Here is a 57,538-nt window from a genome sequence, read left to right on the forward strand (position 1 = left end):
CCACGGCGACCACGGCATCGACAGTCACGTGGCTTTTGATGGCCGGCCACTGGAAGGCCTGCACCAGGGGCTTCGGTAAGGCAAGGCCGGAGGTCTCGATGAGGATATGCTCCACCTTCGGCTGGCGGCTGAGGATTTGTTCGATGGCGGGCTGGAAATCATCCGCCACCGTGCAGCAGATGCAGCCATTGGCCAGCTCGACGATGTTTTCCTCGGGGCAGCTTTCAATGCCGCAGCCTTTCAGAATTTCGCCATCGATGCCGATATCGCCGAATTCATTGACGATGATGGCGAGCCGCTTACCGTCAAGCTTTTCGAGAAGGCCGCGCAGAAGCGTGGTTTTTCCGGCCCCCAGAAAGCCGGTGACGATAGTGCAGGGAACGCGGTCCAGAAGGGTGCTCATGATCTCTCCTCGGTAAAATCGAATGGGGGAATGCGCGCCACCATGCCGCGCTTTAGGGGTTCGGGGCGGCCACGCCAGGGCATCAGGCCATCGGGGGCGGCGGAAAGCAGCCGAGCGCCGGTCAGCAGGTCTTCCGCATCACCGGGCGTCAGACCGCCAAACACATAAGACCAGCCATCGGCGCTGCGCAGAACGGCGCTGAGACCACGCTTGCAATTGGCAAGGCAATTAACAGAGCGAACGGCAATGCCACTCTCCTGCGCCTTTTCAATGACGGCATCGGCAAGACGCGAACCGGGACGCGGTTCGGCATTGGGATCGACATCGTCGCGACAACTGCGGCATACAAAGACGGTAACGCCCGGCGCGGTTTCGTCCTGCGGGTTCCCATTTGAACCTGAAGATGTCGCTGAAATATCCAAACCGTCCCGTTCCCGCGCCACGTTAAAATTCATCGGGGTGCGGCTATCGAAAACGGTATGCGACAGGCGCAAACCCGCTGTTCGATCTGACCGACTGACCGGAGCACCCCGCCCGGCAGACGTTTTTTCCTGAAACGGCAGGTCTCCTGGCTTGCGGCTATCAACACCCTGTCACCGCCTTCCCGAACCGATCATAAAGGTTCAGTGGCTTTACGGTGCGGGCTTACCGCTTACAGTTGCGGGGGCAGCCACGGAATGACCCTTTCTCGGGGCGGAACCGTGTTCCCTCTTAGCTTTTCCCGTTGCCGGGAAAAGACCGTCAGTCCCTTACCCTTAGGCTGAACGGGTGTGAGGGTCAATGCCGTGTGCCCGTGACCAGCGCATTGCCGGGTGCGGCAAATTGAGTATAGTCGCCGCTCCGAATGGCGGGGGCAAAAGGTCTCGCGCCGCAGGACAAGAAGGAACGAGCGATGACCCGCGACATCAGCGACAGCGAAGCCGAACGCCACCGGCAGAAAATGGTCACCCGCAAGACGGTGCAGGACGCCGAAGTTGCGGAAAAGACCGTCGAAAAAGGCCTGCTGATGATCAATACCGGCCCCGGTAAGGGCAAGTCCACGGCCGCTTTCGGCCTCGCCTTGCGCATGCTCGGCACCGGGCGGCGGGTGGGCGTCGTGCAATTCATCAAGGGTGCATGGTCAACGGGAGAGCAGCAGGCCCTGACGCTCTTCGGCGACAAGGTCGTCTGGCGCACCATGGGTGAAGGTTTCACATGGGACACGCAGGATCTGAAGCGTGATGTCGCGGCAGCAACGAAGGCCTGGGAAGAAGCAAAGACCCTGATGGCGGACGAAACCATTGGCCTCCTGGTCCTCGACGAGCTGAACATCGCCTTGCGCTACGATTACCTGCCGCTGGAAGAAGTCGTCGGAACACTCTCCAGCCGCAGGCCCGATCTGCATGTCATCGTGACCGGCCGCAACGCCAAACAGCCGCTGATCGACGCCGCCGACATGGTGACGGAAATGACGCTGGTGAAACACCACTTCAAGGCGGGCGTTAAGGCTCAGGCCGGGATAGAGTTCTGATATGACCGCGCGGGTGCTGATGTTTCAGGGAACCGGCTCCGATGTCGGCAAATCGCTGATGGTGGCCGGCCTTGCCCGCGCATTCACCCGGCGTGGCCTCTCCGTCATGCCGTTCAAGCCGCAGAACATGTCGAACAATGCCGCAGTTACCGCCGATGGCGGCGAGATCGGCCGTGCGCAGGCGCTGCAGGCGCGGGCAGCGGGCGTGCCGCTTTCCGTGCACATGAACCCGGTGCTCCTGAAGCCGCAGAGCGAAACCGGCGCACAGGTGGTAGTGCAGGGCAAGATCATCGGCAACGCCAAGGCGGCCGATTATCAGCATATGAAGGCCGGGCTGATGCCGCGCGTGCTTGATAGTTTCGAGCACTTGAAACAACAGGCCGATCTGGTGCTGGTGGAAGGGGCAGGCAGCGCCTCGGAAATAAACCTCCGCGCCAATGACATCGCCAATATGGGTTTTGCCCGGGCAGCCGATGCGCCAGTGATCCTGATCGGCGATATAGACCGCGGCGGTGTCATCGCCAGCCTCGTCGGGACCAAAGCAGTGCTTGATGCCGATGACGCGGCGATGATCGAAGGTTTTATCGTCAACCGATTTCGCGGCGATCCGGCGCTGTTTTCCGATGGCATGCGGATGATTGCGGAAAAGGCCGATTGGTCCTCCATCGGGCTTTTGCCGCATTTTTCCGATGCCGCGAAACTGCCGGCGGAGGATGCTCTGGGGCTTTCCGGCCCGGCCCAACGGAAGCCCGGCGCAAAAATCCGCATCGCCGTGCCGATCCTGCCGCATATTTCCAATTTCGACGATCTCGATCCTCTCGACATGGAGCCAGATGTGGAACTGATCCGCGTTCGGCCGGGTGAGACGATCCCCGCCGATTGCCGTCTGGTTTTGCTCTGTGGCTCGAAATCCACCATCGCCGATCTCGCCGTGCTGAAAGATGCGGGCCTGGACATCGATATAAAGGCACATGTGAGGCGCGGCGGCTATGTTCTCGGCCTTTGCGGCGGTTACCAGATGCTTGGAAAAACCGTTGCCGATCCTGACGGCATTGAGGGACCGCCGGCGACTGTCGAGGGGCTCGGCCTGCTGGACGTTGACACGGTTTTGACGGGCGACAAACGGCTCGTTTCCGTGCGGGGCACGAGTTTCGACGGCGTTGGTTTATCCGGCTACGAAATGCATGTCGGTGAAACCACGGGAATAGCGGGTAGTCTGGTGTTTTCGACGATCGACGGACATGACGATGGGACCATTTCGCCCGACGGCCGCGTCTTCGGCACCTATATTCACGGTCTTTTTGCGGATGACCGCCAGCGCAGCGCATGGCTCGTGCGTCTCGGCGGGCAAGGCACGGACCTGAACTATGACGCGCAGGTGGATGCGGTTCTCGACCGTCTGGCTGCGCATATGGAGCAACACCTCGATCTCGAGAGGCTGCTTGCTATAGCGCGATAAGGATCGCCAGAAGTCCGAACAGGCCGATCAGCAACAGGTCCGCGATCCGCGCCAGCCGCAATGCCTTGCGAATATCACCGGTAACCAGCGCCGACCTCCCGCCTTCGCCCATGAAACGCGCCTCTATCATCTGCCCGCCATAGGAACGCGGCCCGGCGAGCGCAAAACCGAGGGCACCGGCCAACGCCGCCTCCGGCCAGCCGGCATTGGGGGAGCGGTGGTGGCGCGCATCGCGACGGATCGCGGCAATGGCCGCTTTTGGCGACGCGCCCTCGACAAAAAAAGCGGCGACCACAAACAGGCTGCCGCTCAGTCTAGAGGCCGGCAGATTGACGAGATCATCCAGCCGGGCCGAGGCCCAGCCGAAGGCTTCATGGCGCGGAGAACGATGGCCAATCATGCTGTCTGCCGTATTGATCGCCTTGTAAGCCGCACCACCAGGCAGGCCCAGAAATCCGAGCCAGAAGGCAGGAGCGACGATGCCATCGGAAAAATTCTCGGCGAGACTTTCGATCGCCGCCCGGCAGATCGCTGCCTCATCTAGCTTTTGCGGATCGCGCCCGACGATCATCGACACTGCCTTGCGGCCGCCTTCCACCCCCTCGCGCTCCAGCGCCGTGGCGACTGCCTCCACATGCTGTTCCAGACTTTTTTGCGCCGGAAGCGACGCACCCAATATCGCCACAGCCAAGAGACCGAAGGGCAGGACGAGCAAAACCGACTGCGCAAACCATGCAAGGATCACCGTCAGCCCGACAAAAACAACCAGCGCCGCAACACCTGCGGCTTTGCGCTGAGAAAATGATGCGCTCTCCCAGTTCCATTTTTTGTCCATGAGCGCGATAAGCGAACCGATCCAGGTGACGGGGTGGCCGATGCGTTTGAACAGCCAGTCCGGATAGCCGGTCAGGCGTTCGATCACGAGCGACAGGAAAGCGAGAGCAAAGAACATGGGCGAGACAGTACCAGAAAAGGCTCAGGGAGCGATCCGTCACGGCGGCAATCTCGGCAAGGCGCGCCTGATGTTTCCGGAATCGCCTGAACCGTGGATCGACCTTTCGACCGGTATCAATCCGCACTCCTACCCGCATTCGCCCATTCCCGCCAGCGCATTCGCCCGCCTGCCGGAACCGGACGCCGCCGAAGAACTAAAATATCTGGCCGCAACCCATTTCGGTGCGCCCTCCGCCCGGAATGTGGCGCTTTCCCCCGGCACCCAGATGCTGATGCCATTGCTGGCCCAGATCGCTATCGCCCGTGGGGCCAAGAGCGGCGCCGTGCTTTCACCCGCCTATGCGGAACATGCCCGAACCGCACGCATGGCCGGACTGGCTGTGACCGAGGTGGAAAACATCGATGCGATGTCGGCTCATGATTATGCCGTGGTGGTCAATCCCAATAATCCCGATGGCCGCATCACGGATCGCGCCGCCTTGTTGTCGCTGGCCGCCGCCATGCGCCGCAAGGGTGGGCTGCTCGTCGTGGACGAAGCCTTCATCGAGACAGGAGGTGCCGAAAGCCTCGCAAATGCCGCCGGTCAGGATGCACTGGTGATCCTGCGCTCTTTCGGTAAATTTTACGGCATGGCAGGCGTTCGGCTGGGTTTCGCGATTGCGCAGCCCGATATCGCTGCTGAACTGGAGGCAAGGCTCGGCCCCTGGGCGGTTTCCGGCCCCGCGCTGCATATCGCGACGCAGGCCCTGGCGGACGGGGAATGGCAATCGTCCATGCGTCTGCACCTCGCCGAAGACGCCCGGCGCATGAACGCCATGCTGCAGAAAGCGGGGTTGGCAATTGCCGGCGGCACCTCGCTGTTTACTCTGGTGCGGGATTCCCGCACCGCAGACTTGTCCAGCCATCTTGGCCGACACGGCATTCTGGTCCGCATTTTTGATGAAAGGCCGAACGACATGCGTTTCGGCCTTCCCGGTAGCGAAACGGAGTGGCAGCGGCTCAAGGAGGCGCTGTCATCCTTTCACTATTCCTCGAAGGTGTAGGTCTCAATCGACTCCGGCTTCATTTCGATGGAGAAGCCCGGCAATTTCGGCGGCATGTAAGCGGCGTTTCTGATATCGCAGGGTTCGATGAAATGCTCGTGCAGGTGGTCGACATATTCGATCACGCGGCCTTCCTTCGTTCCCGATACGACCAGATAGTCGATCATCGACAGATGCTGCACATATTCGCAGAGGCCGACGCCACCGGCATGCGGCCAGACCGGCAAATTGTATTTGGCAGCGATCAGCAGCACCGCCAGCACCTCATTCAGACCGCCCATGCGGCAGCTGTCGATCTGCACCACATCGATGGCGCCCTCGGCGATGAACTGCTTGAACATGATACGGTTCTGGCACATTTCACCGGTTGCCACCTTGACCGGCCCGATGGCCGCGCGAATCTTGCGATGGCCGGCGACGTCGTCCGGGCTCGTCGGCTCTTCAATGAAGAAGGGGTTGCAGAAGGCAAGCTTGTTGACCCACTCGATGGCCTGATCGACTTCCCAGACCTGATTGGCGTCAATCATCAGGTAACGGTCGGGACCGATCACGTCACGGGCAATGGTAAGACGGCGAACATCGTCTTCCATATCGCGGCCGACCTTCATCTTCACATGATTGAATCCGGCGTCGATGGCTTCCTGGCAAAGGCGGCGCAGCTTGGCGTCGTCATAACCAAGCCAGCCGGCAGATGTCGTATAGCAGGCGTAACCTTCGTTCTTCAGCGCCTCGATACGTTCCTTCTTGCCGCTTTCGGCTTTTTTGAGGATCGCAAGCGCTTCGTCCCGGGTCAGCACGTCGGTCAGATAGCGATAATCGACGATATCGGCGATTTCTTCCGGGCTCATATCGGCGACAAGCTGCCAGACCGGCTTACCGGCCTTCTTGGCCAGCAAATCCCACACCGCGTTGACCACGGCGCCGGTAGCGAGATGCATCGCGCCCTTATCCGGACCGATCCAGCGCAGCTGGCTGTCACTCGTCAGATGCCGCCAATATTTGCCGGGGTTTTCGGTGACGGTGGCAAGATCGGTGCCGACGACCAGGTGACGCATCGCTTCGATGGCCATGCAGCAAATGTCATTACCACGGCCGATGGTGAAGGTCAGGCCATGGCCCTTCAGGCCCGGCTCGTCCGTATCGAGAATGACGTAAGCCGCCGAATAATCGGGGTCGGGGTTCATCGCATCCGAACCATCGAGACTTTGAGAGGTCGGGAAACGCAGGTCGAAAACACGCAGATCTGTAATTTTGGTCATGGCCGGTTACTCGCGGTCAGAGTCAAAGAAAATCGTTCAATCGAGGTGGAAGGTTTCTTCCATCATTGCCCACCACTCGTCTTCCTTGCAGCTTTCGAGTGGTTGCTGACAGGGTATGGTGAAAGACCACCACTCCTGGTTCTTCGGGCTTGCAGCTATCTTCGCCATATCGGCGCTGAAATCGCTGCCGTGATATTCCCAATAGCCAAACAGCAGATTTTCCGGCTCGCGCAGGAAAATCGTGTAGTTGCGAATGTTGCTTTCGCTGATCAATGCCAGAACCTCCGGCCAGACCGCAGCGTGCAGCCTTTTATATTCCGCGATCATCTCAGGCTTGACGCCGATGACCATGCCCATGCGCTGCATGAAAAACTCCGTTATTGCTTGATGGTGGCAAGCGCCGCCCGCAGCTTCGACTGCGGCAGTTTCAATCCCAGCCTTTCGGCGGCGGCAATGACCGGCGAAAAGCGGCGACGCTTCTTTTCGTCATGGTTGCCTGCGATATCGGCAAGGCGATGGGCGAGAAAAGGATTGCGCAAACGCTCCCGCAACACGCCAATATAGGTTTGCGCCTCGTCTCCCATGCCTTCAGTCGCAAAGACCGGCAGAACCTCGTCGTGCCAGAGCGCTTCCAGATCCGCCACCAGAGCGTCGTCGGCCATGGCCTGTCGCACCGTCTCGTCCTTCGAGCGCCCATCCTGCACCCAGCGCTCCGCCAGATAGGAGTGACCGAGATTGAGCAGGAACAACTTCAGTTTTTCATAGTGGTCGAGATTATCTGTCAGCACCACAGCAGGGTGCGTACAGGGAAGGACAAGACCTTCCTGTTTCTCGATTGCCCACAGTGCATAGGGTTCCGCCACAGCACCAACAGGATCGATCGGCTCGGAGACAATGCGGTCCACCAGACTATTGGCGAAACGGCACTTCTCATTCAGATAGAACGCAAAACCTGCCGGCAATTGGCATTCATCTGCAAGCCGGCGAATGACTTGGCTCAGCTTTTCGCCGTTACGCGGCACGAGCTCGCAGGGGAAAATCGAGACGGGCGCTTCGGGATTAAGCTCAAAACGCTCGAGCAGCAGCATGCAAAGCTTCGCCGGAAAGCTTTTCGGCACGATGGTGAAATCGGCGGCAAGCTCGGGTCCGTCGCCCGAATCCAGCTCATAACCGCGATCGCCCGTGTTGGACAGAATGACCTCGGCCACACAGGCGAGACGGCGCACCTCGGCCCAATCGGTCGCGGCGGTCAAAGCCCGCGCGACTGCCTTGCCTTGAATTTCCTCGTCAACTTCCTGCCCATCGCTGATACCGCGAATACGCACGGGGTAGGGCGCGCCGCTGTTCAGTGCCGCAACACGCTTCAGGCTCTCCGCATTGCCGGTGGTCTGAACAATTGCAATGCGGCCCAGCGCCTCTCCCTTGTCCAGTGCCTGCGAAACGAACAGATCCGCATGGGCGAGAAGAAAGCGGCTGGTGCCGAATTGCAGGATGGGCGTATCGGGCGTCATGCGACCTCCACCATTCCCTTGATGACTCCGGCTTTCGGATCGGTCAGACCGGCGAATTTCGAGGGAACATCGGCAAGTGTCATGCGATGGGTGATCAGCGCCTCCGGCACTTTCCCTTCGCGCAAGGCGTGAAGCACCCGCTCGAAATCATCCGGCGTCGCGTTGCGGCTGCCGAGCAACGTCGTCTCACGCTTGTGAAATTCCGGGTCGTTGAAGCTGATATCACTGGCGACGATGGACACCAGAACATAGGAGCCGCCGTGACCAACGAAGGAGAAACCACGCTCCATGGCTTTCGGATTGCCGGTCGCATCGAAGACCGCATCGAAGAAATCGCCAGCGGTGATGTCGGACAGACGATCCTTGTCACCGTCGCCGAGGGCGACCGTATGAGCGACACCGAGGTGGTCCTTGCAGAAATCCAGCCGGTCGGTGCGACCGTCGATCATCGTCACTTCCGCGCCATCGAGAACCGCGAAAACAGCAACCGCCATGCCGATCGGGCCGGCACCGACAATCAGGACCTTCTGCCCTTTTTCGACGGCACCGCGACGCACCGCATGGGCACCGATCGCCAGAAATTCCGTCATGGCTGCCTGGTCGAGGCTCAGCCCCTCCGCCTTCAGCACGAATTGCTGCGGCACGCTCAGATATTCCACCATGCCGCCATCGCGATGAACGCCAAGCACACCGATATTGCGGCAGCAATTGCTCTTACCCTTCAGGCAGGCGTTACATTTCCCGCAGGACATATAGGGAATGATGGTCACCACATCGCCAGCGGAAAGGTGGCTGCCAGCGGGTGCCTCCTCAACCGTGCCGGAAAGTTCGTGACCCATGATACGCGGATAGGAGAGATAGGGCTGGTTCCCGGTGAAGATGTGCAGATCCGTGCCGCAAACGCCAATCCGGCGAATACGCACCAGAACTTCACCTTCGCCGCGCACGGGTTTCGGCAGATCCTTGGCGGTTAATTGACCGGGAGTGTCACAGAAAATCGCCAGCATGCATCACCTGTCAGTAAGGGAGTAAAAACGAATGGCGTTGCCGCCGAAAACTGCCGCATGGTCCTTCGCCGGCACGATATCGCGGCAGAAATCCAGCCAGCCCTTATAGTCGCCCGCAAGGCGCAGCACCGGCCAGTCACTTCCGAAAATCACGCGATCACCGCCGAATAATTCCAGAATTGTTTCGACATAGGGCCGCACCGCTTCCGGACGCTGCTCGCCGCGCTCGGTCAGCAGGCCGGATAGCTTGCAATGCACATTGGGAAGGGCTGCAAGAGCCGCCATATCGCGCCGCCAGTCACGATAGTGACCGGTGGCAATCAGAGGCTTCGCACCATGATCGATAACAACAGGCAACTCTGGATGCTTACTGGCAAAAGAGAGAAGAGGCGGCAGATTGGGTGGCAGGACCAGCGCATCGAACACCAGGCCGTGTTTCATCAGTGCCTCCACGGCAGCATCCAGCGCGGGATCGTCTATCCAGGCGACATCTTCCATGCCCTGCAGCATGGGGCGCACACCCTTGAAGGCCGGATGTTGCGCCCGGTTGGCAATTTGCGCCACCGCGTCGGTGGACTTCATGTCGATCCAGCCGACAACACCCCTGATGAAATCGGTCTTTTCCGCCAGCTCCAGCATGAAATCCGTATCGGCCGCCGTCTCCATCGTCTGCACCAGCACCGTGCCGGAAACCCCGGCGGCGGCTAACAATGGCGAGAGATCGGCCGGAAGAAAATCCCGGTAGATGGCGGCAAGCGATGGCGGCGGCCATTGCCCGGCGCGATCCTTCAGCAGCCAGAAATGCTGGTGGGCGTCGATGAGCATTGCCTCAGGCCTTTCCGCCCGGCACGGGCGCACCTTCGGCAATCAGGCCGCGCTTGTGCAACTCCGACCAGAATTCATCCGGGATGGATTGCTCGAACCATTCGATATTGGCGGCGAGCTGTTGCGCATTGCGCGCACCTGAAACGACCGTGACCGATGCCGGATGGGCAAGCGGAAACTGTAGCGCCGCGGCCTGCAGCGAGACACCCAGCTCCTCACATACGTTATGCAGGGCATCCACGCGCTGGAGGATATCGGCAGGCGCATCGGCATAGTTGAATTTGCGGTTACCTGCCAGAATGCCCGAATTGAAAGCGCCGGCAACAACGATGGCGACGCCGGTTTCAGCGCAACGGTTCATGAAAGCAAGGCTTTGCTGTTCGAGCAACGTATAGCGGCCGGCCAGCATGGCGACGTCGATATCGAAGACATCCATGGCGTCGTTGATGATTTCCCACTCGTTGACGCCAAGGCCGACAGCCCCGGTCGATCCTTCGTCACGCAACTTGCCAAGCGCACGGAACCCGCCGCCGGTGGTCAGCTGCTCCCAATAGTGTTGGTGCTTTTCGCCATGGGTATGGGAACCGATATCATGCACATAAAGAATATCCGGCTTCAGGATACCCAGCCGCTGCTGGCTTGCCTCGAAGGACCGCAGAATACCGTCATAGGAATAATCATAGACCGGGCGGAACGGCAGGGGCGCAATATAGGCATCCTCCTCCGGGCCCACGGTCTCATCCGGCACCATCACACGGCCGACCTTGGTGCTGAGCGTATAGTCGTCGCGGTCATGCTCGGTCACCATGGTGCCTAGGCGACGCTCCGAGCGCGTATAGCCATAAAACGGCGCGGTATCGAAATAGCGCATGCCGCTTTCCCACGCCTTGTCGAACGCACCCTTGGATTCCTCATAGGGCGTAACACGGTAGAGATTGCCCATCTGGGCGCAACCAAGGCCCATGATTGTGACCTCTACCGGACGGTTCGGCAATTGACGTGTATCGGAGACTTTCATCGCAGGCACTTCCCGAAATCTTGAAATGGAGCGGTGGGTGAAACCGCACGCGGGTGATGAGGCGCGCCACCCTTCGGCGGCGCGCCGTCAGCATCAGTAAAGCACGTTCTTGGCTTCAGGCTTCTCGATATTGTCCTTGGTGACAACAACGACGCCGGTATCGACGAACTTCTCAACCTTTTCCTTGTTGATCAGCTTGGTCACGGTTTCCACGCCTTTTTCACCCATCTGGTAGGAACCCTGAACCACGATGCCGGCCAGCGTGCCGTCCTTGACGAAGCTCTGCAGGTCCTGGTTACCGTCGAAGCCGATGGCGACGACCTTACCGGCCTTGCCGGACTGGGCAAGCGCGCGGCCAACACCGATGGCGGTCGGCTCATTGGCGCCGAAAATGCCCTTCAGGTCGGAATTCGCGGTCAGAACGTCGGTGGTCTGGTTCAGCGCCGTCGCCATCTGCGACTGCGAATAGAACGGGCCAACGATCTGAAGCTTCGAATGCATCTGAATGTAATCGGTGAAACCGCCGACTCGGCCGATTTCGGAACCGGCACCGGCGACATAGGACATGACGGCAATCTTGCCTTCCGTGCCGACCTTGTCGATCAGCGCCTGCGCTGCCAGTTCGCCGGCTTTCTTGTTATCGGTCGCCAGGAACGACTGATAATATTGCTCCGAGCCCTTGGCGAGCTGAGAGTCGATCAGAACCACCGGAATACGGGCTTCCCAGGCCTTCTTGACGGCAGGCACCAGCGCGTCCGGATCGGAAGGCGCCAGAACGATACCCGCAACCTTGCGGTTGATGGCGTTTTCGACCATGTTGACCTGGTCGGCAATCGCAGATTCCGCAGCCGGGCCCTGGAAGGTCATGGTGTTGCCGGAAGAGTTCTTCATCGCCGCGTCAGCGCCCTTCTGGACGTTCTGCCAGAAAGTGGAGTTGACGGTCTTGACGATGACGGCGATTTCACCTGCCTGCACGGTGGAAACACTCCACAGCGCGATTGCGGATGTCAGAAGGGCAGTCGTAATTTTCTTCATTTCTTCCTCCGTGATGTCGGCATACCGGGCCTCCCCTGCCGATCTTGTTTGCGGAAAGGGTCCGCAGCCCGTTTGATCAGCGGCGGTTGCGCAGCTGGTCGATCCAGACGGTGACCAGAATGACGAGGCCGATGATGATCTGTTGCGTGAAGGCGGAAACGCCATTCATATTGAGGCCGTTACGCAAAATGCCGATGACAAAGGCGCCGATGGCCGTGCCGGAAATCGTGCCCACGCCGCCGATCAGCGACGTGCCGCCGATGACCGCGCTGGCAATGGCATCCAGCTCATACATCACACCTTCGTTTGGCTGGGCGGTAACGAGGCGCGACATCAGCACGCAGCCCGTCAGCCCGGCGAGCGTGCCGGACAGGATGTAGGTGAAATTGGTAACGCGGGCGACGTTGACGCCGGAAAGCCGGGCAGCATCCGCATTGGAACCCACGGCATAGATGTGGCGGCCGAGGATGGAGCGGTTGAGCATGAAGGAAACCGCAAGCGCAATAACCACCATCAGGATGACCGGATAGGGAATGCCGGGAAACACGACATTCGGAAAACCGTCATCACCGATAGTGACGATGCGGAAGAGCGCACCGTTGCCGAGTTCGCCGAAGGACTCGCCCAGGCCGGATACGGCGCGCGCACCGGTGATCTGCAGGGCCACACCGCGGGCAATCAACATCATGCCGAGCGTGGCGATGAAGGGCGGCAGCTTGAAGCGCGTTACCAGAAGACCGTTGATGAGACCACAAAGCGACCCCGTCAGAATGCCGAGCAACATGCCGATGGGCACCGGCATGCCGAGTTCCTTCACCGCAAGGGCGGCAACGACGCCGGCAAGCGCAAGCACCGAACCGACGGAAAGATCGATGCCGCCGGTGATGATGACACAGGTGGCACCAATGCCGAGCAGCGCAATGGAAGTCACCTGCAACGCGATCGTCATGCCATTATTGACGGTGAAGAAGGCGTTGCTGGTTGCGGAGAAGACCGCGACCAGCGCAAAGAGGCTTCCGAGCGCCGCAAATTTCTGGATGATGTCCTTCTGGCGATCGCTGACGGCGAAGCCCTTCTTGGGTTCTGCAATATTGGCCATGTCGTTCCTCACTGCGCGGCCCGGCCGTAACCGGACGCATACCGCATGATTTCTTCTTGATTGGTCTTGGCGGTTTCAAGCACGCCGGTGATACGGCCCTGATGGAACACCGCGATACGATCCGTCAGTCCCAGAATTTCCGGCAGTTCCGAACTGATGAGAATGACGCCGATGCCCTGTGCGGCCAGTTCGTCCATGATCTTGTAGATCGCGAACTTCGCGCCGACATCGATACCGCGCGTCGGCTCGTCGAAGAACAGTACGCGCGACTGACGGAACAGCCATTTGCCGATGATGATTTTCTGCTGGTTGCCGCCCGAAAGCAGCCGCACCGTCTGATCGATTGAAGGGGTGCGGATATTCAGCAGATCGACGTACCGCTTGGTGACCTCGTCATGCTTCTTGAAGTCGATCAGCCCAAAACGGTTGGAAAGTTCATCAAGATTAGCGAGCGTCGTATTGGCCGCCACTGACATCTTGATGGCGAGGCCATCGCTTTTGCGGTCTTCGGAGAGATAGGCAATGCCTTCTTCGATCGCGTCCCGGGGTGAACTGATAGAAAGCTCGCGCCCGTTGAAAACGATCTTGCCCGCATCGAGGGGATCGGCCCCAAAGATTGCCCGCGCAACTTCCGTTCGTCCCGCGCCCATAAGTCCTGCAAAACCGAGGATTTCGCCGCGCCGCAACGAAAAACTGACATCGCTGAAGACCCCTTTGCGCGTCAATCCTTCAGCAGAGAAAATGATCTCGTCCGTTGGGCGCGAGGTACGTTCGGGGAATTTATCTTCCAGCGAACGCCCGACCATGCGCGTTACAATGTCATCAACGGTGATCGAAGCAAAATCGTCGGTTGAAATATAACGTCCGTCGCGCAGGACCGTCACGCGGTCGACGATCTCGGCCATTTCATCGAGACGGTGGGAAATATAGACGATGCCGACGCCGGAGGCCTTGAGATCGCGGATGACCTTGAACAGAAGCCGGGTTTCCTGCTCGGTCAGCGAGGAGGTCGGCTCATCCATGATCAGCACTTCGGCATCAAGAGAGAGCGCCTTGGCGATTTCCACCATCTGACATTGCGCGACGGAAAGACCGCGGACCAGCTGGTCGGGATTGATATGGACGCCCAGCCGGTCGAGACAGCGTTTGGCATCGAGTCGCAGTTTCTTGCGGTCCACGAGAAAACCCCGGCGCGGCTCACGCGCCAGATAAATGTTCTCGGCAACGGAAAGATGCGGAACGAGGTTGAGTTCCTGATGGATGATGGCGATGCCGGCGGCTTCGGATTGCAGCGGCGATGCATATTGCACCTTCGCGCCCTTGTGCAGGATCGTTCCTTCACTCGGCTGGTAGACACCGCTGATGATCTTCATCAGTGTCGATTTCCCCGCGCCATTCTCGCCGCAGACGGCATGTACTTCGCCGCTGCGCAGATCGAAATGAACGTTGGACAGTGCCTTTACGCCTGGAAATTCCTTGCTGATGTTCTCGAGACGCAGAAGGACCGAACGCTCCGCACGAGCCATCTCCTCAGGCGAAAAATCGCCCCGAATTGTCGATGCGCCCTGCGACATCTGGAAACCTCCACCCTGTTCCCCGCTCCACCGGGGGCCTTGAACAGGGCAAATGGTTAGGCCGGTTTTTTATAATGGTCAAGCCAATTAGGTCAAAAATTGAAGACGAGCTTTGAAGGCAACAGAAAGTCAGTACAAGAAAATTTAGAATAATCTCTTATTTTCAGTTATTTAAGTAATTTCTTGCATATTGTTACGCTTGACGTTACGGTAAGGCCAAATATAAGTGTCACGAAGGCTTCAGCAAAAAACACATGAGTGGTCAGGCCAAAATAGCGGAACCGCGCAGGCTGTATCAGCAGATTGCGGATCAGATACGCGAACTCATCGACGTGGGTGAATTCCTGCCCGGAACGCGGCTTCCCGCCGAACGGGAACTGGCACAGAAACTCGGCGTATCGAGACCCTCGTTGCGTGAGGCGCTGATTGCGCTTGAAATCGACAACACCGTCGAAATTCGCATGGGTTCCGGCGTCTATGTATCGGCAGAAGCGCTTCAGACGACCCATCACACCAAGTCGCTGGGTGACAGCCCGTCCGAACTGATGCAGGCGCGGGCCGCGCTGGAGGGGGCGACCATCGTGCTGGCAGCAAGCCGAATGGCCGATGAGACGATCGCGGCCCTCCGCCAGATTCTCACCGCCATGCAAAAGGAGATCGAGGCTGGCCGCAAACCCCTCGATCAGGATCGCCTGTTTCACGTCACCATTGCCGAGCAATCCGGCAACAGCGTTCTTGCGAGACTGGTGGCGAACCTCTTCGATGAGCGCCATAGCCCCATTTCGGCCCAGCTTCGCGTCAAATTCGAAGATAGAGACACCTGGACCCGCGCCCTGCAGGAGCACGAAGCTATTCTGGCGGCGCTGGAACTCAAGGATCCGCTGCTGGCGCAGGCCGCCATGCACATCCATCTGGAAGGCTCGAAACGCCGCTGGGTGGATAGCTAAATGACAAACATAGCAGGCAATGTACCGGGAGGAGGAAAACCCGTGAGTGAGAATTCCGAGGCGACCATTTTGCTGAACGCCAACGACAATGTCGCGGTGGCACGTCGGTCTATCCCGGCTGGCGGTGCGACGGGCAGGGGCGATCTGGCGGCACTCGAGCTGATCGGGCGCGGGCACAAGGTGGCCCTCAACTTCATCAAATCCGGCGACGAGGTGCTGAAATACGGGCAAGTCATCGGCATCGCAACCCAGGACATCGAACCTGGCCGGCATGTGCACCTGCACAATCTCGCCATGGTGCCTTCAGAACATGCGCATCAGTTCAGCGTTGACATCGAGGAAAAGGGCATGGTGCCGGAAGCCGAGCGCCGGACCTTCATGGGCTACGACCGTGGTATCGGCGGCGTTGGCACACGCAACTATATCGGCGTCATCGCCTCGGTGAACTGTTCCGCCACCGTGTCGCGCTACATCGCCGACTATTTCAACAAACAGGGCGGCTTGGATGGCTTCGACAATGTCGATGGCGTCGTGGCGCTGACCCACGGTGGCGGCTGTGCGCTGAATACCAAGTCGGAAGGTTACCGCCTTCTGATCCGCACCATTCAGGGTTACGCCCGCCATCCGAATTTCGGAGGCATTCTGCTGATCGGCCTCGGCTGCGAAACCAACCAGATTGCCCCCATCCTCGAACATTACAAGATGGAAGAGGGAGAACGGCTGCGCACCATGACCATCCAGCAGCATGGCGGCACCCGTAAGACCATCGATGCGGCAATCACCGAAATCAAGGCGATGCTGCCGATGGTGAACGCCGCCCGCCGTACCGAGCAACCGCTTTCCAAGCTGAAGGTGGCACTGGAATGTGGCGGCTCGGATGGATATTCCGGCATCTCCGCCAATCCGGCTCTGGGTTATGCGTCCGACCTTATCGTCCGCAATGGCGGCACGACCGTGCTTTCCGAAACGCCCGAAATCTATGGCGCCGAGCACCTGCTGACCAAACGCGCCGTCACGCCTGCCGTCGCTGAAAAACTGCTGCAGCGCATCGACTGGTGGCGGGACTATACCGCCCGTAATGGCGACGAACTCAACAACAATCCTTCCCACGGCAACAAGCTCGGCGGCCTGACCACCATTCTGGAGAAATCGCTGGGCGCGGTCGCCAAAGGTGGCTCCATGCCGCTGAAGGCGGTTTATGAATTTGCCGAGACCGTGACGGAGCAAGGCTTCGTCTTCATGGATACACCCGGCTATGACCCCGTTGCCGTCACCGGCCAGGTTGCCGGCGGCTGCAACGTCATCTGTTTCACCACCGGCCGTGGCTCGGTTTCAGGTTTCAAGCCCTCTCCCTGCATCAAGATCGCCACCAATTCCGAAATGTACGAACACATGAAGGAAGACATGGATATCAACTGCGGCGAGATCGTCACCGGAACGGAAACAATCGAAGAATCCGGCAAACGAATTTTCGAACATATTCTTGCGGTCGCTTCCGGCGACAAGACGGCGAGCGAAATTTATGACTACGGCGACAATGAATTTGTGCCGTGGCAGGTCGGCGCGGTGACCTGAAACCGCAGCACCAAAGACTGTCCCACGTGAAACAAAAGGCCCGGAAATCACTTTCCGGGCCTTCGTTATTTCCGTTTATACCAGCGCTTAGTGGCGGAAGTGGCGCATACCGGTGAAGACCATAGCCACATTATGCTCGTTTGCGGCGTCGATCACGTCCTGATCGCGCATGGAACCGCCCGGCTGGATGACTGCGGTGGCGCCCGCAGCGATTGCAGCAAGCAAACCATCGGCGAACGGATAAAACGCTTCCGACGCAACGGCAGAGCCGCGCGTCAATGGTTCGGCAAGACCGAGAGCCTTGGCCGCGTCTTCCGCCTTCTGGGCGGCGATGCGGGCGGAATCCACACGGCTCATCTGGCCAGCGCCGATACCCGCCGTCTGGCCATCCTTGGCATAGATCACGGCATTGGATTTCACGTGCTTGGCGATCTTGAAGGCGAACTTCATGTCCTCAAGCTCCTGCGCCGTCGGTGCACGCTTGGTCACGACCTTGAGTTCGAGATCCTCGACCATGCCATTGTCGCGGCTCTGCACCAGCAGGCCTCCGGAAACGGTCTTCGCCGTCAGGCCAGCCGCGCGCGGGTCTGGCAGGCCGCCGGCCGCCAGAAGGCGCAGGTTCGGCTTGCGGGCGATGATGGACTTGGCCTCTTCGGTCACGTCAGGCGCGATGATGACTTCGGTGAAGAGCTTGACGATCTCTTCCGCCGTTTCCGCATCGAGCGTGCGGTTGAGCGCAATGACGCCGCCAAAGGCGGAAACGGAATCGCATGCCAGCGCCCGCCGATAGGCTTCTGCAAGGGTAGGACCGGTCGCAACGCCACAGGGATTGGCATGTTTGATGATTGCAACCGCCGGCGCATTTTCCGGCAGGAACTCCGCCACCAGCTCGTAAGCCGCATCGGTATCATTGATGTTGTTGTAGGAGAGCTGCTTGCCCTGGAGAAGCGTAGCGGTTGCAACGCCGGGGCGCTTTTCACCGGTCAGGTAGAAACCGGCGCTCTGATGCGGGTTTTCACCATAACGCATCTTTTCTTTCAGCACACCGCCAATGGCGCGGTAATGAGGCGTCTCGATCGCCAGTGCTTCGGCAAACCAGTTGGAAATCACAGCATCATAAGCAGCCGTGCGGGCATAAGCCTTGGCGGCAAAACGCTGGCGCAGCGCATAGGAGGTCTGTCCGTCATCGGCCTGCAGGGCTTCGACCAGCGCAGGGTAATCGGAAGGATCGGTAACAACAGTGACATAGGCATGGTTCTTGGCGGAAGCGCGGATCATCGCCGGGCCGCCAATATCGATGTTCTCAACCGTCGTCGGGTAATCGCCACCCTTGGCGCGCACTTCCTCGAACGGATAGAGATTGATCACGGAAAGATCGATCGCCTCGATGCCATGCGCCTTCATGGCCTCGACATGGTCCGCATCATCCCGGATTGCCAGAAGCCCGCCATGAACATTGGGATGCAGCGTCTTGACGCGACCGTCCATGATCTCTGGAAAATTGGTGACGTCGGAGACATCCGTGACGGCAAGACCCGCTTCGGCAATCGCCTTTGCCGTACCGCCGGTCGACAGGAGCTTGACGCCGAGCTTGGAGAGCACCGTTGCCAGCTCGATAATATCGGTCTTGTCGGACACGGAAAGAAGCGCCGTACGAATCTTGACCTTATCGGGGGCGGGAATTTTCTTGGACACCACGGCCATCGGGCATACTCCGTATAATAGGGAGGACAGGCTGGAAGGGGAATGATCCAGCGATTGCCGCCGCGTTAACACAGCTTACCGCATTAATAAACAGCGAGGATGCCGAACGGCAAAAACTATGGCAGTTTTTACCCTGGGTGGCCCGAAAGCCCTCAGCCCATGCGTTCGATGAGCCAGCGGATTTCCCGGGTATTGACGAGATTGAAGGGTAATTCGATCTGCTGCGAAGGACGCATGCCGGATGCATCCGCCATGAAGACATCATCGGTCACGAAAAGCTCCAGTCCGGGTGCCGAGAACAGCCACGTGGTGCCGTCCGCGGCCTCCAGATAAACCGACTCCTCATCCCGCTGGTGTAGCTGGATATGGGGATGGATGTGGAAACGGGAAACCGCTGACACGGATTGCAATTGCGCTTTCACCATGCCCTCGTCAGCGCGAAGCAGGTCGCGGCCCTTTATCTTGGTGCCCGCCGCATTCAACTCTATTTCCCGCTCGTGGTAACAGCCGAAATTCTGCAAATAACCATCATGCGACGCCCAAAGCACATCATTGCCATTTGCATCCGTTCCACGTTGGCTATCGACCTGGGTGACGCCCGAAACCATGATCGGGCCGAGCAGCCTCGAACGCGACAATCTGCAAGACGACGTATCGGCAAGCGTGACGGTGGAATGCGCCGCCGTGGAACGGCTGGCGCGCTGATACTCCGGTGCGGCATTACGCGGAAAGCCGGAATTGACGATGAACCGGTTCTTGCCGCAGGACATTTCGAAAGAGAGACACCCCGAATGGGCGCTGCGCGACAGTTCCGCCGAGGCGGGATAACCGGTATCCACAATGATAACAGTCTCATCTGTCGCAAGCCGATGGTAATTCACATCCGTCAGGACCTTGGAAGGCCGGCCGGCCGTTTCATCATAACGCAGCACGGAAACAAGCTCGTTGGCGAGCGTCGCCGTGGCACCGTTGAACAGCGCAAGATCGCCGCCCTGATGCCGGAAGAAACGGATCGCCGGAAACATACGGTCTATCGCCGGAACCAGTCCGGAGGGCAGGTCATGGCCAAGATTGATATAGCTTTGCCGCAGCGGCAGGAGATCGAGCAGCAGATCCAGCATAACCCTTGGATTGCGGGAAACATGCCCGCCATCGGGGAGAATCTGGCGTTCCATTTCCAGAGCCAGCTTCGTTCCGTTCCGGTTGATCCGTGACAGCCGTGTGGGCATGGCGATGGAGGCCATCGCAAGCGCTATTCTGATCCGCAGCCGCGCTTCACCATCCGGCGCATGTTTGACGATCCGCTCGAGGTAACGCACATGAAAGGCGAGGCTCTTCAGGAAACGGCGATAAAAGCCCGCATCGGCCTCGTATAAAACCACGGGAGAATGCGAGAGCCAGGCTATCAGCCTCTGCGCCGCAATGTCAGGTGACCAGGCCGTTCCCGTAATGCGCTTGCCATGCAACACCATCCACTCGGCGACGATGCGACGCGCACGCTTGCAGGCCTCGCTCGATTTATCGGAACGAATGTGCCGCAACCAGGTGAATGCTTGCAGCCGTTCTTCAAAAACTGCTGAAGGGTAATCTACCTGAAACGGCGAAGCGCCGCCGGTTTCAACGACGCGTCCGGCGAGCGCTATGCGACCGCGCAACAACTCCTCGGCAAAATAGGGATCGATCGCTCGCAGATCGGTGGGTGCAGCCACCAGGCCAGTGGGCACGCGGTTGGTGAATCGCGATAGATGCAGGCGCAACGGGGTAAGGCCGACACACAGATGACGATAAGCCATCCGCGAAAGAAGACCGGCGGCATTCATGCTGCCTGCGAAGGACCCTAACAAGCTGTGTTTCCCGTTTCACATATTTTGTTTTTATCAGTGAACCGCGATGATCGGAACGTTTTCGATAAATATCTAATGATTCGCGAGAGCTTGGCTTTTTTCTACTTCTTACGCAAGACACTGCTAAAAAACCCATCGACGCCACCGAACATGTCAGGTGTCGTGCGAAGATCGCCCGCGGCACTAATCGCCGCTTCCATGCCGGGCCAGTCTTCTCTGTGAACGGCAACGCGCTCCACATCAGGGTTTTCCGCCAGAACCTCGGCAATCATCTCTTCCCCTTCGGAAGGATCGAGCGAGCAATTGGAAAAGACCACGAGGCCGCCCGGCCCGACGAGAGTCAGCGCATGTCGCAGCATCTGGCCCTGAAGTGCGGCAAGTTTGGCAATGTCATTCTCGTCTTTCGTCCAGCAGACATCGGGATGCTTGCGCAAAGTCCCGGTTGACGAACAGGGTGCATCGAGCAGCACGGCGTCGAAAAGCTGTTCCGGCTGGTATTTCAGCATATTAGCCTCCACCGTTTCGGCATGGAGACCAAGTCGGTCGAGATTTTCGCGCAGGCGGCGAAGACGATTGCCGGACTGATCCAGCGCCGTTACCCTGGCGCCCGCCAGCGCAAGCTGGGCGGTCTTGCCGCCGGGGGCAGCGCAAAGATCGGCGACCCGCTTGCCGGAGATATCGCCCAGGAGCCTTACCGGCATGCTGGCCGCGAGATCCTGCACCCACCACGCTCCCTCCGCAAAACCGTCGAGCGAGGGGATCTGGCCTTCGAATTCACCCAGACGCACGCTGCCATTCGGCATAAGCGTGCCACCCAGTTTTTCCGCCCAAAGAGCGGGATCGGCCTTCACCGTCAAATCGATGGAGGACGGCGTCAGCTGTGCTTGCGAAATCCTTTGAGCCACCTCATCGCCATAAGCCGAAACAAGCCGCGCATAGAACCAGTCTGGCAAGACTGGAACGTCAGCGATAGCCTTTTCGATCTCAGCTTTTTCACGGCCGAGTCTTCGAAGCACGGCATTGACCAGCTTGACGAAACGCCGGTTGCGCGGATCGCGATGCGCCTGCTCCACGGCGAGATCGACAGCGGAATGATCCGGCACATCGAGATAAAGCATCTGCGCAGCACCAACGACGAGGACGTGATGCAGCGACCGCGCGCCTTGCGGCAATGGCCCATCCAACAACATCGACAATGCCGCCTCGATGCGCGGGAGGTGACGAAGCGCACTATTGACGATCGCCCTCACCAGTGCTCGGTCAGCAAGCGACAAGGCACGATAGACGGGATTGCCGTTTTCGCTGTCGAGCATCCCGTCCATGGAGGTCTTCTTTTCCAGAACCGCCGCGAGAATGCGGGTGGCAGCAATGCGCGCCGCAAGACCCGGCTTGTCCTCGAAAGACGAAGGGCCGTCTTCACGGCCCCTTGCATGCGCTGGCTTCGGTTTTCTGGACCGCGCCGGCTTATTCTGAGTATCGGATGTCAAGACCACGGCCCCTTGCGCTCGTTTTCATTGCCTCGTCCCCAGCCCATTTTGGGAACGGAGCCTGATTTGCGCACCGGTCTATCACCCGATGGCGGCGGCGTCGATGCTCGCGGGGAAAACTCCTGCGCCATCGCGTGCAGCGCCGCCACGCGGTTTTCCGTGTTCGGATGGGTGGAAAAGAGATTGTCCATACGCTCGCCGGAGAGCGGATTGATGATGAACATATGCGCCGTTGCCGGATTGCGCTCGGCATCGTCATTGTGAATTTGCTGTGCCATGCCTGAAATTTTCTGCAGTGCAGAGGCAAGCCAGAGCGGGTTACCGCAGATCTCCGCACCGCGACGGTCGGCGGAGTATTCCCGGGTGCGGCTGATCGCCATCTGCACCAGCATTGCCGCGAGCGGTGCCACGATCATCGCCACCAGCACACCGATAAAGCCCAAGGGGTTATTGTTGTTTTCCCTGTTGCCGCCAAAAAAGAAGGCAAAATTGCCGAGCATGGAGATCGCACCCGCGAGCGTGGCGGTGATCGTCATGGTCAAGGTATCGCGGTTCTGCACATGGGCGAGTTCATGCGCCATGACACCGGCCACTTCCTCGGGCGTCAGACGCTCCAGCAGCCCGGCCGAAGCGGCAACAGCTGCATTCTCAGGATTTCGGCCTGTCGCAAAGGCGTTTGGCTGCGCACTGTCGTAAATATAGACCTTCGGCATGGGCAGACCGGCATTCTGTGAAAGATCCCGGATCATGTGAAAGAACTCGGGCGCATTCGCCTCATCGATCTCCCGGGCGCGATAGGCCGAAAGGACCATCTTGTCCGAGTTCCAATAGGAAAAAAGGTTCATACCGGCCGATATCAGCAGCGCTATCATCATGCCGCCTTTACCACCGATGAGAAAACCGACACCCATGAACAATGCGGTCATGAAGGCCAGAAGCATTGCCGTGCGCATCATGTTCATCCGTTGAACTCTCCTTCTCACTCGCCGGAAATATTGTGGGGTTTATAAACCCCGTTCGATTATATAATCTGGGAAGCAGCAAACATATTTCAATATCCCGTCATTGGGAGGATTTCATGCAGAATGCAGATAATGACAACGGTGCCGAAGAGGGCGCGGAGCAGGTGAGACGACTTTCGCCCGCAGCGCAGCGAGCGCTGGAGGAAGCGGAAGAACGGCGCCGGCAGCAGGCGGATCTTCATTTGCCGCCGGAGACTGGCGGTCGCGGCGGCGCAGAACCCGTTCGTTTCGGTGATTATGAAATAAAAGGCCGGGCTATCGATTTTTGAAAGCCGAGAAACGAAAATACCCGCCAATGGCGGGTATTTATCAATTAAAACAGATATTTAATTATTTCTGCTCCAGCAGTCGGCAGACGGCCTCAAGCTGTTCAAGTGTGCGGTAACCGATACGAATCTGCCCCGATCCACCCTTGTGGCTGATTTTCACTTCGAGGCCGAGAGCATCGGAAAGGCTACGTTCGAGCGCGATCGTATCCGAATCCTTTTCACCAGCCGGGCGCTTTTCAGCAATCTCACCCTGCGATTTGATATCGTTTTGCGCCAGACGTTCGGCATCACGCACCGAAAGTCCCTTGGAAACAATTGTGCGTGCCAAGGTCGCCGGATCGGAAGTGGAAACCAGCGCGCGTGCGTGGCCGGCGGAAAGCGAACCATCCGCCAGCATATCCCGCACTGGATCGGGCAGCTTCAGGAGCCGCAGACTATTGGCAACATGGCTTCGGCTCTTGCCGATGATTTCACCGAGGTCATTCTGCGTATAACCATGTTCGGCGATCAACTGTTCGTAGCCCATCGCCTCTTCAAGCGGATTGAGGTCGGAACGCTGCACGTTTTCGACGATGGCAAGTTCCAGAGCAGTACGGTCATCCACGTCACGAACGATGACGGGTACGTCAGTAAAACCAGCCAGCTGTGCTGCACGCCAGCGGCGCTCACCGGCGATAATCTCGTATCGGTTGACTCCAACCGTTCTCACTACTACTGGCTGAACGATTCCGTGCTGACGGATGGAGGCGGCAAGATCCTGCAGTTCGTTTTCATCGAAATGGCGCCGGGGGTTTCTATGGCTGCGGGCGATGAATTCGATCGGAATGGTACGATCGGCGTTAACCGCGCGCTGAGGCTCGCCGACCGGCACGGGCTGATCCATTTCGCCAATTAATGCGGCAAGACCGCGCCCCAATCGACGCTTGGAAAGATCATCACTCATAAGATATTACTCCATACAGTCCGCAAATGTCAGGCGGCTTTGCGCAGTCGCTCTCTCTGGATCACTTCTGATGCCAGTTGCAAATAGGCCTGACTGCCGGCGCATTTCAGGTCATAGAGAATTGCCGGTTTACCATAGGACGGGGCTTCCGACACACGAACGTTGCGCGGAATGAGGGTATGGTAAACCTTCTCGCCAAGATGGCTGCGCACATCCGAAACGACCTGTTGCGCAAGATTGTTACGCGCATCGAACATCGTCAAAACGATGCCCTGTATATCAAGCTGCGGGTTGACCGATCCGCGTATCTGGCTGACCGTATCCAGCAGCTGGCTGAGACCTTCCAGGGCAAAGAACTCGCATTGCAGCGGCACCAGCACAGAATGTGCGGCCGTCATCGCATTCATCGTCAAAAGATTGAAAGAGGGCGGGCAATCAACGAGAATGTAGGAATAACCTCTGGCTTCCGGCGTTTCCATAGCCGCACGCAACAGGAAAACGCGGTTTGCGACATTCGCAACCTGCATCTCGAAACCGAGCAAATCCATTGTGGACGGGACGATATCGAGATTCGGCACGGCCGTGGGAACAGCAACTTCTGCAATCCCATGTTCTCCTATCAGAAGATCATAGGACGAAAGCTTGCGCTCTTTACGGTCAATTCCGAGCCCAGTACTCGCATTGCCCTGCGGGTCCAGGTCGATAATCAGCACATGCTCACCAATAGCCGCCAGCGCGGTCGCCAGATTTATAGCGGTTGTTGTCTTGCCAACCCCGCCTTTCTGGTTCGCAACTGCGATAATTCGGTTTTTTTCAAAGGTCATGCCGCACCTGGCCAGCTTGTCAGCGTCTCAAAACGAGGTTGCTGATTTCAAGAACAACAGAATCTGCCTCAACGGCACTCCGGTGTTTTATCAGATCAAACTGCCAGCGACCATGCGCTTTCTGCATTTCGGAATCATAATCCCGGCCTTTATTGAAATAAGCCTTGAGATTGGGATTATTCTGCGCCCAAGGATGAATATACTCAAAAAGAAAATCCAGATCTGCAAGGGCACGGGCGGAAACGGCATCACAAGTTGTTATAATTTCCGACGCCGTCTCGATTCTGACAGGATGAACCGTACCTCTGGCGCCGGTTTCCTTAAGAGCAATTCGCAGAAAAGCAGCTTTCTTATTATTGCTTTCCACCAGATCGACCCAGCCATCGCCAAGTTCCGCCAGAAAAATCGCCGTGATGACACCGGGAAAACCGCCGCCGGAGCCGAGATCAATCCATTTTTTTGGTTGAGGAGAAAGCTGGAAGATTTGCGCGCTATCGGCAACATGCCGGCTCCAAAGCTCCGTTAGCGTGGAGGGTGCTACCAGATTCGTGGTCTTATTCCACTTCTTGAAAAGCTCGACAAAATGCCCGAGCCTCTCCTGTGTTTCACGTGAAACACTCTGGCCGTTTATCTTCATAATCCGACTCGCTATTGGTGCATGCGCAATTGTTCACTTCGCGTTGCGGTACTTTTCCGCAGAAGTGCGAGCAGCAGCGATATCGCAGCCGGCGTCATGCCGTCAACACGCGCGGCCTGTGCAATATTCTCCGGGCGGGCTTTTTCCAGCTTTTGTTTAAGCTCGTTGGAGAGGCCGGACAGACTTTGAAAATCGAAATCGTCAGGGATTTTTCTGTCTTCATCCCTTTTGATATCGACGATATCAGCGCTCTGCCGTTGCATATAGACGGCGTAGCTCGCTTCAATCTGCAAGACCTCCGCGACCTTAGCGTTAAGCCTGTTGAGTTCAGGCCAATGTTCTGCGAGCGCCTGCAATGTCATGTCAGGATAGGCAAGCAGCTCATAAACGGAACGACGCTGACCATCCTGATTAAGTTTGAGACCCTGCTTGGCCGCCTGGGACGGGCTGATGGAGAGTTCTTTCATTAACGCACGACCGCTATCGAGATCAGAGAGAAAATCTGTAAAGCGCTGTAGCCGCTCCCGACCGAGAATACCGGCCGCTTGCGCCACCGGCGTAAGTCGGAGATCGGCATTATCCACGCGCAGGGAGAGACGATACTCCGCCCTTGACGTAAACATGCGATAGGGTTCGCTAACACCCTTGGATGTCAGGTCGTCAATCATCACACCAATATAAGATTCTGTCCGGCTGAAATGAAGCGGATCGGCATTGCCGGCGTAAAGCGAGGCATTCAAACCAGCAACAAGACCCTGAGCGCCCGCCTCTTCATAACCCGTTGTGCCGTTGATCTGGCCAGCCAGAAACAGCCCCGGGATTTTGCGGGACTCAAGAGACAGTTTTAGCTCCCGGGGATCGACATAATCATATTCGATCGCATAACCCGGCTGGATAATCGTAACCTGTTCAAGACCTGGTATCGTCCGGATAAATTGCTCCTGAACGAAAGCGGGCAGGGAGGTCGAAATACCATTGGGATAAATGGTATGATCATCGAGGCCTTCCGGCTCCAAAAATATCTGGTGGCCGTCTCGTTCCCCGAAACGGGTAATCTTGTCCTCTATTGAGGGGCAGTAACGCGGGCCAACTCCTTCTATCTGCCCGGAATACATGGCAGAGAGGTGAATATTATCCTGGATGATCTTGTGACCTGCCGGGGTTGTGCGGGTCACACCACATTCGATTTGTGGATTGACGATATGGTCCGTCATGAATGAGAACGGAACAGGGTCCTCGTCAGCCGCCTGCCGATCTACCGCATTCCAATCGATTGTACGTCCATCCAAACGGGCAGGGGTGCCGGTTTTGAGCCGACCCATTGCGAGGCCAAGGCGCGACAGCGTGTCAGAAAGGCCGAGAGAAGGCATTTCGCCAACGCGGCCTGCTGGAATCTTTTCGGAACCGATATGGATAAGACCGCGCAGAAAAGTCCCGCTGGTGAGCACCACGGCGCCGCAAGGAATCCGGCTACCATTTTTCATGACAACGGCGGCAACCCGATCATTGTCCATTTCAATATCAAAAGCATCGCCCTCGATAATTGTCAGATTATCAATAGCATCAATTTCCCGCTGCATCGATTCACGATAGAGCCGGCGGTCAGCTTGCGTGCGCGGCCCCCGAACGGCCGGGCCCTTTTTCCGGTTAAGCATACGGAACTGAATACCCGCCGCATCTGCGACCCTGCCCATCAATCCATCCAGCGCATCAATCTCACGAACGAGATGACCTTTTCCCAGGCCACCAATTGCGGGATTACAGGACATGACCCCAATCGTTTCGCGCTTGTGGGTGACAAGAGCGGTTTTTGCACCATGTCTCGCAGCAGCCGCCGCGGCTTCACTGCCGGCATGTCCACCACCAATAACAATGACATCGAATGACTGGTGCATATTGCTGCGCCCTGTTCTAATTCATCGACATCACCATAAAGAGTGCCGATGTTTCACGTGAATCATTTTCCTATGCAGAATTCCGAGAAGATCACGCCCAGCAAATCTTCCACATCAACGCGGCCGGTGATCCGTCCGAGCGATGTTGCGGCGAGCCTTAGATATTCCGACCTTATCGCAAGGTCCAGGATTTCAGAATCGAGCGCATCACTAACATAGTTCAACGTCTCTTCAAGTCGTTTTTTATGACGGGCACGGGCAGGAACGAGCGTCTGGCCCGCACCGACCCGCTTTTCTATCTCTCGTTTGAGGGCTTTACGCAGTTGATCTAGGCCAATTCCTTCTTTTGCTGAGATCGAGAGATCAAAATCATCGTCAGATGCGCGTGAGCGAAGCGAGGTTTTTGTTCTTACCCGCAATGATCTCTGATTATCGAACGCACCGATAGATTGTTTCGGGTTCGAATCATTATCCTGCAGGATTAGAATGAGATCTGCAGTTTCCGCGGTCAGAACCGCACGTCGCACGCCTTCCTGCTCCACAACATCCTGTGTCTCGCGAATTCCCGCCGTATCGAATATCCGCACCAGATATCCATCCAGATTGATATCGACGCTTAAAACGTCCCGCGTCGTGCCGGCAATGTCGGTAACGATTGCCACGTCACGACCGCTCAATGCGTTAAGCAGGGTGGATTTACCCGCATTCGGTTCGCCTACAAGCGCAACCTTGAAACCGTCGCGGATGATTTCGCCATTTCCGCCGCCCTGGAGGTGAGCATTGATCTCGCCCTTCAGCGCCACCATTGCTTCCCAAACACGAGCAGCTACGGAGTCAGGCACGTCCTCCTCATCGGCAAAATCGAGTTCCGCCTCGATCAGGGCGCGGGCACGGGTCAGGCGATTGGCCCAGCCATCATAGAGAGCTGATAGCTGGCCGCTGCTCTGCTCCACCGCCAGACGCCGCTGCATCTCCGTTTCCGCCTGCAACAGGTCGGCCAGACCCTCAACCTCCAGCAGGTCCATCTTGCCATTCTCAAAGGCTCTGCGGGAAAACTCACCTGCCTCCGCGGGCCGCAATCCTTCGAGATTATCTAGCTCGGCAAAAATGGAAGCTATGACGGCGCGGCTGCCGTGGCTGTGAATCTCAACGCAGTTTTCACCCGTAAAGGAATTCGGGGCAGGAAAGACAATCACCAGAGCCTGATCGATGATCTCATTGTTTCGATTCCGAATCGAACAGAGGCTTGCTTTTCGTGGTGAACGAAACTTCCGGCCAGTCAGCATCTCCAGAGCATCAAGCGCCTTTGCGCCGCTGATTCTGATAACCGCAACGCCTGCCGGCAGGGCACCGCTGGACAGCGCATAAATCGTATCGGCAGAAGCTGGCATCGTTCACCTCGGTCTAAAACAGTCAAGCCGCATCCGAATGAACGGATACGGCTTTAAAGCTCTTATGACGAATCCGACTAAAGTTCGGATCAGGTATTCATAGATTCGAAGAAATCCGAATTGGTCTTGGTCTGCTTCAGCTTGTCGATCAGGAATTCGATGGCATCCATCGTTCCCATCGGTGCCAGAATGCGGCGAAGAACGAAGATCTTCTGCAGGTCCTGACGCGGCACCAGCAGGTCTTCCTTACGTGTACCGGATTTCAGAATATCCAGCGCCGGGAAGATACGCTTGTCGGCAACCTTGCGATCAAGCACGATTTCCGAGTTGCCGGTGCCCTTGAATTCTTCGAAGATGACTTCATCCATACGGCTGCCCGTATCGATAAGCGCAGTCGCAATAATCGTCAGCGAGCCACCTTCTTCGATGTTACGCGCCGCACCAAAGAAACGCTTCGGGCGCTGCAAGGCGTTGGCATCCACACCACCGGTCAGAACCTTGCCGGAGGAGGGAACAACGGTATTGTAGGCGCGACCGAGGCGCGTGATGGAATCGAGCAGGATGACGACGTCACGGCCATGCTCGACCAGACGCTTCGCCTTTTCGATGACCATTTCGGCGACCTGGACGTGGCGTACAGCCGGTTCGTCGAAGGTGGAGGACACAACCTCACCCTTCACCGAACGCTGCATGTCGGTCACTTCCTCCGGACGCTCGTCGATCAGCAGAACGATCAGGTAGCATTCCGGATGGTTCGCTGTGATGGAATGAGCAATGTTCTGCAACAGTACCGTCTTACCGGTACGCGGCGGCGCCACGATCAACCCGCGCTGGCCCTTGCCGAGCGGTGCGACGAGGTCGATAACGCGCGACGACAGATCCTTCGATGTCGGAACTTCCAGTTCCATCTTGAAGCGCTCATTCGGGTAAAGCGGCGTCAGATTGTCGAAGTGAACCTTGTGACGGATTTTTTCCGGGTCGTCGAAATTGATCGTATTGACCTTGAGGAGTGCGAAATACCGTTCGCCTTCCTTCGGACCACGGATCGGCCCTTCTACAGTATCACCGGTCTTCAGCGAGAAGCGGCGGATCTGCGAGGGCGAAATATAGATGTCGTCTGGACCGGGCAGGTAGTTTGCGTTTGCAGAACGCAGGAACCCGAATCCGTCCTGAAGGACTTCAACGACGCCTTCGCCGATGATTTCGACGTCCTGGCTCGCGAGAATCTTGAGGATTGCGAACATGAGCTCCTGCTTGCGCATGGTGCTCGCATTTTCAACTTCCAGGGATTCGGCAAAAGTCAGCAAGTCGGTAGGCGATTTGCTCTTAAGTTCCTGAAGCTTCATTTCAGCCATGAAGGGAAGACCGTTTGATAATGTAATGTCGGGGGAGGGCGTGTTCGCGAATCAGATGCTGTGGAAATACCGCAGATGACTGAATAATTCACATGCCACGAAGATGAGTGGACTGAAAATAGCGATTGAACACGGCGGCCGCAAGAGGAAAGCACGAATTCCGCGAAATTTATCGTCGCACCGTCTTAACCAAAGGGTTTCACAACCACAAGTATGACAATCAGGATCATCAGAACGGTCGGAACTTCGTTCATCAACCGCCAGTGACGGGCCGGTCTTGTATTTTCGTCCCGCGCAAAACGTTTCGCGCTGCGGCTGAAATAGACATGGGTGGCGGTCAGAAGCACGACCAGCCCGATTTTCGCATGCAGCCAGCCGCCGGAAAAACCATAAACCGACCATGCGAGATATAGCCCCAATGTCCAGGATATCATCATCGCCGGGTTCATGATCACCCTGATCAGCCGCTGCTCCATCACCTTGAAGGTTTCGGATTGCTGCGAGCCCGCAGGCGCATCAGTGTGATAGATAAAAAGCCGCGGCAGGTAAAAAATCGCAGCCATCCACGAGATAACAGCGATGATATGCAGCGCCTTGATCCAGAGATAGAGATCGGCGGGATCGGCGTAAAACAGCAGCGCGATGAAAGCGGCAAAGACACCGAGTGCGACACCGGCACGCAAGGCTGCCTTGTTTCCGGAGCGGCCAGAGGTCTGTTTTTCCTCGCTCATCCCGCACCCCCAACCGAGCGGACCCGCTGCACCAGCCGGGTGACGTTTTCCGGGTCTGCTTGCGGAGTGATGCCATGGCCGAGATTGAAGATCAGCGGACCCTGCCCAAGCGCCTGCAACACGGCATCAATGCCATCCTGCAAGGCCTTGCCACCGGCCACCATCAGCATCGGGTCGAGATTGCCCTGCACCGGGCCTTCCTTCTGCAAATCCCGGGCGAAGCTCAACGGCACCGACCAATCAAGACCAATGGCGTCAGCACCCGTCTTGCGGCGATAATCTTTAAGCAGATACCCGGCACCCTTGGCGAAAGCGATGATCTTTGCCGAAGGCCGGCGAGCACGCACCGACGCGATAATGCGGGCGACCGGCCTGATCGCATATTCCTCGAATTCCTTTTCACCGAGCACACCGGCCCAGGAATCGAAAATCTGTACCGCATCAGCGCCGGCATCGATCTGCGCTACCAGATAATCGGCTGAGACCTCAGCGAGGAGAGCCAGCAGCTTTTTCATCGCGGCCGGCTCCTGATAACCGAACAGCCGCGCCGGCGCCTGGTCTGGCGTTCCGTGCCCGGCGATCATATAGGTCGCAACCGTCCAGGGCGCGCCGCAAAAACCGAGAAGCGTCGTTTCATGCGGCAATGAGGTGCGCAGACGCGACACCGTTTCGAAAACGGGCGAAAGATGCGCCATGACATCAGACGCATCGAGCTTGTCGATACCGCTCACATCGATCGGGTCCATGGCTGGGCCCTTGCCTTCGCTGAAGGATACGTTGCGATGAAGCGCGTCGGGAATGACAAGAATATCGGAAAAGAGGATGGCCGCATCCAGCCCGAACCGGCGGATGGGCTGAAGGGTCACTTCGCTCGCCAGCTCGGGATTATAACAGAGATCCAGGAAACTTCCGGCACTCTTACGCGTTTCCCGATACTCTGGAAGATAACGGCCAGCCTGACGCATCAGCCATATGGGTGGCGGCGTAACCGTCTTCCCATTCAAAACAGTCATAACCTTGCGTTCGCTCATGGGCACCCAGCTTCTAAAAAATAAAAACAAAGAGATTTAAAAGATTTTCTATTTCTTAGAGTCTGTGGGTAGCAAGGATTAAAATCATTCCAGTCGAAATGCCGCATCGTAGAGATATCGACAATGCCTGAGGATACCGACAGGGCGAGTATTTGCAGATAATTGTGAAAACAGGAATTAGATAAATAATTTCAGATACTTATTTTCAAGCCAGAGATTCACGCACCTGTGGACAAGCTGGGGAAAATTTTGAACAGTTCCGTCTTATTCCAGTAATTCACAGGCACTGCGAAGACGAGAGACGCCACTTGCGGATTGTGGAAAAACACCACCTTATTCACCCCGCGGCTCGGCCCGCCGGACAATTCGGAGATTTGTCCCGGTTTATCAACAGGGGGAGAAAAACAGCGTGGAGAACAAAAAAAGCTTCTTCCATCTGCACCTGATTTCGGACTCAACGGGAGAAACCCTGATGTCAGCTGGCCGCGCCGTCTCGGCGCAGTTCCATGCATCCATGCCGGTGGAACATGTCTATCCAATGATCCGCAACCAGAAGCAGCTCGCGCAGGTCGTCGATCTCATCGACAAGGAGCCCGGCATTGTTCTTTATACAATCGTTGATCAGCAGCTGGCCGAATTTCTGGATCTGCGCTGTCATGCGATTGGCGTGCCGTGCGTCAACGTTCTTGAACCGATCATCGGCATTTTCCAGACCTATCTCGGCGCGCCGTCCAGGCGGCGCGTGGGCGCGCAACATGCGCTGAATGCCGATTATTTCGCGCGGATCGAAGCGCTCAATTTCGCCATGGACCATGATGACGGGCAGATGCCGGAGACCTATGACGAGGCGGATGTCGTCATCATCGGCATCAGCCGCACGTCTAAAACACCAACCAGCATCTATCTTGCCAACAGGGGCATAAAGACCGCCAATATCCCGGTCGTTCCCAATGTGCCTTTGCCAGACAGCCTCTATGCCGCGACCCGGCCTTTGATCGTCGGTCTCGTCGCGACATCGGATCGCATATCGCAGGTTCGTGAGAACCGGGAACTGGGTACAACCGGCGGATTCGATAGTGGCCGTTACACGGATCGCGCCACCATCATGGAAGAGCTGAAATATGCGCGCGCGCTCTGCGCCCGCAACAATTGGCCGTTGATCGATGTCACACGACGTTCCATCGAGGAAACGGCCGCGGCGATCCTTGCCCTGCGCCCGAGGACGCGATAATCCGAATCGCATCATCAGGAGCAGACAGTCGATGAAACAAGAGTTGATCCTCGCCTCATCCAGCGCATCCCGGCAGATGCTGATGCGCAATGCGGGGCTGACATTTTCGGCAATACCCGCGGCTATCGATGAGCGTGCGCTTGATGAGCAGCTGCAGCGGGACGGGGCCGGTCCCGAAGAGGTCGCGCTGGAACTTGCCCGTGCCAAGGCTCTTGCAGTCAGTGCGCTCCATCCGCAGGCACTGGTTCTCGGCTGCGACCAAACCATGGCGCTCGGCACACGCGTTTATCACAAGCCAAAAACCATGGCGGAAGCCGCAACGCATCTGCTGTCATTGTCCGGCAAGGTCCATCGTCTGAACAGCGCGGCTGTTCTCGTTCGACAGGGCGAGGTGGTCTGGCAAACCGTTTCCTGTGCAGAGCTCGCCGTTCGAACCTTGAGTGCTGAGTTTGTATCCCGTCACCTGCAGCGGGTGGGAGAAAAGGCGCTCAGCAGCGTCGGCGCTTACCAGCTTGAAGGGGAAGGAATCCAGCTATTCACCTCTATTGAGGGGGATTATTTCTCGATCCTCGGCCTGCCGCTTCTGCCTCTTTTATCGAAACTACGCGACATGGATGTCATCGATGGCTGATTCACGTGAAACATTAACTATAAATGCCTTCGTTGTCGGTTACCCGATCAAGCATTCCCGGTCGCCAATCATCCATTCCTATTGGCTGAAAAAATTCGGTATCGCCGGTTCCTATAGGGCCGTTGAGATCTCTCCGGGCGATTTCCCGAATTTCATAGCAACGCTGAAGGAAGGCAAGCCGGGCGCAGCGGTTGGCGGCAACGTCACCATTCCGCACAAGGAAGCGGCTTACCGGTTGGCCGACCGTCCCGATGCCCTGGCGGAAGAACTCGGCGCCGCCAACACCATCTGGATGGAGGAGGGTAAACTCCACGCTACCAACACGGATGGTTTCGGTTTCGTCTCGAACCTGGACGAGCGGCATCCGGGCTGGGATAAGACCGACCGTGCGGTGGTTTTCGGCGCCGGCGGCGCAAGCCGGGCCGTCATTCAGTCGCTGCGTGATCGGGGTGTTGCGGAAATTCACGTCCTCAACCGCACGGTCGAGCGCGCTCGTGAACTGGCCGACCGCTTTGGCCCACGGGTCTTTTCCCATCCCCAGGCGGCGCTTCAGGAGGTCATGCAGGGCGCCGGGCTGTTCGTGAATACGACATCGCTCGGAATGGATGGAACCGAAGCGCCGTATCTCGATTTTTCGCAGCTCGCGGCTAATGCGGTAGTGACCGATATCGTCTATGTACCGTTGAAAACGCCGATCCTCAACATGGCGCAAGAGCAGGGCATCGCAACCGTCGATGGGCTCGGCATGTTGCTTCATCAGGCAAAACCGGGTTTCAAGCGATGGTTCGGCAGGGCGCCGGAGGTGGATGAAACCCTTCGCTCCCTGATCATCGCGGATATGGAGAAACATTGATGATCGTCATCGGTCTCACCGGCTCGATTGGAATGGGAAAAACCACGACGGCGAAGCTCTTCGCCGAAGAAGGTATCCCGGTTCTTGATTCCGATGAGGTCGTGCACGCGCTTTATCGTGCGGAAGCCGTTCCGCTGATCGAGGCCGCCTTTCCCGGTACTACCATGTCCGGCATGGTCGACCGGCAAAAACTCGGCGATATCCTGCGGCAGAATCCGGCTAATTTTACCAGGCTGGAAGAGATCGTTCATCCGCTGGTGCGTAACAAACAGGAGGCCTTTCTGGCAAAGGCAAGGAAAGACGATCGGGCTTTTGCTGTGCTTGACATACCCTTGCTGTTTGAAACGGGGGCGGAAGGACGGGTCGATAAAGTCGTGGTGGTGAGCTGCGCGCCGGAAATCCAGCGGGAGCGCGTTTTATCCCGGCCTGGCATGACGGAGGAGAAATTTGAAATGATCCTTGCCCGGCAGATGCCGGATGCGGAGAAGCGCCGGCGAGCCGATTTTGTCGTCGATTCGGGAAATGGTGTCGAAGCGGCACGGGATCAGGTAAAAGAAATTCTGCAGAAACTGGGCGCTTGAGTCGCGCCGCGGAGAGACGAATGCGTGAGATCATTTTCGATACGGAAACTACGGGCCTCGAATCGAAGCTGGACCGCGTGATCGAAATCGGCGGCATCGAACTGATCAATCATTTTCCCACTGGTCGCACGCTGCATCTTTATATCAGACCGGAAGATCGCAAGGTTCATCCGGACGCGCTTGCCGTTCACGGCATCACCGATGAATTTCTGAAGGACAAACCGAAATTCGCAGAAGTCGTCGACCAGATCCGTGACTTCTTCGATGGCGCGCGCTGGGTGGCGCATAATGCGACCTTCGATATGGGCTTCATCAATGCGGAATTCGCGCGTCTTGGCATCGAGCCGGTTTCCGCCGAGCTGGTGACGGACACGCTTTCACTCGCCCGTCGCAAGAACCCGATGGGGCCGAATTCGCTGGATGCGCTTTGCCGGCGTTACGGTATCGACAATTCCCACCGCACCAAACACGGCGCGCTGCTCGACTCCGAGCTTCTGGCCGAAGTCTATATTGAAATGATCGGCGGTCGCCAGACGGCGCTCGGTTTCGGCTCTGCCGCCAGGCAGGAAACGATTGTCGTTGAAGAAGACGTGCCTCTTGAGCCATTGCGAAGGCCAAGCGCTCTGCCCTCGAGGCTGGATGCGGATACGGTCGCGGCCCACGGCAAACTCGTTCTCGGCATGGGCGATAAGGCGATCTGGAACCGCTACCAGAACTAAAGCGTGCCCAGACTTTGAAATGGCAAATCGGCCAAAGAAAAACCCGGGCGAAGAACCCGGGTTTTGTTTTGTCTGCAATGAAAAGCGGTGCGTGCCGTTTAGTTCGGGACAGCCTGAACCTGGGCCTTGGCCTGTTCTTCGGCAACGCGCTGCGCAAACATCTGCGAGAAATCGATCGGGTCGATCATCAGCGGCGGGAAACCGCCATTGCGGGTGACATCGGCAATGATCTGGCGGGCGAAGGGGAAGAGCAGGCGCGGGCACTCGATGAAGAGGACCGGCAGCATGTGTTCCTGCGGGAAGCCGGCAATGCGGAACACGCCGCCATAAACCAGCTCGGCCGCGAACAGGATTTTGTCGCCATCCTTGGCTTCTGCATTCAGCGTCAGAACAACGTCGAAATCCGAACCGGAGATCGGGTTTGCGTTGACATTGACATTGATGTTGATCGCCGGCGCATTCTCACGGCCCTGCAGCGAACGAGGAGCACCCGGATTTTCGAAAGAGAGATCCTTGATGTACTGGGCAAGAATATTGAGAGAAGGGCTAACTGCGCCCTGTGCGCCATTTTCAGCGGTCATTACGGTTCCTCGCGGCGTGAATTCGTGGAAGGCGGTCTATCATTTCGACCCGGGGCTTACAACCCTTCGTGATCGCGTCATCGCCATCCATTCCAAGCGGTCGTCAGGGTTTGGGAAGGTCACGATCATCAGGCCTGTTCGACCAGGGAGAGTCTTTCGGCCCATCGCGGTGAAACTCCTCTTCGTCCAGATCCACCACCTTCGAATTGCCCGCGGGTCCAGGGCCATTGCGAAATCCGGAATAGTCACCTTGCTGGGGGCCGGACTGCCTGAATGAGCCAGAAACGACGACGCGCGGGCCAAAGGCTTTCCAGAAAAACCGGCGAATGGCCGGCGACAGAAGCAGGAGGCCGAGAATGTCGGTGATGAAACCGGGAATGATGAGCAGGAGGCCTGCGACGACGCGCATGGCCCCATTGACGAGCTCATCCGCAGGCTGCGCGCCAGTGCGGCCCGCAGCCTGAAGATTTCGCACCATGCCGATGCCGCCGAGGCGCAATATGAGCAATCCCAGGAATGACGTGAAAAGGACGAGCGCCAATGTCAGCCACAGACCGATCGCCTTGCCGACGATGATGAAGCCGGCAATTTCGAGAATGGGCATCATCAAGATGACGATGGGGAGAAAGGAAAAACGCATCTTCTAGCCTTGCGTGTGCATCTCTGGCAGATTGCCGGTTCCCGGACACCAATGATTGAATCTGCACATTTGAATGATGATAAGATGCAGACTATATGATGGTGAGGTTTTTGATTTTAAATGGCGGTTTTGGTAAAACATGGGCTTTAGCGACTTTATCACATTGTTTTTTCTCGTTGCAGCGGTGCTGATCTTCTTTCAGCTGCGCAGTGTCCTTGGCCGCCGCACCGGCAATGAGAAGCCGCCATTCGACCCCTATAGCCCCCGTGATGTGGCAAAGGGGCCGGTCGCTGACGATAACAAGGTCGTGACCCTGCCGAAACGCGGCGAGGCGGAGGAAGAGAACCGCTTTGCGGAGGCAGACGCGCTCGCGCCTGTTGATACCCCACTCAATGCGTCGCTGCGCGACGTGATGACCAAGGACCCGTCTTTCAGGCCCAAGGAATTCCTGAACGGCGCTCGCATGGCTTACGAAATGATCGTGATGGGTTTTGCCGATGGCGACCGCAAGACACTCAAGAACCTTCTGTCGAAGGAGGTTTTTGACGGTTTCGACGCGGCGATTTCCGAGCGGGAAAGCCGTGGCGAAGTGGTGAAATCCACATTCGTTGGCATCGAGAAGGCCGACATCACCCAGGCGGGCGTTCGCGATTCCGAAGTGCAGGTGACGCTGAGAATTATCAGCCAGCTGATTTCGGCGACCTACGACAAGGACGGCAAGCTGGTGGATGGCGACCCGGAAGCGGTTGCGGAGGTAGATGACATCTGGACCTTCTCGCGCGACATCCGCTCCCGCGATCCGAACTGGAAGCTGATCGCCACCGAATCCGAGCAATGAATACGCCCTTTTCGATCGACGAGGTTTCTTTCCGCGATCTGCCCGGATGGGGGCAGGATGACCCCCGCAAGCTTTTTCCGGCGATGGCAACGATCCTGTCGCATCTTCGTAATGCGAAACCCTACAGGACCGGTGCGCTCGGGATAACGGCGGCGGAGCTGGTTTCGCTTCTGGAGCTCGCCGAAAGAGGGCAGGTAAACAGCCCCGAACAGGCACGCCAGTTTTTTGAAACCAATTGTGTACCTTTCAGGATTTCTCCGGCTCAGGGCAAAAGCGGTTTCGTGACCGCTTTTTACGAGCCCGAACTGGAAGTCTCCGCCACGCCGGATGATGTGTGGCGTTATCCGATCTACCGCCGGCCGCCGGATCTGGTGGATATTGACGATGCTAACCGGCCGGATGGTTTCGATCCGTCCTATGCTTTCGGCAAGGCGGATGAAGAGGGCATTTCCTATTTTCCCGATCGCCGCGCCATCGATGAAGGGTGTCTGCGGGGCAGGGGTCTTGAGATCGCCTGGGCAAGATCGAAGGTCGACCTCTTCTTTGTCCACGTGCAGGGTGCGGCGCGTCTGGTATTTCCGGATGGCGCGATAAAGCGGATCACCTACGCGGCCAAGGCCGGGCATGCCTTTTCGCCGATCGGCCGGCTGCTTCTCGACCGCGGCGAACTCGATCCGAAAACAATCTCCATGCAGACGATCCGCCAATGGCTCGGCGACCATCCGGATGAGGTGGACGGGGTGCTGTGGCACAACCGCTCCTACATTTTTTTCCGGGAGGCGGATGTCGCAGGTCTGGACATGGGGCCGATCGCCGCCGCCAAGGTGCCGCTGATTGCGGGCCGTGCGCTTGCGGTCGACAGGCTGATCCACACCTTCGGCCTGCCGTTCTTTATCCACGCGCCGACACTGACTCACCTGGATGACGGAAAACCATTCGCCCGGCTGATGCTGGCGCTCGATACGGGCTCGGCCATCGTCGGCCCGGCGCGCGGCGATATTTTCACCGGCTCCGGTTTAGAAGCGGGAGAGCTTGCCGGCACGGTGCGCAACGAGGCCGATTTTTATATATTGCTGCCGCGGATTGCTGCGGAAAGGTATCGGCGATGAAAGGCAGTCGCAAGCTCGGCAAGGAAGAACGCATTCTGTGGGGAAGGGTCGCAAAAACCACGCGGCCGATTTCCGGCAGGCTGGAAGATTTGCTGGCTTTCGACGACGTAGAAGAACATCCGCTGGAACCCACCGTTCCGCAAACCGGCAAAAGCGCATTTCCGCGCATGCTTGTGGAGGCGGCGGAAGCCCCGCCTGCGACACCGGATAAAAAGCCGAAAACCCATCAGCCGATGGAAAAACCGGTCAAGCGCAAGCTCACTCGCGGCCGGCTGCCGCTGGAAGGGCGGATCGATCTGCACGGCATGTTCCAGAGCGAAGCCCATGCGGTGCTCCTGGATTTCCTGCTGCGGGCGCATGAACGAGGCCTTCGCCATGTGCTGGTCATCACCGGCAAGGGGCGTTCTATCGGTAGCGATGGTGCGCTGAAAAGGGCAGTGCCGATGTGGTTCTCCAAACCGGAATATCGCTACCTGATTTCGTCCTATGAGGATGCGTCGGCCAATCATGGCGGTGACGGCGCGCTTTATGTGCGGCTTTCGCGACGGCGCGGTGACAAATCATGACGCCTTTTGCGGAAGCCGTGCGGCAGCTTCGTGAACGCAAGGGCGTGACGCAGAAGGAAATGGCCGCGGCAATCGGTGTATCGCCGGCCTATCTCTCGGCGCTGGAGCATGGCAAGCGCGGCAAGCCGAGCTTCGATCTGCTGCAGCGCATTGCCGGTTATTTCAACATCATCTGGGATGAGGCAGAGGAATTGTTCTTTCTGGCCGGTTCGTCAGACCCGAAGGTGGTGATCGATACGGTGGGCCTGCCGCCGCAATATACGGCTTTCGCCAACCGTCTCGCACGGGATATTCGCAAGCTGCCGCCGAGTGTGGTAGAGGAACTGTCAGCCGTGCTGCAAAAAAGCCGTTCTTGCGATTGAAACCCCTCTATCCCCTGCTTTATTCAGCATCCTGAAGCATGCGGCCTTTGGGATTGGGTGTAGAATTTCTATAGTCGCATGTCGGATTTGAGTGATTCGCTGGCTTCAGGCCTTCTCACTGAAACGCCTGGCCCGAGAAAACTTTGGAAAGAGTACTTATGACCGAAACATCGTCAAGCGAAGTCGGCGCGAACGCGGAATATGGAGCCGATTCGATCAAGGTCCTCAAGGGCCTTGATGCCGTGCGCAAACGGCCCGGCATGTATATCGGCGATACCGATGACGGTTCCGGCCTGCATCACATGGTCTACGAAGTCGTCGACAACGCCATCGATGAGGCGCTCGCCGGCCATGCCGATCTGGTGACGGTCACACTGAATGCCGACGGCTCCGTCACGGTGACCGATAATGGGCGCGGCATTCCGACCGACATCCATTCTTCCGAAGGCGTTTCCGCTGCCGAAGTCATCATGACCCAGCTTCATGCGGGCGGCAAATTCGACCAGAACTCCTATAAGGTTTCCGGTGGTCTGCACGGCGTCGGCGTTTCGGTGGTGAACGCGCTTTCCGTTTGGCTGAAGCTCAGAATCCGCCGCAATGGCAAGCTGCATGAAATCGGATTTACCCACGGCGTCGCCGATGGGCCGCTGTCGGTCATCGGCGAATATGAAGGCCGGTCCGGCACGGAAGTCACCTTTTTGGCCAGCCCGCAAACCTTCACCATGACGGATTACGATTATGGCACGCTGGAGCATCGCCTGCGCGAGCTCGCATTCCTGAATTCCGGCGTCCGTATCCTGCTCACCGACAAACGCCACTCGGACGTCAAGCAGCAGGAATTGCTGTATGACGGCGGGCTTGAGGCCTTCGTCCGTTATCTGGACCGCGCCAAGAAGCCGCTGGTGGACAAACCCATCGCCATTCATAGCGAGAAGGACGGTATCACCGTCGAAGTCGCGCTATGGTGGAATGACAGCTACCACGAGAATGTGCTCTGCTTCACCAACAACATTCCCCAGCGCGATGGCGGCACCCATATGGCCGGTTTCCGCGCGGCGCTCACCCGTCAGGTCACCTCCTATGCCGATACATCCGGCATCATGAAAAGAGAAAAGGTGAGCCTGCAGGGTGAGGACTGCCGTGAAGGCCTGACGGCCATTCTTTCGGTCAAGGTTCCCGATCCCAAGTTTTCCTCGCAGACGAAGGACAAGCTCGTTTCGTCGGAAGTGCGGCCGGTCGTGGAAAGCCTCGTCAACGAAGCGCTCTCCACCTGGCTGGAAGAGCACCCTTCCGAAGCGAAGATACTCATCGGCAAGGTTGTGGAAGCGGCCGTCGCTCGTGAAGCCGCCCGCAAGGCCCGCGAATTGACGCGCCGTAAAGGCGCGCTCGATATCGCCTCTCTGCCCGGCAAGCTCGCCGATTGCTCGGAGCGCGATCCGGCAAAATCCGAACTCTTTCTCGTCGAAGGCGACTCCGCCGGTGGTTCCGCCAAGCAAGGCCGCTCGCGTGAAACGCAGGCGATCCTCCCATTGCGCGGCAAGATCCTCAACGTGGAACGCGCCCGTTTCGACAAGATGTTGTCCAGCCAGGAAATCGGCACGCTGATCACCGCGCTCGGCACATCGATCGGCAAGGACGAGTTCAACGCGGACAAGCTGCGTTACCACAAGATCATCATCATGACGGATGCTGACGTCGACGGCGCTCATATTCGCACGTTGCTGTTGACCTTCTTCTTCCGCCAGATGCCGGAACTGATCGAGCGCGGCCATCTCTATATCGCCCAGCCGCCACTTTATAAGGTGACGCGCGGTAAATCCGTGCAGTACCTGAAGGATGAAAAGGCGCTGGAAGAATACCTGATCTCCATGGGTATCGAGGAAGCGTCACTGACGCTCGGCACCGGTGAGGTCCGAGTCGGCGCCGATCTGCGCGAAGTCATTCTCGATGCGCTGCGGATGCGCTCGCTGATCGAGGGCCTGCATTCCCGCTACAGCCGCTCGATCGTGGAACAGGCGGCCATTGCTGGCGCGCTGAACCCGGAGCTTTCGGCCGATGCCGCCCGTGCTGCGGAAACCGTTGCCGAAGTGGCCCGGCGTCTGGACATGATTGCGGAAGAAACCGAACGCGGCTGGTCGGGAACCGTTCTGGAGGATGGCGGCCTGCGCTTCGAGCGCATGGTGCGCGGCGTCAAGGAAGTCTCGACGCTCGATATGGGCCTGCTCGGTTCGGCCGATGCGCGCCATATTGATCAGCTCGTAACCCGCACCCGCGACATCTACGCGACGCCGCCGGTTCTGCAGCGCAAGGATGGCAGCATGGAGCTGGCTGGACCACGCGCGCTTCTGGATGCGATTTTCGCTGCCGGCCGCAAGGGCCTTTCCATGCAGCGTTATAAGGGCCTCGGCGAGATGAATGCAGAGCAGCTGTGGGAAACCACGCTCGATGCCAATGTACGCTCGCTTCTGCAGGTGAGGGTGAACGACGCGACCGATGCCGACGGCCTGTTCGCCCGCCTGATGGGCGATGAAGTGGAACCGCGCCGCGACTTCATTCAGGAAAATGCGTTGAATGTCGCCAACCTCGACATTTAATCTTGTGGGGTGTTTCGCGTCACGATTCACGTGAAACGAAAATTTAACAAAAGGCCCGGCGGTGAATTTCCGCCGGGCCTTTTGTTTGATGGTGTCGGGCGAGATTAATCGACCTTGCCGGTGAAGCGGCCTTCGAAAGCAACATCTGCCAGCGGTACGCGCTTGCTGGGCACCTCGCGCTCCGCCAGATCATCGGGAAGAATGGATTTATCCGTCAGCGTCCCGATCGCAACCCCGGCCTCCACCTTGAAGCCATCAGGTATATCAAGCTTTTCGACGATCCGGTCTTTGAAGATACCGCCCATGCCATGCGCATGATACCCCAGTAGATGAGCCTGCATGGCGAGCGAAAACCAGGCCGCGCCGGCATCGAAGGAGTGAGTGGCGGATGGCTTCTTCTCGCCTTCGCGCGAAATGGTGTGGTCGCGGGAGATGACGAAAAGCAGCACGGAGGCGTTCTTCGCCCACTTCTGGTTTCCCTCCATCAACAGGTCCACGAAGAGTGGCCAGTCTTCACTGTCCTTATGGGCATAAACGAAACGCCACGGTTGATGGTTGGAAGCGGATGGCGCCCAGTGGGCCGCATCGAGAATGGTCAACAGATGCTCTTTCGACATAGGGCTGCCATCGAAGGCGCGCGGAGACCAGCGATCGAGGAAGAGGGGATCGACGGGATATTCGGATTGCCTGCTATTGCTGTTCGTCACGGGCGATGTCCTTTTGATTGCCGGGAAGGAAAAGGTATTTTTCGAAACTTGGCGCAGTCAAGGGGTGACAAGTATGAATGCATCGTTCATATATGCATCACCTTGTCTGACAACCGGGAGAGAGTTCCATGAAATTGATGCGTGTTGGCCAGCCCGGCCAGGAAAAACCAGCCATTCTCGATGCGGAAGGAAAAGTCCGCGATCTGTCCGCCCATGTGAAAGATATCGGCGGCGACGCGATTTCTCCCGAGGGTCTCAAGAACATCGCCGCGATCGATCTTGCCACCCTGCCGGTGTTGAGCGAAGACCGCATCGGCGCCTGCGTTGCGGGTACCGGAAAATTCATCTGCATCGGCCTTAACTTCTCCGACCATGCCGCTGAAACGGGTGCCACCGTACCGCCGGAACCGGTCATTTTCATGAAGGCGACCTCGGCCATCGTCGGTCCGAACGATAACGTCACCATTCCGCGCGGCTCGGAAAAGACCGACTGGGAAGTCGAGCTTGGCGTCGTCATCGGCAAGACCGCGAAATACGTCTCCGAAGCGGACGCCCTCGATTATGTCGCCGGTTATTGCGTGTCGCACGACGTTTCCGAGCGCGCCTTCCAGACGGAGCGTGCCGGTCAGTGGACCAAGGGTAAGTCCTGCGACACTTTCGGACCCATCGGCCCGTGGCTCGTAACGAAGGACGAAATCACCGATCCGCAAAACCTCGGCATGTGGCTGAAGGTCAATGGCCAAACCATGCAGGACGGTTCCAGCAAGACCATGGTTTACGGCGTTGCCCACGTTGTCTCCTATCTCAGCCAGTTCATGTCGCTGCATCCCGGCGATGTCATTTCCACCGGTACCCCTCCCGGCGTCGGCATGGGTCAGAAGCCGCCACGTTACCTGAAGGCTGGTGACGTCGTGGAACTCGGCATCGAGGGTCTCGGTTCCCAGAAGCAGACTTTCGTCGCTGACATCTGATCGCCGGCAGGCATTCAACGAAAAGTGAGGCGCCGGCGGGAAACCGCTGGCGCCTTAAATTTTGTGCACCTGCGAAAAGCTGCTATGGTCAGAAAAAGAGCGTGATCGCGAGGGAGGCGTCATCAGTGTTCTACCACCTCTATGAAATGAACCATGCCGCCATGGCGCCGCTGCGTGCCGGCGCGGATATGATGCGCCAGGCCTGCAACAATCCTCTTAATCCGCTGTCCAGCACGGCTTTCGGCAGAAGCCTCGATGCAGGTTTCGAGGTTTTCGAACGTCTGACGCGCCGTTACGTCAAGCCGGAATTCGGCCTCGGCTCCACGGTCGTCGATGGCCAGGCCGTTGCTGTCACGGAGGAGACCGTCTGGTCGCGCCCGTTCTGCAGCCTTGTTCATTTTAACCGCGACCTGGAGCCGACACGCAAGCCGGATCCGAAAGTCTTGCTCGTCGCGCCGATGTCCGGCCACTATGCGACCCTGCTACGCGGGACGGTGGAAGCCCTGTTGCCCGCGGCCGATATTTACATCACCGATTGGGCCGATGCCCGGATGGTACCCGCAACCGAGGGAACCTTCGATCTCGACGATTATATCGACTATGTCATCGAAATGCTGCGGCATATCGGCCCCGGCGCCCATGTGGTCGCCGTCTGCCAGCCATCCGTGCCGGTTCTGGCTGCCGTTTCCCTGATGGAGGCGGATGGCGATACGTTTGCGCCGGCATCCATGACGCTGATGGGCGGACCGATCGATACGCGCATCAACCCCACCGCTGTCAACGGTCTTGCCACGGCCAAGCCGATCGAATGGTTTCGCGACAATGTCGTCATGCAGGTGCCGTGGCCGCAGCCGGCTTTCGGCCGCAATGTCTATCCGGGTTTCCTGCAGCTGTCGGGTTTCATGTCCATGAACCTCGACAAGCACATGACGGCGCATAAGGATTTTTACCTGAACCTGGTCAAGAATGACGGCGATTCCGCCGAAAAACACCGCGAGTTTTACGATGAATATCTTGCTGTCATGGACCTGACGGCGGAATTCTATCTGCAGACAGTGGAAACCGTCTTCATCGACCATGCGCTTCCGAAGGGAAACATGCTGCACCGGGGCAGGGCGGTCGATCCTACCGCGATCCGCAAGGTCGCGTTATTCACCGTCGAAGGCGAGAATGACGATATTTCCGGTGTCGGCCAAACAAAGGCGGCGCATGATCTCTGCCGGAATATCCCTGAAGACAAACGCGCCCACTATATGCAGCCCGATGTAGGGCACTATGGCGTCTTCAACGGTTCGCGCTTCCGCAAGGAAATCGTGCCGCGCATGCTGGATTTCATCGGTAAACACCAGACGGCCTAAGGGTGAAACGGCAGGGGGTGCCGTGCATTTGCATGGCCAAGCGATGGACGAATCGGTTATGAAGGCTTCATGTTTTCGCTCCTCAGAAAATCCCTGAAATCGCCGGCGCCCAAAAAGGTCGCGCCGAGCCAGCGCACCGTTGCCGTTGCGGGACGGCAAGTGCCGATCACGGTCAGGGAAAACGCGCGGGCAACGCGCATCACCTTGCGCATCGAGCCGGGCGGCCGGGCGCTGAAGCTGACGATCCCGATGGGCCTGCATCATCGTCAGGTCGACGATTTTCTCGAAAGACACCAGGGTTGGCTGGAAGGCAAGCTTCTGAAGTTCAGCCCTGATGACGGTTTGCGTCCCGGTGCGACCATCGATATCAGGGGCATCTCCCATCGCATCGAACACACTGGCAGCCTGAGAGGCCTGACCCATATCGCGAAAGACGCTGATGGTGTGGCTGTTCTTAAAATCAGCGGTGAGCCGGAGCATCTGCGACGGCGGATCGCGACCTTCCTGAAAAAGGAAGCAAGGGCTGATCTGGAACGGTTGGTCGCCATTCACGCCCGCGCTGCCGGCCGGCCGGTGCGGTCCATCAGCATGAAGGATACACGCAGCCGCTGGGGCTCCTGTTCCCACGATGGAAACTTGAGTTTTTCCTGGCGTATCGTCATGGCCCCGGAAAGGGTCATCGATTATCTCGCTGCCCATGAGGTCGCGCATCTGAGCGAAATGAACCACGGCCCGAAATTCTGGGCGCTGTGTGAAAAGCTTTGCCCGCGCACCAATGAAGCTAAGGAATGGCTGAAACGCCATGGCTCCAAACTGCACGCCATCGATTTCGATTGAAACCGGCGGCGTGCATCGCCATCTGGATTCACGTGAAACATTCCATCAAAAAGGGATGCGATTTGGCTCGACTCTTGTCGCATTTCATGTCAGGTCGCGGGTATGAAACCGGATATCAAGATTTGCGGATTGAAGACACCGGAAACGCTGGAGCGCGCCATCAGGCGCGGTGCGTCCCATGTCGGTTTTATTTTCTTTGAAAAAAGCCCGCGTTACATCGAGCCGGATCTTGCCGGCCGGTTGGCCGAAGCCGCCCGTAGCGCCGCCAAAGTGGTTGCCGTCACTGTCGATGCTGATAATGATTATCTCGATGAGATTGTCGATCTTGTCAGGCCTGATATCCTGCAACTGCATGGCAGCGAAAGCCCGGAGCGGCTGCTGCACATCAAGGCGCTTTACGGCCTGCCTGTGATGAAGGCGATTTCTATTCGCGATGCCGCTGATCTTGCCAAAATCGAGCCTTATATTGGCGTAGCCGACCGTTTTCTGCTGGATGCCAAGGCGCCTGCCGGTTCTGATCTGCCTGGCGGCAACGGCGTCTCGTTCGACTGGACGATCCTGCGCTCACTTGACGAAAGTGTGGATTACATGCTTTCCGGTGGGCTGAACAAGCACAATGTTGCCGAGGCTCTGGCGGAAACCCGGGCGAGCGGACTAGATTTGTCGTCTGGTGTCGAAAGCGCGCCAGGCGTCAAGGATTTGTCCAAGATAGACGCTTTTTTCGATGTGTTGAATGATTGGTCGAAAGGCCCAAAGGGAGCTTGAAGTGAACGACGCGCCAACACCCAATTCTTTTCGTGCTGGTCCCGATGAGGACGGCCGCTTCGGCATTTACGGAGGACGCTTCGTTGCCGAGACGCTGATGCCGCTTATCCTGGATTTGCAGGCGGAATGGGACAAGGCCAAGAGCGATCCCGAGTTTCAGGCCGAACTGAAATATCTCGGCACGCATTACACAGGCCGCCCGAGCCCGCTTTATTTCGCGGAGCGTCTCACGGCGGAACTTGGCGGCGCGAAGATTTATTTCAAGCGCGAAGAGCTGAACCACACCGGCTCGCACAAGATCAACAATTGCCTCGGCCAGATCCTGCTTGCCAAGCGCATGGGCAAGACCCGCATCATTGCCGAAACCGGTGCCGGGCAGCACGGCGTCGCCTCGGCGACGGTTGCTGCGCGTTTCGGCCTGCCTTGCGTGGTTTATATGGGTGCGACTGACGTCGCCCGTCAGGCCCCGAACGTATTCCGCATGAAGCTTCTCGGCGCCGAGGTTAAGCCCGTCACGGCCGGCCATGGCACCTTGAAGGACGCCATGAACGAGGCACTGCGTGACTGGGTCACCAATGTCGACGATACCTATTACCTGATCGGCACCGCAGCCGGCCCGCATCCCTATCCGGAAATGGTCCGTGATTTCCAGGCTGTTATCGGCGAGGAAGCCAAGGTACAGATGCTGGAGGCGGAAGGTCGCCTGCCGGATATGGTCATCGCGGCCGTCGGCGGTGGATCGAACGCCATCGGCATTTTCCATCCGTTCCTTGATGACAAGAGCGTGCGTATCGTTGGCGTCGAAGCCGGCGGCAAAGGCCTGTCGGGCGAGGAACATTGTGCTTCGATCACGGCCGGTTCACCGGGCGTGCTGCATGGCAACCGCACCTATCTGCTGCAGGACGGTGATGGCCAGATCAAGGAAGGTCATTCGATTTCCGCAGGCCTCGATTATCCCGGTATCGGGCCTGAACATTCCTGGCTGAGCGATATCGGCCGCGTCGAATATGTGCCGATCATGGACCATGAGGCATTGGACGCCTTCCAGATGCTGACCCGCCTCGAGGGCATCATTCCGGCGCTGGAACCGAGCCACGCTCTGGCCGAAGTCATCAAGCGCGCGCCAAAAATGGGCAAGGATGAAATCATCCTGATGAACCTCTCCGGCCGTGGCGACAAGGATGTCCACACCGTCAGCAAGTTCCTAGGAATGGATGTATAAGATCATGACTGCACGTATGGACAAGCGCTTTGCCGATCTGCGCGCTGAAAATCGCCCGGCCCTGATCACCTATTTCATGGGCGGCGACCCGGATTTCCAGACCTCGCTTGGCATCATGAAGGCACTGCCGGAAGCAGGCGCCGACGTTATCGAACTTGGCATGCCGTTTTCCGACCCGATGGCAGATGGCCCGGCCATTCAGCTGGCCGGCCAGCGCGCGCTGAAGGGTGGACAGACGCTGAAGACCACGCTCGATCTCGCCCGCGAGTTCCGCAAGCAGGACGATGCGACGCCGATCGTGATGATGGGCTATTATAATCCGATCTATATCTATGGCGTCGAAAAATTCCTGGACGACGCAATTGCCTGTGGCATCGATGGCCTGATTGTGGTCGACCTTCCGCCGGAAATGGACGATGAACTCTGCATTCCCGCGCTTGCGCGCGGCATCAATTTCATCCGTCTGGCAACGCCGACCACGGATGGCAAGCGCCTGCCGGCCGTCCTTAAAAATACCTCAGGTTTCGTGTATTACGTCTCGATGAACGGTATCACCGGTTCAGCACTTCCCGATCCCTCGTTGATCTCGGGCGCTGTCGGTCGTATCAAGGCGCATACGGAACTGCCGGTTTGTGTCGGTTTTGGCGTCAAGACGGCCGATCATGCCAAGGCGATCGGCGCCGTGGCTGATGGCGTGGTGGTGGGTTCCGCCATCGTCAACCAGATTGCGGGCAGCCTGACCAAGGACGGGCAGGCGACCGCCGACACTGTGCCGGCCGTTACGACGCTGGTAAAAGGACTTTCAACGGGCGTGCGTGCATCGCGCCTCGCCGCTGCGGAATAAGCGCGCGGCCCAGTCAGGAGTAGACAGTTGAACTGGATCACCAATTACGTTCGGCCGCGGATCAATTCCATGCTTGGCCGCCGCCCGGAGGTTCCGGAGAACCTGTGGATCAAGTGCCCGGAAACGGGCGAGATGGTCTTCCACAAGGATTTGGAAGACAACAAGTGGGTCATCCCGGCTTCCGGCTACCACATGAAGATGCCGGCGAAGGCGCGCCTTGCCGATCTTTTTGATGGCGGCGTCTATGAGGCCTTGGCCCAGCCTAAAGTGGCGCAGGATCCGCTGAAATTCCGCGATTCCAAGAAATACACCGATCGCCTGCGCGACAGCCGCGCAAAAACCGAGCAGGAAGATACGATCCTTGCCGGTGTTGGTCTTCTGAAAGGCCTGAAGATCGTCGCCGTCGTGCATGAATTCCAGTTCATGGGCGGTTCGCTCGGCATCGCCGCCGGCGAAGCGATCGTCAAGGCTTTCGAGCGCGCCATTTCCGAGCGTTGCCCGCTCGTCATTTTCCCGGCATCGGGCGGCGCCCGTATGCAGGAAGGTATTCTGTCGCTGATGCAGCTGCCGCGCACCACGGTTGCGGTGAATATGCTGAAAGAGGCAGGCATGCCCTATATTGTGGTTCTGACCAACCCGACCACGGGCGGTGTCACGGCTTCCTACGCCATGCTGGGCGACGTGCATATTGCCGAACCGGGCGCGGAAATCTGCTTTGCCGGCAAGCGTGTCATCGAGCAGACCATTCGCGAAAAGCTGCCGGAAGGTTTCCAGACCTCGGAATACCTGCTGGAACACGGCATGGTGGATATGGTCATCGATCGACGCGAAATCCCGGACACGCTGGCCAGCATGCTCAAGATCATGACCAAGGCGCCTGCCGACAACGCAAACGCCGTCGTGCCGCTGGCCGCTTCCGCCTGAGGAAAAAAATATGTCGCCCGGAGGCATAAACTGCCTTCGGGATGATGCTATACGTTGCCTGATTTCATTTTTGGGGCAGCGGACAAATGGCAAACAAAACGCCTGAAAGGCGAATGGAAGACATGACGAAGCCCGCGATCGGTGAGGCCGAAAAGATCATTGAAGAGCTGATGCAGCTTCACCCCAAGGGGTTTGATCTTTCACTCGACAGAATTTCCCGTCTTCTCGAAAAACTCGGCAATCCGCAAAACAGAATGCCGCCGGTGATCCATGTGGCGGGCACCAATGGAAAGGGTTCCGTCACTGCCTTCTGCCGTGCGCTGCTTGAAGCCGCAGGACTCTCCGTCCACGTTCATACATCACCGCACCTTGTGAATTGGCACGAACGATACCGTATCGGCGTGGCAGGCGATAAAGGCCGTTACGTTGAAGACGAGATATTTGCGGATGCGCTACGCCGCATTGAAGCCGCCAATGCTGGCCAGACTATCACTGTTTTCGAAATTCTGACTGCGGCGATGTTCGTGCTTTTTGCGGAACAGCCCGCCGATGCCGCGATCGTGGAGGTTGGCCTGGGCGGCCGTTTTGATGCAACCAATGTCATCAATAATCCCGCAGTTTCCGTCATTATGCCGATCTCGCTTGATCATCAGGCCTATCTTGGTGACCGAGTAGAGCTGATTGCCGCTGAAAAGGCCGGCATCATGAAAAAGGGCTCACCTGTCGTCATCGGCCATCAGGAATATGATGCGGCGCTGGACACGCTTGTTGCTACGGCCGAACGTATCGGTTGCCCCGTTTCCGTCTACGGACAGGATTTTTCCGCCCATGAAGAATTCGGCCGCATGGTCTATCAGGACGAGTTCGGACTGACGGATGCGCCTTTGCCGCGCCTTCCCGGCCGCCATCAGCTGGCCAATGCTGCCGCTGCGATCCGCGCCGTGAAAGCAGCGGGTTTTGAGGTAACGGAACGGATGATCGAAAAGGCCATGACCTCAGTGGAATGGCCCGGCCGTCTTCAGCGCATCCTGACCGGAAAAATCGCTGAAATCGCCCCGAAGGGCGCGGAAATATGGATCGATGGCGGTCACAACCCCGGCGCGGGTGAGGTGATTGCCGAGGCCATGGCAGGTTTTGAGGAAAAGACGCCACGCCCACTCTTCATCATCGCTGGCATGATCAATACCAAGGACCCGGTGGGTTATTTCAAGGCTTTCGCCGATATTGCCGAATATGTCTTCACCGTGCCGATAGGCGGCACGGATGCGGCGATTGACCCCGTCGTGCTTGCCCATGCCGCTTTTGATGCCGGTCTGGTGGCCGCGCCCACATCGACGCTGACGCATGCTCTGGAAGAATTGTCGCGCCGTGTAGATCCCGAAGGACCGCCACCGCGCATCCTGATCGGCGGATCGCTTTATCTTGCCGGAAACGCCCTTGCTTTCAACGGTACCGTTCCCCAATAAAAAAGCCCGGCGATCATGCCGGGCTTTTTTTCATTCCATAAAAACGGCTTAAGCAGCGCTGGAAATCCAGGCGGAAAGCGCTGTCTTGGGTGCAGCACCTACCTTGATATCAGCCACTTCGCCACCCTTGAATATGGCAAGCGTCGGGATCGAGCGAACGCCGAACTGAGCGGCCAGCTCCGGGTTTTCGTCGATGTTGAGCTTCGCAACTTTGACCTTGCCAGCCAGCTCGGAGGAAATTTCCTCAAGGCTCGGCGCGATCATCTTGCACGGACCGCACCACTCGGCCCAGAAATCCACCACGACGGGTTCGGCGGATTCGAGGACTTCGGACTGGAAGTTGGCGGCATCGACTTTTACGGTAGCCATATCTGGCTCTCCTTTCAGTAAATCTTTCCGCTATCGATGTGATGCGGGCGCGTCGAAATTTCAATGCCCCGGTATCTCACTTTGTCTTTATTGCGGCAAGGGCCTCTGCCATGGCATCGTCGTCAACCCGCACAAAAGCGGCACTTTCCGTATAAATCAGCGCACAGACAAATTCCTTGCCGGGGTAAAGCGGCGCCAGAATTTCGCGATAAATGGCAAGCTGCGCGACGTGCGAGAAGGGAAGCTCGCGTGCTTCGCGCGGCGGCACGCGGTTTGTCTTGTAATCGACCAGAATGACCCGATCACCCTCCACCGCCAGCCGGTCGATGCGGCCGGAGACGGCATAGTGCTGCCGGCCGAGGGTCATCGTGCCCATAATCGACACTTCCGCACGGCTGTTGGCGGAAAAGGCGGGCTGAACCGCTGGTTCGGAGAGGACCCGCAAAACCGCCTGGATCAAATGTTCCCGCTCAGTGGCGGGCCAGAAACGCGCTGCGCGCTCGGCATAACGCCGGGCTGCCTCTTCCCGCTCGCTTTCCGCAAAATCCGGCAGGGCCTGCAGCATTCGATGCACCAGCTTGCCCCTTTGCAGGGCAAGGCTGGAGGCCTCGGTTTTTTCTCCGAACAGCGGTGAACGCACGGCCAGATCGTCCGCACCGTCATCAATGATGGTTCCCGCGCCCGATGGGCTGAGCGGCCTTGGCAGGGAGGGCAGGGCGGGCAGGGGGGCAAGAAGGCCGGGCGGAAGCGTGTGGTCTTCTTCCTGCTGGGGTTCTGCGGGCTTGTGCGGTGCAAGTGCCGGGCGTGCTTCGGACTTACGCCAGACAAGCCCCTGCCATTCCTCGCCATCGGCGCTGAACGCCTGCGGCTGGCAATGATCCTGATTTTCCGCAAGCGCCGCCTTGACGATAGCGTGCCAGCATTCGGGATTTTCCTTCTGGCCGCGATAACCGCAGACGACAAGATGATCGGCGGCGCGGGTCATCGCCACATAAAGCAGCCGACGATATTCATCTTCCGCGGCCGTTTTCAGGCGTTCCTCATCCGAGCGAATGAGATGATTGGAAAAACCGCTGCCGGGCAGCCAGACCGGAAAGGCATCGCCATCCCCCTCCACGAAGCGCAGTTTCGGCACATGGCTGTGGTTGAAGGCCTTCGAGCCGCCATCCACGACAAAGACCACCGGTGCTTCAAGCCCCTTGGACGCATGCACGGTCATGATGCGCACTTCGCCGCGATCCTTGTCCTGCTCGCGCTTCACTTCAGGTGAATCGGTCTCCAGAACCGAGAGAAAAGCCTGAAGACCGGGCAGGCCGGTTCTTTCGTGATCCAGCGCGAAGGAGAGGAACTCGTCGAGAACGTCGCTCGCCTCGTTGCCAAGACGGCCAAGAAATTTTTTGCGGCCGTCATGCAGGGTCAGAACCGCCGCGAAAAAATCATGCACCGTGGCGGTTTTCGACAGTGAAATGAAATGCCGAAGCTTGTCGGTGACGATGGATAGACGGCTGGTTTCTTCGCCCGAAAGGACTTGCAGCCTCTGCCACACGCTCTCCGTCTCGGATCGCGTCGCGGCGATCTCGAAGACATCGTCTTCCGTCAGGTTGAAAAGCGGGCTCTTCAGCAGGGCCGCCAGCGAAAGATCATCCTCCGGTAGCACCACGAACCGGCCGAGCGCCAGCAGATCCTGCACGGCGATGTGATCGGTCAGGCGGAGGCGGTCGGCACCGGCAACGGGAATGTTCTTGCGCCGCTTCAACTCGCGGGTCAGCGCGTTTACGAAGGCAGCGCGTTTTCTGACAAGCACGAGAATATCGCCGGGTTCGACGGCGCGCTCCACGCCCTTTTCGATGATGGTTTCGTTTCCGATCATATCGGCAATGCGCGCGGCGATACGCCGGGCGACGATGGTGGCCGGCGCGCTTTCCCGCAGCGCGTCGAAGGGGGCGGTCCAGTCCTCTTCATCTTCGGTGGTTTCCGGTGCCACCATATCCCACACTTCCACGGTGCCGGGATGGCCGGCGCGGTTGGAACGGTGTTCGACGGGCTCATTGTCGGCGCTGAGGCCGCTCGCATTTTTCGGGTCTGAAAAGACCTGATCGACGGCAGCCAGCACATCTTCGGTGGAGCGGAAGGAGAGCGGCAGGCGGATGCGGTGGAAGGCCTGCTCCACCTGATAGACACGCCTTTTGGTCTCATCGCGCTCCTGCGAGAACCGTTCCGGCCGCGCACCCTGAAAGGAATAGATCGACTGTTTTTCGTCACCCACGGCAAAGAGTGTGCGCCGCCCCATGCGGGCGCTTTCACCGTTGAAAAAATCCGCCGCCAGCGACTGGATGATTGACCATTGCACCGGGCTGGTATCCTGCGCCTCGTCGACCAGAATATGGTCGATGCCCTGATCCAGCTTGTAATGCACCCATGCACCTGCCGTATCGCGATTGAGCAGATTGGCGGCACGCTCGATCAGATCTTCAAAATCGAGCTGGCTTCGCTGCTTTTTCAGGTCTTCGAAATCGCCGATCAACCGTTCGGCCAGCACAAGGGCACTTTTAGTTGCCACCAGCATGCGCACCAGACGATAGCGATTGCGGCAGGCCACGACATGGTCGCGGGCCAGCGTCAGCGCATCAACGAGATCAGGTGCGGATTTCTGCATGCCCTTGTTGATGACATAGGCGTCCGATTTTTTCTCGCCCTTGGCCGTCAGCAGCGCGGCTTCGATGAATTCCATCCGCCGCAACGGGTCCATCTGCCGTTTTGCTTCCCGGAGCGCATAAGCGACCTCGATGACACGTGATCCGCCCACCTCATCGGCAAGCGTAAGGTAGGTGTCGAGCACAAGGCCGGAAAGACCGGGCAGGGGCCAGAAGGCTTCAGCCGCCGTTTCCTCGGTCTCCCCGGCAGCAATTTGCATCTCCTGCCGCAAACGGACATCGAGGCCGCCCGACTGTTTTGCCTCGTGCAGGAACGAGCGAAGCGCGCTGCGATTGGCGATGATGGCGGAAAGCAGTGCTTCCAGGCCGCTTTCATCGGCAAGATCGAGCACATAGGCGAGCGCCTGCACCAATTCCGCGTCGTCCTCAGTCGAAACCGCCGTCAGAAGCGAACGGCGCGCCTCGGCCAGAAGCGTGGTGGCGGCGCGATCATCGAGAACCGAGAAATGACCGGCGACATTGGCCTCCAGCGGGAACTGGTGCAGCAGGGCTTCGCAAAAAGCGTGGATGGTCTGGATTTTCAGCCCGCCCGGTGTTTCCAGCGCCTTGGCGAACAGCCGCCGCGCTTCGGCGAGCTTGATACGATCGGGCACCTTGCCTTCTATCGTGGTGATGCGGTCCTTGAGATCGGAATCCGGCAACGTTGCCCATTCCGCCAGCCTGTCGAACACGCGGCTCGACATTTCAGATGCTGCGGCCTTGGTATAGGTGAGGCAGAGGATCGCCGAGGGGCGGCATCCGGCCAAAAGCAGGCGGATGACGCGCTGGGTCAAAACATGGGTCTTGCCGGAGCCGGCGTTGGCCGACACCCAGGCCGAGCTTGCGGGATCGGAGGCAAGCCGCTGCCGGGCACTGGTCCAGTCAATCCAGCTTTCAGGTGTATCGGCGGCAGGTCCAGCGTCGAAGGGATCAATCGTCATCGCCGTCTCCCGGTTCCGCCGTCGACCATTCTGAAACGCGGGCGAGGTGGTCATATTCCCCGCCATAGGATTGCTGCTCTTCCGGCACCAGCCGGGAGGCGAAACCGTTTTCACCGTCGCGCAGCGAGCGCACGAATTTGGCAAGCTGGTCGATCGATTCCGTTGCCAGTTCGATAGCGGATTTCGGCGGTCTCTTGCCGCTTCGGTTGGAATGTTCGTTATTCACCTGATCGGCAAAAAATCGGTCTCCCGGCCGCAGGCGTACATAGATGAGGTTTTCGGGCGTGGGCGAACCTGTTTCGCGGAAGGCACCGCGCATCAGTGCCGCCGCTTCCAGCGCCAGCTGCGGGTCGAGCAGCGCCCGCGCCTGATTGACGGAAGGCGCAAGACCGGTCTTGTAGTCGATAATATCCGCCTGGCCGCTGGGCTTGATGTCGATACGGTCGGCGACGCCGGTCAGCCGGATGCCCGCCTCGGCGATTTCTTGGCCCGCCCGTGCTTCGAAGAAGCTGCGGCGGAGAGAGGGGTGTCGTTCCTTCTCCCAGTCGATGAAGGCGCGGGCCACCGCCGCAAAACGCGGACGCCAGATGACATCCACATGCACAGGCAGGTTTTCCGCGTCGAAACAGTCGTCGAGAATGCGTTGCATCGCCTCAAGCGAGGCCGGTGTGCCGGGAATATGCCCCTCACGGGAATAGCGCTCGATAATCCCGTGATAAAGCGTGCCGCGATCGGCAGCGTTCGGGTCGCGGTTGAACGGGTCGAGCGGATCGAGCTTCAGGATGCGCCGCGCATAGATCGAATAGGGATCACGCCGCAGCCGCCCTACTTCGCTGAAGGAGTAGCTCTTCGGCTGCAGATCAGCGGGCGGTTTGGGGGCAGGGCGCTTTGCCGTCTCCTGATCGATGCTCTCATCCATCAGACCTGCCCAATGGCGATAGGTCTCGCCGCGCTTCCTCAGTTGTTCGGCGAAATTCTCGCCACCCAGAGCCAGGAGCCTTTGCAGCCAGCGGGAGGCGACGGCGGGGGTAGAGCCCTGCCTCAGCGCCCGGGTGTAAAAGATATGCCGGGTGCCGTTCGCCATCTCGAAGTCATGCGCGAGCTGGCCGATGCGCCGTTCCGGCGGCTCCAGCCCGATGGCGGTCTTCATGCTGCGCGACAGGAACGGATTGTTCGCCGTCTGGCCCGGCCAGAGCCCTTCATTGAGACCGCCGATGACAACGGTGTCGACGCTTTGCAGCCGTGCCTCCAGCGCGCCGAAGATGAAAATGCGTGGATGGCGCATGGATCGCGGCTTGATCGATTCGCCTGCCACTAGCGCTGCAAAAATATCGATCCATTGCGGTCCGTCCGCGTCGAGGATGTCGCCGCTCTCCATCAGTTC

Annotated in this window: 54 protein-coding genes and 1 riboswitch (2 of these 55 cut by a window edge); of the genes, 24 read left to right on the plus strand and 30 right to left on the minus strand. The window is 58.2% G+C overall.

From position 1 onward, the window contains the following. Together cobW and NYR50_RS12575 are read right to left on the minus strand one after the other, a co-directional pair. Positions 1–403: the start of a cobalamin biosynthesis protein CobW gene (gene cobW / locus NYR50_RS12570; protein ID WP_418136157.1), read on the minus strand. It extends 635 nt beyond the left edge of the window; 403 of the gene's 1,038 nt are visible here — the first part of the coding sequence; its start codon is at positions 401–403; its stop codon lies off the left edge, out of view. Further along, the gene (locus tag NYR50_RS12575) at positions 400–825 is read right to left on the minus strand and encodes a DUF1636 family protein (protein ID WP_162688145.1); all 426 of its coding nucleotides are present in this window, start codon (positions 823–825) and stop codon (positions 400–402) included. Before NYR50_RS12575 ends, cobW begins: the two co-directional genes overlap by 4 nt. Positions 826–943: 118 nt before the next feature. Then, positions 944–1,161: riboswitch (cobalamin riboswitch) on the minus strand. A 134-nt stretch (positions 1,162–1,295) separates the two neighbouring features. Between NYR50_RS12575 and cobO the strand changes: the two genes are divergently transcribed. Both cobO and NYR50_RS12585 read left to right on the plus strand, forming a co-directional pair. Further along, positions 1,296–1,913 carry a cob(I)yrinic acid a,c-diamide adenosyltransferase gene (cobO, locus tag NYR50_RS12580; protein ID WP_418137302.1) on the plus strand — a complete coding sequence of 206 codons (618 nt, stop codon included), beginning with the start codon at positions 1,296–1,298 and terminating at the stop codon, positions 1,911–1,913. A 1-nt stretch (position 1,914) separates the two neighbouring features. Continuing rightward, positions 1,915–3,372 (plus strand): cobyric acid synthase, encoded by a 1,458-nt coding sequence (locus NYR50_RS12585; protein WP_418136158.1) that lies wholly within the window; start codon positions 1,915–1,917, stop codon positions 3,370–3,372. Here NYR50_RS12585 and cbiB read toward each other — a convergent pair. Further along, positions 3,359–4,324: an adenosylcobinamide-phosphate synthase CbiB gene (gene cbiB, locus NYR50_RS12590; RefSeq protein ID WP_418136159.1), complete on the minus strand. Its 966-nt coding sequence runs from the start codon at positions 4,322–4,324 to the stop codon at positions 3,359–3,361. The genes NYR50_RS12585 and cbiB overlap by 14 nt on opposite strands. Here cbiB and cobD point away from each other — a divergent pair. Further along, positions 4,323–5,369, plus strand: coding sequence for a threonine-phosphate decarboxylase CobD (gene cobD / locus NYR50_RS12595; RefSeq protein WP_418136160.1), 1,047 nt, complete (start codon positions 4,323–4,325; stop codon positions 5,367–5,369). The genes cbiB and cobD overlap by 2 nt on opposite strands. Here the strand turns inward: cobD and NYR50_RS12600 are convergent. From NYR50_RS12600 to NYR50_RS12640, 9 genes are all read right to left on the minus strand, one after another. Continuing rightward, positions 5,351–6,628 carry an L-fuconate dehydratase gene (locus NYR50_RS12600; RefSeq protein WP_418136161.1) on the minus strand — a complete coding sequence of 426 codons (1,278 nt, stop codon included), beginning with the start codon at positions 6,626–6,628 and terminating at the stop codon, positions 5,351–5,353. The two genes, cobD and NYR50_RS12600, sit on opposite strands and share 19 nt — an antisense overlap. 36 nt (positions 6,629–6,664) lie before the next feature. Further along, the gene (locus tag NYR50_RS12605; protein ID WP_418136162.1) at positions 6,665–6,994 is read right to left on the minus strand and encodes an L-rhamnose mutarotase; all 330 of its coding nucleotides are present in this window, start codon (positions 6,992–6,994) and stop codon (positions 6,665–6,667) included. A gap of 11 nt (positions 6,995–7,005) precedes the next feature. Beyond that, complete coding sequence (locus tag NYR50_RS12610; RefSeq protein WP_418136163.1) at positions 7,006–8,139, minus strand: mannitol dehydrogenase family protein; 1,134 nt, start codon at positions 8,137–8,139, stop codon at positions 7,006–7,008. After that, complete coding sequence (locus NYR50_RS12615; RefSeq protein ID WP_418136164.1) at positions 8,136–9,146, minus strand: zinc-binding alcohol dehydrogenase family protein; 1,011 nt, start codon at positions 9,144–9,146, stop codon at positions 8,136–8,138. The genes NYR50_RS12610 and NYR50_RS12615 overlap by 4 nt, the downstream gene beginning before the upstream one ends. Positions 9,147–9,149: 3 nt before the next feature. Beyond that, positions 9,150–9,971: an amidohydrolase family protein gene (locus tag NYR50_RS12620; RefSeq protein WP_418136165.1), complete on the minus strand. Its 822-nt coding sequence runs from the start codon at positions 9,969–9,971 to the stop codon at positions 9,150–9,152. A gap of 4 nt (positions 9,972–9,975) precedes the next feature. Next, positions 9,976–10,989 carry an aldo/keto reductase gene (locus tag NYR50_RS12625; RefSeq protein WP_418136166.1) on the minus strand — a complete coding sequence of 338 codons (1,014 nt, stop codon included), beginning with the start codon at positions 10,987–10,989 and terminating at the stop codon, positions 9,976–9,978. Positions 10,990–11,082: 93 nt separating this feature from the next. Further along, the gene (locus NYR50_RS12630) at positions 11,083–12,024 is read right to left on the minus strand and encodes an ABC transporter substrate-binding protein (protein WP_418136167.1); all 942 of its coding nucleotides are present in this window, start codon (positions 12,022–12,024) and stop codon (positions 11,083–11,085) included. A gap of 76 nt (positions 12,025–12,100) precedes the next feature. Continuing rightward, positions 12,101–13,123, minus strand: a complete 1,023-nt coding sequence (locus NYR50_RS12635) for an ABC transporter permease (protein WP_006311044.1) — start codon at positions 13,121–13,123, stop codon at positions 12,101–12,103. An 8-nt stretch (positions 13,124–13,131) separates the two neighbouring features. Further along, positions 13,132–14,697, minus strand: coding sequence for a sugar ABC transporter ATP-binding protein (locus NYR50_RS12640; RefSeq protein ID WP_418136168.1), 1,566 nt, complete (start codon positions 14,695–14,697; stop codon positions 13,132–13,134). Between the two features lie 254 nt (positions 14,698–14,951). On the opposite strand from NYR50_RS12640, the gene NYR50_RS12645 reads away from it, so the two are divergent. Both NYR50_RS12645 and NYR50_RS12650 read left to right on the plus strand, forming a co-directional pair. Continuing rightward, complete coding sequence (locus tag NYR50_RS12645; RefSeq protein ID WP_418136169.1) at positions 14,952–15,644, plus strand: FadR/GntR family transcriptional regulator; 693 nt, start codon at positions 14,952–14,954, stop codon at positions 15,642–15,644. 42 nt (positions 15,645–15,686) lie between these two features. Then, entirely contained in the window at positions 15,687–17,219 is a 1,533-nt protein-coding gene (locus tag NYR50_RS12650) for a UxaA family hydrolase (RefSeq protein ID WP_418136170.1), read from the plus strand. An 87-nt stretch (positions 17,220–17,306) separates the two neighbouring features. On the opposite strand, the gene purH is transcribed toward NYR50_RS12650, so the two are convergent. From purH to htpX, 4 genes are all read right to left on the minus strand, one after another. Then, entirely contained in the window at positions 17,307–18,923 is a 1,617-nt protein-coding gene (gene purH, locus NYR50_RS12655) for a bifunctional phosphoribosylaminoimidazolecarboxamide formyltransferase/IMP cyclohydrolase (protein ID WP_418136171.1), read from the minus strand. A 152-nt stretch (positions 18,924–19,075) separates the two neighbouring features. Next, positions 19,076–20,743 (minus strand): heparinase II/III family protein, encoded by a 1,668-nt coding sequence (locus tag NYR50_RS12660; protein ID WP_418137303.1) that lies wholly within the window; start codon positions 20,741–20,743, stop codon positions 19,076–19,078. 125 nt (positions 20,744–20,868) lie between these two features. Further along, on the minus strand, positions 20,869–22,254 hold the full coding sequence (locus NYR50_RS12665; protein ID WP_418136172.1) for an RsmB/NOP family class I SAM-dependent RNA methyltransferase: 1,386 nt from the start codon (positions 22,252–22,254) through the stop codon (positions 20,869–20,871). Then, positions 22,251–23,216, minus strand: a complete 966-nt coding sequence (htpX, locus tag NYR50_RS12670) for a zinc metalloprotease HtpX (RefSeq protein WP_418136173.1) — start codon at positions 23,214–23,216, stop codon at positions 22,251–22,253. Before htpX ends, NYR50_RS12665 begins: the two co-directional genes overlap by 4 nt. A gap of 116 nt (positions 23,217–23,332) precedes the next feature. Between htpX and NYR50_RS12675 the strand changes: the two genes are divergently transcribed. After that, positions 23,333–23,545: a DUF1674 domain-containing protein gene (locus tag NYR50_RS12675; RefSeq protein WP_418136174.1), complete on the plus strand. Its 213-nt coding sequence runs from the start codon at positions 23,333–23,335 to the stop codon at positions 23,543–23,545. A gap of 61 nt (positions 23,546–23,606) precedes the next feature. Here the strand turns inward: NYR50_RS12675 and NYR50_RS12680 are convergent, their stop codons facing one another. From NYR50_RS12680 to hemE, 8 genes are all read right to left on the minus strand, one after another. Next, positions 23,607–24,488, minus strand: a complete 882-nt coding sequence (locus NYR50_RS12680; RefSeq protein ID WP_418136175.1) for a ParB/RepB/Spo0J family partition protein — start codon at positions 24,486–24,488, stop codon at positions 23,607–23,609. A gap of 29 nt (positions 24,489–24,517) precedes the next feature. After that, the gene (locus NYR50_RS12685) at positions 24,518–25,312 is read right to left on the minus strand and encodes a ParA family protein (RefSeq protein ID WP_418136176.1); all 795 of its coding nucleotides are present in this window, start codon (positions 25,310–25,312) and stop codon (positions 24,518–24,520) included. A gap of 19 nt (positions 25,313–25,331) precedes the next feature. Next, positions 25,332–25,949, minus strand: a complete 618-nt coding sequence (gene rsmG / locus NYR50_RS12690) for a 16S rRNA (guanine(527)-N(7))-methyltransferase RsmG (RefSeq protein WP_418136177.1) — start codon at positions 25,947–25,949, stop codon at positions 25,332–25,334. An 11-nt stretch (positions 25,950–25,960) separates the two neighbouring features. After that, complete coding sequence (mnmG, locus tag NYR50_RS12695) at positions 25,961–27,844, minus strand: tRNA uridine-5-carboxymethylaminomethyl(34) synthesis enzyme MnmG (RefSeq protein ID WP_418136178.1); 1,884 nt, start codon at positions 27,842–27,844, stop codon at positions 25,961–25,963. Between the two features lie 62 nt (positions 27,845–27,906). Further along, positions 27,907–29,235 (minus strand): tRNA uridine-5-carboxymethylaminomethyl(34) synthesis GTPase MnmE, encoded by a 1,329-nt coding sequence (gene mnmE, locus NYR50_RS12700; protein WP_418136179.1) that lies wholly within the window; start codon positions 29,233–29,235, stop codon positions 27,907–27,909. 89 nt (positions 29,236–29,324) lie between these two features. Beyond that, positions 29,325–30,590 (minus strand): transcription termination factor Rho, encoded by a 1,266-nt coding sequence (rho, locus tag NYR50_RS12705; RefSeq protein WP_006311067.1) that lies wholly within the window; start codon positions 30,588–30,590, stop codon positions 29,325–29,327. A 185-nt stretch (positions 30,591–30,775) separates the two neighbouring features. Further along, positions 30,776–31,321, minus strand: coding sequence for a protoporphyrinogen oxidase HemJ (hemJ, locus tag NYR50_RS12710; RefSeq protein WP_174009531.1), 546 nt, complete (start codon positions 31,319–31,321; stop codon positions 30,776–30,778). Continuing rightward, a complete protein-coding gene (gene hemE, locus NYR50_RS12715; protein ID WP_174009532.1) occupies positions 31,318–32,352 on the minus strand; it encodes a uroporphyrinogen decarboxylase in 1,035 nt (344 codons plus the stop codon). Before hemE ends, hemJ begins: the two co-directional genes overlap by 4 nt. 409 nt (positions 32,353–32,761) lie before the next feature. Here hemE and NYR50_RS12720 point away from each other — a divergent pair, with 409 nt between their 5' ends. From NYR50_RS12720 to dnaQ, 5 genes are read left to right on the plus strand one after another with little or no spacing between them, the layout of a single operon-like run. After that, complete coding sequence (locus NYR50_RS12720) at positions 32,762–33,583, plus strand: pyruvate, water dikinase regulatory protein (RefSeq protein ID WP_080811401.1); 822 nt, start codon at positions 32,762–32,764, stop codon at positions 33,581–33,583. Between the two features lie 31 nt (positions 33,584–33,614). Further along, on the plus strand, positions 33,615–34,214 hold the full coding sequence (gene actR / locus NYR50_RS12725; protein WP_418136180.1) for a two-component system response regulator ActR: 600 nt from the start codon (positions 33,615–33,617) through the stop codon (positions 34,212–34,214). After that, entirely contained in the window at positions 34,207–35,067 is an 861-nt protein-coding gene (locus NYR50_RS12730; RefSeq protein WP_174009535.1) for a shikimate dehydrogenase, read from the plus strand. The genes actR and NYR50_RS12730 overlap by 8 nt, the downstream gene beginning before the upstream one ends. After that, complete coding sequence (gene coaE, locus NYR50_RS12735) at positions 35,067–35,648, plus strand: dephospho-CoA kinase (protein WP_174009536.1); 582 nt, start codon at positions 35,067–35,069, stop codon at positions 35,646–35,648. The genes NYR50_RS12730 and coaE overlap by 1 nt, the downstream gene beginning before the upstream one ends. Positions 35,649–35,668: 20 nt before the next feature. After that, on the plus strand, positions 35,669–36,367 hold the full coding sequence (gene dnaQ, locus NYR50_RS12740) for a DNA polymerase III subunit epsilon (protein ID WP_418136181.1): 699 nt from the start codon (positions 35,669–35,671) through the stop codon (positions 36,365–36,367). A 98-nt stretch (positions 36,368–36,465) separates the two neighbouring features. On the opposite strand, the gene secB is transcribed toward dnaQ, so the two are convergent. Beyond that, positions 36,466–36,948 carry a protein-export chaperone SecB gene (gene secB, locus NYR50_RS12745; protein WP_010970595.1) on the minus strand — a complete coding sequence of 161 codons (483 nt, stop codon included), beginning with the start codon at positions 36,946–36,948 and terminating at the stop codon, positions 36,466–36,468. A 103-nt stretch (positions 36,949–37,051) separates the two neighbouring features. Continuing rightward, positions 37,052–37,588: an FxsA family protein gene (locus NYR50_RS12750; RefSeq protein ID WP_418136182.1), complete on the minus strand. Its 537-nt coding sequence runs from the start codon at positions 37,586–37,588 to the stop codon at positions 37,052–37,054. A gap of 139 nt (positions 37,589–37,727) precedes the next feature. Here NYR50_RS12750 and NYR50_RS12755 point away from each other — a divergent pair, with 139 nt between their 5' ends. The 5 genes from NYR50_RS12755 to gyrB all read left to right on the plus strand — a co-directional run bounded on the left by NYR50_RS12755 (position 37,728) and on the right by gyrB (position 43,057). Next, complete coding sequence (locus NYR50_RS12755) at positions 37,728–38,426, plus strand: Tim44/TimA family putative adaptor protein (protein ID WP_418136183.1); 699 nt, start codon at positions 37,728–37,730, stop codon at positions 38,424–38,426. Beyond that, positions 38,423–39,535, plus strand: coding sequence for a murein transglycosylase A (locus NYR50_RS12760; protein WP_418136184.1), 1,113 nt, complete (start codon positions 38,423–38,425; stop codon positions 39,533–39,535). The genes NYR50_RS12755 and NYR50_RS12760 overlap by 4 nt, the downstream gene beginning before the upstream one ends. Continuing rightward, positions 39,532–40,101, plus strand: coding sequence for a Smr/MutS family protein (locus NYR50_RS12765; RefSeq protein ID WP_418136185.1), 570 nt, complete (start codon positions 39,532–39,534; stop codon positions 40,099–40,101). The genes NYR50_RS12760 and NYR50_RS12765 overlap by 4 nt, the downstream gene beginning before the upstream one ends. Next, a complete protein-coding gene (locus NYR50_RS12770) occupies positions 40,098–40,463 on the plus strand; it encodes a helix-turn-helix domain-containing protein (RefSeq protein ID WP_006311080.1) in 366 nt (121 codons plus the stop codon). The genes NYR50_RS12765 and NYR50_RS12770 overlap by 4 nt, the downstream gene beginning before the upstream one ends. A gap of 158 nt (positions 40,464–40,621) precedes the next feature. Then, positions 40,622–43,057 carry a DNA topoisomerase (ATP-hydrolyzing) subunit B gene (gyrB, locus tag NYR50_RS12775; RefSeq protein WP_418136186.1) on the plus strand — a complete coding sequence of 812 codons (2,436 nt, stop codon included), beginning with the start codon at positions 40,622–40,624 and terminating at the stop codon, positions 43,055–43,057. A 104-nt stretch (positions 43,058–43,161) separates the two neighbouring features. On the opposite strand, the gene NYR50_RS12780 is transcribed toward gyrB, so the two are convergent. Then, on the minus strand, positions 43,162–43,764 hold the full coding sequence (locus tag NYR50_RS12780; RefSeq protein ID WP_418136187.1) for a nitroreductase family protein: 603 nt from the start codon (positions 43,762–43,764) through the stop codon (positions 43,162–43,164). Positions 43,765–43,892: 128 nt separating this feature from the next. On the opposite strand from NYR50_RS12780, the gene NYR50_RS12785 reads away from it, so the two are divergent. From NYR50_RS12785 to NYR50_RS12820, 8 genes are all read left to right on the plus strand, one after another. Next, a complete protein-coding gene (locus NYR50_RS12785; protein WP_418136188.1) occupies positions 43,893–44,735 on the plus strand; it encodes a fumarylacetoacetate hydrolase family protein in 843 nt (280 codons plus the stop codon). Between the two features lie 125 nt (positions 44,736–44,860). After that, positions 44,861–46,093, plus strand: a complete 1,233-nt coding sequence (locus NYR50_RS12790; RefSeq protein WP_418136189.1) for a polyhydroxyalkanoate depolymerase — start codon at positions 44,861–44,863, stop codon at positions 46,091–46,093. A 69-nt stretch (positions 46,094–46,162) separates the two neighbouring features. After that, the gene (locus NYR50_RS12795) at positions 46,163–46,930 is read left to right on the plus strand and encodes a M48 family metallopeptidase (RefSeq protein ID WP_418136190.1); all 768 of its coding nucleotides are present in this window, start codon (positions 46,163–46,165) and stop codon (positions 46,928–46,930) included. Positions 46,931–47,032: 102 nt separating this feature from the next. Further along, complete coding sequence (locus tag NYR50_RS12800; protein WP_418136191.1) at positions 47,033–47,695, plus strand: phosphoribosylanthranilate isomerase; 663 nt, start codon at positions 47,033–47,035, stop codon at positions 47,693–47,695. Position 47,696: 1 nt separating this feature from the next. Next, complete coding sequence (trpB, locus tag NYR50_RS12805; RefSeq protein WP_418136192.1) at positions 47,697–48,917, plus strand: tryptophan synthase subunit beta; 1,221 nt, start codon at positions 47,697–47,699, stop codon at positions 48,915–48,917. A gap of 4 nt (positions 48,918–48,921) precedes the next feature. Next, positions 48,922–49,761 carry a tryptophan synthase subunit alpha gene (gene trpA / locus NYR50_RS12810; RefSeq protein WP_418136193.1) on the plus strand — a complete coding sequence of 280 codons (840 nt, stop codon included), beginning with the start codon at positions 48,922–48,924 and terminating at the stop codon, positions 49,759–49,761. A 27-nt stretch (positions 49,762–49,788) separates the two neighbouring features. After that, the gene (gene accD, locus NYR50_RS12815) at positions 49,789–50,685 is read left to right on the plus strand and encodes an acetyl-CoA carboxylase, carboxyltransferase subunit beta (RefSeq protein WP_418136194.1); all 897 of its coding nucleotides are present in this window, start codon (positions 49,789–49,791) and stop codon (positions 50,683–50,685) included. Positions 50,686–50,771: 86 nt separating this feature from the next. After that, positions 50,772–52,151, plus strand: a complete 1,380-nt coding sequence (locus NYR50_RS12820; protein ID WP_418136195.1) for a bifunctional folylpolyglutamate synthase/dihydrofolate synthase — start codon at positions 50,772–50,774, stop codon at positions 52,149–52,151. A gap of 48 nt (positions 52,152–52,199) precedes the next feature. Here NYR50_RS12820 and trxA read toward each other — a convergent pair whose 3' ends face one another. The 3 genes from trxA to addB form a co-directional block, all read right to left on the minus strand. Next, on the minus strand, positions 52,200–52,520 hold the full coding sequence (trxA, locus tag NYR50_RS12825) for a thioredoxin (protein WP_006311093.1): 321 nt from the start codon (positions 52,518–52,520) through the stop codon (positions 52,200–52,202). A gap of 76 nt (positions 52,521–52,596) precedes the next feature. Further along, the gene (gene addA, locus NYR50_RS12830) at positions 52,597–56,154 is read right to left on the minus strand and encodes a double-strand break repair helicase AddA (RefSeq protein WP_418136196.1); all 3,558 of its coding nucleotides are present in this window, start codon (positions 56,152–56,154) and stop codon (positions 52,597–52,599) included. Continuing rightward, positions 56,144–57,538, minus strand: the 3' end of a protein-coding gene (addB, locus tag NYR50_RS12835; RefSeq protein WP_418136197.1) for a double-strand break repair protein AddB. Its footprint extends 1,791 nt past the window's final position; only the last 1,395 of its 3,186 coding nucleotides appear in the window; its start codon lies beyond the right edge, outside the window — the gene reads right to left on this strand; its stop codon occupies positions 56,144–56,146. The genes addA and addB overlap by 11 nt, the downstream gene beginning before the upstream one ends.

The sequence above is a fragment of the Agrobacterium sp. El2ro-1b genome (assembly GCF_048298475.1).
GTDB lineage: Bacteria > Pseudomonadota > Alphaproteobacteria > Rhizobiales > Rhizobiaceae > Agrobacterium > Agrobacterium fabrum.

Coding starts and splice junctions, on each gene's coding strand:
- cobO (WP_418137302.1), top strand. CDS start 1,296: ATGACCCGCGACATCAGCGACAGCGAAGCCGAACGCCACCGGCAGAAA.
- NYR50_RS12680 (WP_418136175.1), bottom strand. CDS start 24,488: ATGAGTGATGATCTTTCCAAGCGTCGATTGGGGCGCGGTCTTGCCGCA.
- NYR50_RS12800 (WP_418136191.1), top strand. CDS start 47,033: ATGAAACCGGATATCAAGATTTGCGGATTGAAGACACCGGAAACGCTG.
- NYR50_RS12660 (WP_418137303.1), bottom strand. CDS start 20,743: ATGAATGCCGCCGGTCTTCTTTCGCGGATGGCTTATCGTCATCTGTGT.
- cbiB (WP_418136159.1), bottom strand. CDS start 4,324: ATGTTCTTTGCTCTCGCTTTCCTGTCGCTCGTGATCGAACGCCTGACC.
- NYR50_RS12585 (WP_418136158.1), top strand. CDS start 1,915: ATGACCGCGCGGGTGCTGATGTTTCAGGGAACCGGCTCCGATGTCGGC.
- NYR50_RS12615 (WP_418136164.1), bottom strand. CDS start 9,146: ATGCTGGCGATTTTCTGTGACACTCCCGGTCAATTAACCGCCAAGGAT.
- hemJ (WP_174009531.1), bottom strand. CDS start 31,321: ATGAGCGAGGAAAAACAGACCTCTGGCCGCTCCGGAAACAAGGCAGCC.
- purH (WP_418136171.1), bottom strand. CDS start 18,923: ATGGCCGTGGTGTCCAAGAAAATTCCCGCCCCCGATAAGGTCAAGATT.
- NYR50_RS12820 (WP_418136195.1), top strand. CDS start 50,772: ATGGCAAACAAAACGCCTGAAAGGCGAATGGAAGACATGACGAAGCCC.
- trpA (WP_418136193.1), top strand. CDS start 48,922: ATGACTGCACGTATGGACAAGCGCTTTGCCGATCTGCGCGCTGAAAAT.
- NYR50_RS12760 (WP_418136184.1), top strand. CDS start 38,423: ATGAATACGCCCTTTTCGATCGACGAGGTTTCTTTCCGCGATCTGCCC.
- NYR50_RS12795 (WP_418136190.1), top strand. CDS start 46,163: ATGTTTTCGCTCCTCAGAAAATCCCTGAAATCGCCGGCGCCCAAAAAG.
- NYR50_RS12640 (WP_418136168.1), bottom strand. CDS start 14,697: ATGTCGCAGGGCGCATCGACAATTCGGGGCGATTTTTCGCCTGAGGAG.
- rsmG (WP_418136177.1), bottom strand. CDS start 25,949: ATGAAGATAAACGGCCAGAGTGTTTCACGTGAAACACAGGAGAGGCTC.
- gyrB (WP_418136186.1), top strand. CDS start 40,622: ATGACCGAAACATCGTCAAGCGAAGTCGGCGCGAACGCGGAATATGGA.
- addA (WP_418136196.1), bottom strand. CDS start 56,154: ATGACGATTGATCCCTTCGACGCTGGACCTGCCGCCGATACACCTGAA.
- NYR50_RS12685 (WP_418136176.1), bottom strand. CDS start 25,312: ATGACCTTTGAAAAAAACCGAATTATCGCAGTTGCGAACCAGAAAGGC.
- NYR50_RS12770 (WP_006311080.1), top strand. CDS start 40,098: ATGACGCCTTTTGCGGAAGCCGTGCGGCAGCTTCGTGAACGCAAGGGC.
- mnmG (WP_418136178.1), bottom strand. CDS start 27,844: ATGCACCAGTCATTCGATGTCATTGTTATTGGTGGTGGACATGCCGGC.
- NYR50_RS12610 (WP_418136163.1), bottom strand. CDS start 8,139: ATGACGCCCGATACGCCCATCCTGCAATTCGGCACCAGCCGCTTTCTT.
- actR (WP_418136180.1), top strand. CDS start 33,615: ATGAAACAAGAGTTGATCCTCGCCTCATCCAGCGCATCCCGGCAGATG.
- dnaQ (WP_418136181.1), top strand. CDS start 35,669: ATGCGTGAGATCATTTTCGATACGGAAACTACGGGCCTCGAATCGAAG.
- NYR50_RS12750 (WP_418136182.1), bottom strand. CDS start 37,588: ATGCGTTTTTCCTTTCTCCCCATCGTCATCTTGATGATGCCCATTCTC.
- rho (WP_006311067.1), bottom strand. CDS start 30,590: ATGGCTGAAATGAAGCTTCAGGAACTTAAGAGCAAATCGCCTACCGAC.
- NYR50_RS12605 (WP_418136162.1), bottom strand. CDS start 6,994: ATGCAGCGCATGGGCATGGTCATCGGCGTCAAGCCTGAGATGATCGCG.
- NYR50_RS12645 (WP_418136169.1), top strand. CDS start 14,952: ATGAGTGGTCAGGCCAAAATAGCGGAACCGCGCAGGCTGTATCAGCAG.
- secB (WP_010970595.1), bottom strand. CDS start 36,948: ATGACCGCTGAAAATGGCGCACAGGGCGCAGTTAGCCCTTCTCTCAAT.
- NYR50_RS12785 (WP_418136188.1), top strand. CDS start 43,893: ATGAAATTGATGCGTGTTGGCCAGCCCGGCCAGGAAAAACCAGCCATT.
- NYR50_RS12755 (WP_418136183.1), top strand. CDS start 37,728: ATGGGCTTTAGCGACTTTATCACATTGTTTTTTCTCGTTGCAGCGGTG.
- hemE (WP_174009532.1), bottom strand. CDS start 32,352: ATGAGCGAACGCAAGGTTATGACTGTTTTGAATGGGAAGACGGTTACG.
- NYR50_RS12625 (WP_418136166.1), bottom strand. CDS start 10,989: ATGAAAGTCTCCGATACACGTCAATTGCCGAACCGTCCGGTAGAGGTC.
- NYR50_RS12620 (WP_418136165.1), bottom strand. CDS start 9,971: ATGCTCATCGACGCCCACCAGCATTTCTGGCTGCTGAAGGATCGCGCC.
- htpX (WP_418136173.1), bottom strand. CDS start 23,216: ATGAACATGATGCGCACGGCAATGCTTCTGGCCTTCATGACCGCATTG.
- trxA (WP_006311093.1), bottom strand. CDS start 52,520: ATGGCTACCGTAAAAGTCGATGCCGCCAACTTCCAGTCCGAAGTCCTC.
- NYR50_RS12765 (WP_418136185.1), top strand. CDS start 39,532: ATGAAAGGCAGTCGCAAGCTCGGCAAGGAAGAACGCATTCTGTGGGGA.
- NYR50_RS12630 (WP_418136167.1), bottom strand. CDS start 12,024: ATGAAGAAAATTACGACTGCCCTTCTGACATCCGCAATCGCGCTGTGG.
- NYR50_RS12600 (WP_418136161.1), bottom strand. CDS start 6,628: ATGACCAAAATTACAGATCTGCGTGTTTTCGACCTGCGTTTCCCGACC.
- cobD (WP_418136160.1), top strand. CDS start 4,323: ATGGGCGAGACAGTACCAGAAAAGGCTCAGGGAGCGATCCGTCACGGC.
- NYR50_RS12730 (WP_174009535.1), top strand. CDS start 34,207: ATGGCTGATTCACGTGAAACATTAACTATAAATGCCTTCGTTGTCGGT.
- coaE (WP_174009536.1), top strand. CDS start 35,067: ATGATCGTCATCGGTCTCACCGGCTCGATTGGAATGGGAAAAACCACG.
- NYR50_RS12635 (WP_006311044.1), bottom strand. CDS start 13,123: ATGGCCAATATTGCAGAACCCAAGAAGGGCTTCGCCGTCAGCGATCGC.
- NYR50_RS12675 (WP_418136174.1), top strand. CDS start 23,333: ATGCAGAATGCAGATAATGACAACGGTGCCGAAGAGGGCGCGGAGCAG.
- mnmE (WP_418136179.1), bottom strand. CDS start 29,235: ATGCCAGCTTCTGCCGATACGATTTATGCGCTGTCCAGCGGTGCCCTG.